The organism is Burkholderia mayonis, from assembly GCF_001523745.2.
Lineage (GTDB): Bacteria > Pseudomonadota > Gammaproteobacteria > Burkholderiales > Burkholderiaceae > Burkholderia > Burkholderia mayonis.
This window is the reverse complement of the sequence record NZ_CP013386.1, coordinates 1256916-1314586: the sequence shown is the minus strand read 5'-3', so window position 1 is coordinate 1314586 and position 57671 is coordinate 1256916. Positions and strand designations below refer to the sequence as shown.

The following is a 57671-nucleotide window of genomic DNA, read 5'->3' as shown; positions in this document are numbered from 1 at the left end:
GAAGCAGTCGCCGCTCGGCGCGCTCCGTGCCGCCGGCCCTGAGCTACGACGCCATGCCCAGTTGCTTCGCCGTCGCATCGATCGCCCGCTTCGCCTTCTCGACGATCTCGTCGATCTCCGCTTTCGAGATCACGAGCGGCGGCGACAGCAGCATCCGGTCGCCTGTCGCGCGCATCACCAGGTTGCCGTTGAAGCAGTAGTCGCGGCAGATCGTGCCGACCTCGCCGCCGTTCTCGAAGCGCTTGCGCGCGCCGGGTTCGCGCGCGAGCTGAAGGCCCGCGACGAGCCCCGCGCCCGCGATCTCGCCGACGATCGGATGATCGGCGAACGTCTCGCGCAGCCGCTGCTGGAAGTACGGGCCGGTGTCGGTCTTCACGCGCTCGACGATCTTCTCGTCGCGCAGCACCTTCAGATTCGCGACCGCCACCGCCGCCGCGACCGGATGCCCCGAATACGTCATCCCGTGATTGAACTCGCCGTGCGCGATCAGCGCATCAGCGATCCGGTCGGACAGCGCGACGGCGCCCATCGGCACGTAGCCGCTCGTCAGCCCCTTCGCGAGCGTCATCAGATCGGGCTCGAAGCCGAAGTGCCGATGCGCGAACCATTCGCCGGTGCGCCCGAACCCGCCGATCACTTCGTCGGCGACGAGCAGCACGTCGTACTTGCGGCAGATCCGCTCGATCTCGGGCCAGTATGTCGACGGCGGAAAGATCACGCCGCCCGCGCCCTGGAACGGCTCGCCGATGAACGCGGCGACGTTCTCCGCGCCGAGCTCGAGAATCTTCGCTTCGAGCTGTTGTGCGCGGGCGAGTCCGAATTCTTCCGGCGTCAGATTGCCCTGCGCTTCGCCGAAGAAGTACGGCTGATCGATATGGACGACGTGCTCGACCTTCGACGGCATCTGCTCGTGCATGTAGCCCATGCCGCCGAGCGTCGCGCCCGCGATCGTCGAACCGTGATAGCCGTTCCTGCGCGAGATCACGACCTTCTTCTGCGGTTGGTTCTGCGTGCGCCAGTATTGATGGACGACGCGCAGCACCGTGTCGTTGCCTTCCGATCCGCTGTTGCAATAGAAGAAGTGATTGAACGACGGCGGCGCGATCTCGGCGAGCAACGCCGACAGCTCGATGATCGGCGGGTGCGTCGTCTTGAAGAACGTGTTGTAGAACGGCAGTTCCTGGAGCTGCCGATACGCGGCGTCCGCGAGTTCCTTGCGGCCGTAACCGACGTTCACGCACCAGAGCCCGGCCATCCCGTCGATGATCTTGTTGCCGTCGGAATCCCACAGATAGACGCCTTCGGCCTTCACGATCACGCGGCTGCCGGCGCGATTGAGCGCGCCCATGTCGGAAAACGGATGGATGTGATGCGCGGCGTCGAGCGCGCGGTACTGCGCGGTGGTACGCTGCGACGCGGTCGCGCGCAGCGGCTGTACAAAAGCGATGTCTTCGGTTCGATACGTCACTTTGATCTCCTGAATGCGGCGCGCGAGCGCTCGCTCAAACGTGCAGCAGCAAATGCCTGCGCTCCCACGAGCTGATCACGCGGAAAAATGCTTCGTACTCCGTTTCCTTCAGCGCAAGATAGGCCTTCACGAACTTTTCGCCGAGCATCTCGGCGAGCGGCGTGCATGCACTCATCAGCGTGAGCCCTTCCTCGAGATTGCGCGGCAATTGATACGGCAGGCTGTAGCCGTCGCTCGCGAGCGGCTGGGTCGGTTCGAGCGCCTGCGTGACGCCGAGGTAGCCGGCCGCGAGCGTGCCCGCGATCGCGAGATACGGATTGCAGTCGACGCCCGGAATCCGGTTCTCGATCCGCCGCGCGGCCGCCGCCGAATGCGGAATCCGGAAGCCGACCGTGCGGTTGTCGTAGCCCCACTGTACGTTGATCGGCGCGGCCATGAAGCGGGACAGCCGGCGATACGAATTGATGTACGGCGCGAAGATCGGCATCAGCGCGGGCGTGTACTTCTGCAGCCCGGCGAGATAGCCGCGGAACATCGGCGTCACGTCGCCGCTCGCGTCGATGAAGAGATTGCGGCCCGTCTCGATGTCGACGATGCTCTGATGGATGTGCATCGCCGAGCCGGGCTCGTTCTCCATCGGCTTCGCCATGAATGTCGCGTACATGTTGTGGCGCAGCGCCGCCTCGCGCACCGTGCGCTTGAACAGGAACACCTGATCGGCAAGCGACAGCGCGTCGCCGTGCAGGAAGTTGATTTCCATCTGCGCAGCGCCGACTTCGTGGATCAGCGTGTCGATGTCGAGGCCCTGCAGCTCACAGTATTCGTAGATATCCTCGAAGAGCGGATCGAACTCGTTGACGGCTTCGATCGAGTACGATTGCCGCCCCGTCTCCGCGCGCCCCGTACGCCCGACGGGCGGCCGCAGCGGCAAATCCGGGTCCTTGTTCATGTCGACCAGATAGAACTCGAGCTCCGGCGCGACGACGGGCTTCCACCCTTTCGCGCGATACAGATCGAGCACGCGGCGCAGCACGAAACGCGGCGAGATCTCGACGGGAGAGCCGTCGAAATGCACGCAATCGTGAATCACTTGCGCGGTCGGATCGACCGCCCACGGAATCAGGCAGATCGTCGACGCGTCGGGCACGCACACCATGTCGGGATCGGTCACGCCCGTCAGCGTGCCGTCTTCCGGGTAATCGCCGGTCACGGTCTGCACCATCACCGCCTGCGGCAGTCGCATCGATTCGCCCGTTTCGAACTTGTTGCGCGGGATGATCTTGCCGCGCGCGATCCCCGCCATGTCGGGGATGATCGCTTCCACTTCGGTGATCCGGTGCTGCCTCAGAAAATCATCGATGTCTTGCATGTGAGCCTCTCTTCGATAAGCTTCGACGGCCGTCACGCGCGTGTCGCGCGCTCGGCCGCCCTGCGCATTCGGGCGCGGCACGCCGCGCCGAACGCCGCAAAGATTTCTTGCGACAGCGGATTGCTGTCGAACCGCCATTCCGGATGCCATTGCACGCCGAGCGCGAACGCGCGCGCGTCGCGCACGCCGATCGCTTCGACGAGCCCGTCCGGCGCGCGCGCCTCGACGGTCAGCCCGTCGCCGAGCCGTTCGATGCCTTGCGCGTGCAGCGAATTGACTTGGACGGTTTCCGCGCCGTGCGCGAGGCGCTGCAGCAGGCCGCCCGGCTCGAGCCGGATCGGATGCGCGGGGCCGTACTGCACGTCGACCGACGCGGACAAGTCCTCGCGATGATCGGCATGGCCGCTCAACGCGTGCACTTCCTGATGCAGCGTGCCGCCGTACGCGACGTTCAGTTCCTGCATCCCTCGGCAGATCGCGAGCATGGGCACGCCGGCGTCGATCGCCGCGCGCACGAGCGGCAGCGTGGTCGCATCGCGCGCCGCGTCGTGCAGCGTGCCGGGTGCGCTCGCCGGGCCGCCATAGCGCGCGGGCTCGACGTTCGAATAGCTGCCCGTCAACAGCAGGCCGTCGACGAGCGCGAGCAGTTCGTCCGCGCGCTGCCGCGCGCCGAGCGCGGGCAGCACGATCGCAATCGCGAGCGCGCCGTCGACGACCGCGGTCAAATATTTCTCGCCCGCGACGTGCGCGACATGCAGGCCGACCGTCTTGCGATCCGCGCAGATGCCGACGACGGGCCGCGGCGCGGTGTCGATGCGTTCATCCATCGCGTTTCCTTCGATTCGACACGAGCGGCGAATGCGTGCGCGGCACGTGCGATGCACGATCGCGCTCGTCGCAAAAAACGGGAACAACGTTGCGCGCACGGGCGCGCACGCTCGAACACGCACGCACGTTGCGGACCGCGAGATGAAACGTCGACACGACACGACGGATGCGCGCGTCGCGGGCGACGCGACGGCCGCACTTCGCGTGACGGGGCGCGCGCACCGTCCCCTCGCATGCCTCGCGACATCGCGAGGCTGCGCAGCAGCGACGAACCGACGAGTGACGAAAAGAGGCGCTAGGGCAACAGCGAGGCGACGCCGTCGTCGTGAACCGCCATGTAGGCGCGTGCGGCGACCGCGTTGTGACGGCGCACGGAGCGCCGGGACACGGTGGCGAAGATAGACAGGCTTGGGCTGGCGAGAAACTTGCCGCAGCCGTCGTCGGCAGCATCGACGGCGTGCGGAAGATTCGCACGCCGACTTCGATCCCGTCTGACCAAGGGGCCTTGGACTCTCACGATCACACTCGACTGACTGTTTAAAGTATTGAACGCGGCAAACGGCGATGCGACTTCGCATGCGCCGCCGCCCGGCCAGCCGGTCGATCGTCGCGAACGTCGCCGCAACTCGTTCGCGTGTGGCGGCGACGTCGGAAAACGCCGCCGCTATCGATGTGACGGCTAGCTGACAATCAGCTTATCGTATCTGGAAACGCAGTCAATTCCGTTTCAAAAATACGAATTCAGGGTTTTCCCTGAGTATGCTTCGGGACCAATGCTTAAAATATTCGACGACAAGCGTCGATGAACGCACGCATCGCGCGGCATTTCCGCGCTATCCGATCGGAATCCGAAACATCGCTGCTTCGCACGCATGCTTTGCGCGGCAAGCGTGCGAATCACGAACGAAGATCGCATTCGTCTCGAATCGCGTGCGACGGCGCGGCTTCTCACGCAGCGCGCCATCCCGGGCAATACGCCACGAAAACGGGACTACCGCCGCAACGATGTCAACGATGCTCGAGCGCAGCCGTCAGGAGCGCCTCGAGTAGCGGCGCGATGCGCTGCGCCTTCGTTTCGTCATACGAATAAGGCCGCGCCTCTTCCATGTAGGTCGCCTGCACGAGCTCGAGCTGCACCGACTGCACGCCGTTCTCCGGTGCGCCGTAGTGCCGCGTGATGTAGCCGCCCTTGAAGCGTCCGTTCGCGATCGACGTGTAGCCGCCGTGCTTGTCGACGAGCGCAGCCAGCTTGTCGGCGAGCCCCGGCGCCGCGCTCGCGCCGCTCGACGTGCCGAAGTTGAAGTCCGGCAGCCGGCCGTCGAAGAAGCGCGGCACGTGCGAGCGGATCGAATGCGCTTCCCACAGCAGCGCGCGGCCGTGTTCGTCCTTCAGGCGCTGCAGCTCGCCGACGAGCGCATCGTGATACGGCGTCCAGTACCGCTCGCGACGGCGCGCGATCTCAGTGACGGTCGGCTCGTCGCCGTCCGCGTACAGCGGCGCCTTGTCGAACGTGTCGACGGGCACGAGGCCCGTCGTGTCCTGGCCCGGGTAGAGATTCGCGTCGTCGGGCGGACGGTTCAGGTCGACGACGTAGCGCGCGTGCGACGGCACGAGCACCGACGCGCCAAGCGCCTTCGCGAAATCGTACAGACGCTCGAGATGCCAGTCGCAGTCGTCGACGTAGCGCGCGACGGGCGTCATCGTCGCGGCGATTTCTTCTGGAATGTGGGTGCCTGCGTGCGGTATCGACACGAGCAGCGGCAGCGTGCCGCGATGCAGCGTGAATACCGGCGGATGCGATGCGGTGTTCATGATCGTTCGACCTCGTTGATGATGCGGCGCCTCACACGGCGCGCCGGCCGATCCGCGGCGCGCGCCGCGCATGCGGCGGCCGGTTGCGGCGCTGCGTGCGCGAGGCGCTCGGCTTGCATGCACTTCGTCTCGGCGCGCGCGGCAACCCTGCCCTCGCACTGCGCCGCATGTCGGATGCGGCACGCATGCTAGCCGTATTGCACGGCGGCCGCACTTCTGCCCCTTCGTACCGTCATGCGTTCGCGCAAGCCGGTTGCGTACTCAGCGCAGCAATTGCGCGAGCGCCCCACGATACCCCGCGTACGCGGATTCCTCGTCGCGATGCCGGCGCGCGCTCACGACCTGCTCGCCGCCGACATACACGTCGAGCACCGGCGTGTCGCCGTGCTCGGCGAACACCGCGCCCGACAGCCACGTATCGCTGCCGTGCTCGGCGATCGACGGATGTGCAGGATCGAGCACGATCCAGTCGGCGCGCCGGCCCGCTTCGAGCGCGCCGACCGGCCGGCCGGCCGCGCATGCGCCGCCCGCGAGCGAGGCCGCGAACAGACGGTCCGCCACATGAGTATGCGCCGAATCGGCAAGCACATTGCGCTCGCGCCGCACGAGCCGCTGCCCGTATTCGAAGAGGCGCAGTTCGGCGCGCCAGTCGACGGCCGCATGGCTGTCCGAGCCGATGCCGATCGCACCGCCGGCCGCGAGATAGTCGACTGCCGGGAAAATTCCGTCGCCGAGATTCGCCTCGGTCGTCGGACACAGGCCCGCGATCGCGCCGCTGCGCGCGAGCGCGCCCGTCTCGGCCGCGTCGAGATGCGTCGCATGCACGAGGCACCAGCGCGCGTTCACGTCGAAGCGGTCGAGCAGCCACTGCGCCGGCCGCGCGCCGTACGCGCGCATGCAGTCGTCGACTTCCGCCGTCTGCTCGGCGATGTGGATGTGCACGGGCGCATCGGCCGGCAATCCGTCGAGCAATTCGCGCAATCCGCTTTCCGACACCGCGCGCAGCGAATGCGGCGCGATGCCGTAGCGCAGCCCGCCGTGCTCGGGCAGCTCGCCGCGCAACTCGTCGACGAGCGCGAGCAGCGCGTCGGGCGTATTGATGAAGCGGCGCTGGTCGTCGCGCGGCGCGCGTTCGCCGAAGCCGCTGTACTGATACGCGACAGGCAGCATCGTGATGCCGATGCCCGCGTCTTGCGCCGCGCCGACGACGCGCGCGGCCAGCTCCGCGCGCCGCGGATAGCGCGCGCCGTCCGGCGTGTGATGGACGTAATGAAATTCGCACACCGACGTATAGCCGCTCTTCAGCATCTCGACATAGAGCCAGCGCGCGACCGCGGCGAGCGCGTCGGGCGTGATCTTCAGCGCGAAGCGGTACATCAGGTCGCGCCAGCTCCAGAACGTGTCGGACAGGTTCGCGCGATATTCGGTGAGCCCCGCCATCGCGCGCTGGAACGCGTGCGAATGCAGGTTCGGCATGCCGGGCAGCAGTGGCCCGTTCGCGCGCGCGACGCCCGCAGGCGCCGCCGCGTTCGCGCGGACATCGACGAGCGCGCCCGTCGCGTCCCAGCGCAGCAGCACGTCGCGCCGCCAGCCGCCGGGCAGATAGGCATGCTCGGCAAACAACATCGAATCGATCTTCGTCATGCTTGTCTTCCGGTCAGCGCGCATCGCGCGCGAACACCGTCGCACCGCCCTTCACGACCCGCTCGCACAACGGCCGGCCGAACCAGTACGCAAGCTCCGCGAGCGTCGCCACCGACCACACTGCGAAGTCCGCCTGCCGCCCCGGCGCGAGCGAGCCGTGCCGGTCGCTTGCGCCGAGCGCCATCGCCGCATGGCGCGTGACGCCGAGGAGCGCTTCCTGCACCGTCAACTTGAACAGCGTGCAGCCCATGTTCATCGTCAACAGCAGCGACGTGAGCGGCGACGTGCCCGGATTGTGATCGGTCGCGAGCGCGATCGGCACGCCGTGCCGGCGCAGCAGATCGATCGGCGGCATTTTCGTCTCCCGAATGAAGTAATAGGCGCCCGGCAGCAGCACGGCCGTCGTGCCGGACGCGCGCATCGCCGCGACGCCCGCCTCGTCCAGATATTCGAGATGATCGGCGGACAGCGCGCGATAGCGGGCGGCGAGCGCGGCGCCGCCGCCGTTCGACAACTGCTCCGCATGCATCTTGACCGGCAGCCCGCGCTGCGCGGCCGCCTCGAACACCCGCTCGCTCTGAGCGAGCGTGAAGCCGATCCGCTCGCAAAACACGTCGACCGCGTCGACGAGCCCTTCGTCGGCGAGCGCGGGCAGCATCCGATCGCAGACTTCGTCGACGTATGCGTCCGCGCGGTCCGCGTATTCGGGCGGCAGCGCGTGCGCGCCGAGGAACGTCGTGTAGACGCTCACCGGGAAGCGCTCACCGAGCTGCCGCGCGACGCGCAGCATCCGGCGCTCGCTCTCGAACTCGAGCCCATATCCGGACTTGATCTCGATCGCGGTCACGCCTTCGGCGAGGAGCGGCCGCAGCCGCGCGGCCGCCTGCTCGAAGAGCATCGCCTCGCTCGCTTCGCGCGTCGCGCGCACCGTCGACACGATGCCGCCGCCACGCTGCGCGATCTCTTCGTAGCTCACGCCGGCGAGACGCTGCGCGAACTCGTCCGCGCGCTGGCCGCCGTAGACGAGATGCGTGTGGCAGTCGACGAGGCCGGGCGTCACCCATGCGCCGCGCAGATCCTCGCGCGCCCAGTGCACGTAGCCGGCCGGCGCGTCGCTCGCGCGTCCGAGCCACGCGATCGTGCCGTCGCCGTTCACCGCGATCGCGGCGTCGGCGATCGTGTCGTTCGGGTCGCCGTGCGCGCACAGTTTCAGGTTGTGCCAGAGAATCGATTTCATCCGCTCAAGCCTTGTCGTGAAGAAGCGTCACGCCGACCGCGAGCAACGCGCCGTCGCCGTGGATCGTGCATCGTAGCTCGCCGTTCGCGGGATCGTCGAGGCGCAGCGTGTCGAACGGGTTCAGCGCGATGGGCGCGCCATCGCCGAGATCGACGACGGGTGCACCGCTCGCGCAGAACAGCAGCACGGCGTGCGCGCGCAGCGCATACGCCGCGCCGCCGCCGTGCCACGCGTCGACGCTGCCGCGCGCCGCGTCGCGCCGCGTCATCAAGTTGAAGTCGCGCGTCGGGCCGTCGTGCAGTTCGGCCGCGAGCGCAGTCTCGCCCGCGAATCCAACGTGATCGAGCGGCGCACGCAGTACGTGCCGCGCGCCGTCCGGTTCGACGAGCGTCATCCCTGCGCCCGCGAGCAGCACGAGCGTGCGGTCGATGCCGTCGAAACGCGAGAACGGCCCCGGCTGCGCGACGTCCGCGATGCTCACGCGCCACGCGAAGGTGTCGAAGGCAGCGCCGGTCGTGCGCTCGCCCGACGGATGCGCGGCGATCTCGCGCGTCACGCCGCCGCCATTCTTCCACGGCGACGCAACGAGCGAATCCGCGCGTATCAGCGTCGATTGCATCGTAGACGACACCATCCGCATCAGCGTCCGAGCATCGGCAGCTTGAGGCCCGCTTCCTTCGCGGTGCGCTGCGCGAGCTCGTAGCCGGCATCCGCATGGCGCATCACGCCCGTGGCCGGATCGTTGAACAGCACGCGGCCGAGGCGCTCGTGCGCGGCATCGGTGCCGTCGGCGACGATCACGACGCCCGCGTGCTGCGAGAAACCCATGCCGACACCGCCGCCGTGATGCAGCGACACCCACGACGCGCCGCCCGCGGTGTTCAGCAGCGCATTGAGGAGCGGCCAGTCGCTGACCGCGTCCGAGCCGTCCTTCATCGATTCCGTTTCGCGGTTCGGGCTCGCGACCGAGCCGGTGTCGAGGTGATCGCGGCCGATCACGATCGGCGCCTTCAGCTCGCCGTTCTTCACCATCTCGTTGAACGCCTGGCCGAGGCGATAGCGATCCTTCACGCCGACCCAGCAGATCCGCGCGGGCAGGCCCTGGAACGCGATGCGCTCGCGCGCCATGTCGAGCCAGTTGTGCAGGTGCGGATCGTCGGGGATCAGCTCCTTGACCTTCTGGTCGGTCTTGTAGATGTCCTCGGGGTCGCCCGACAGCGCGACCCAGCGGAACGGCCCCTTGCCCTCGCAGAAGAGCGGCCGGATGTATGCGGGCACGAAGCCCGGGAAGTCGAACGCGTTCTCGACGCCCATCTCGAGCGCCATCTGGCGGATGTTGTTGCCGTAATCGAGCGTCGCCGCGCCGCGCTCTTGCAGCGTCAGCATCGCGCGCACCTGCACCGCCATCGACTGCTTCGCCGCCTTCACGATGCTGTCCGGCGCGACCTTCTGCGCTTCGCGCCACTGCTCGACGGTCCAGCCCTGCGGCAGGTAGCCGTTGATCGGATCGTGCGCGCTCGTCTGGTCGGTCACGCAGTCCGGCGTGATGCCGCGCGCGACGATCTCGGCGAACACGTCGGCCGCGTTGCCGAGAAGCCCGATCGACACCGGCTTGCCCGCGCGCTTCGCATCGTCGATCATCGCGAGCGCCTCGTCGAGCGTCTTCGCCTTCTTGTCGACGTAGCGCGTCTTCAGGCGAAAGTCGATCCGCGATTCGTCGCATTCGACCGCGATCATCGAGAAGCCCGCCATCGTCGCCGCGAGCGGCTGCGCGCCGCCCATCCCGCCGAGGCCGCCCGTCAGGATCCAGCGGCCGCTCGGATCGCCGTTGAAGTGCTGGTTCGCAACCGAGAAGAACGTCTCATACGTGCCCTGCACGATCCCCTGGCTGCCGATGTAGATCCAGCTGCCCGCCGTCATCTGGCCGTACATCATCAGGCCCTTGCGGTCGAGCTCGTTGAAATGATCCCACGTCGCCCAGTGCGGCACGAGGTTCGAGTTCGCGATCAGCACGCGCGGCGCGTTCTCGTGCGTGCGAAACACGCCGACCGGCTTGCCCGATTGCACGAGCAGCGTCTCGTCGTCGTTCAAGTCTTTCAGCGACGCGAGAATCTGGTCGAAGCAATCCCAGTTGCGCGCCGCGCGGCCGATGCCGCCGTAGACGACGAGCGCGTGCGGATGCTCGGCGACCTCCGGATCGAGGTTGTTCTGGATCATCCGGTATGCGGCTTCGGCAAGCCAGTTCTTGCAGCGCTTCTCGCTGCCGCGCGGCGCACGGATCACGCGGGTCGGATCGAGACGCGGATCGATATGTTTCGGGTGATTCATGACGACTGCTCCCGGAAAGAAATGTGAGGGTTCGTTAAGCGTTCAGAAATGACCTGTGAAGCGATAGCGGCTGCCCGGATGCCAGAGATTCACGACCGACGCGACGACGCCTTGCGACCACGTGCGCCGATGCAGCACGAGGCACGGCTCGGTCTCGCCCGTCTCGAGCTGCTCGCGCATCGCACGGTCGGGCATCGCCGCCTCGATCCGGTACTCGACGCGCTGCAGCGGCGCGACGCGCATCAGGTACTGGTTCGGCGTGATCGTCGAGAAATCCTGGTCCGCGTAGTCCGCGGCGACGGCCGGATTGACCCAGCGCTCTTCGAGCTGGACCGGCTCGTCGTTCTCGTAGTGCAGCATCGCCGAGCGGAAGATCTTCGTGTTGAGCGGCACCTGCATCTCGTCGGCGAGCCCTTCGTCGGCCTTCATCGTGACGAGGTCGAGCACGCGCGCGTGGTGCTTGTGGCCGCGCGCGGCGATCTCGTCGGAGATGCTGCGGATCGCGACGAGCGTCGATTCGTACTTCGGCCGCGCGACGAAGGTGCCCGCCCCCTGGATGCGCGTGAGCACCTGCTCGGCCGTCAGTTCGCGCAGTGCGCGGTTGACGGTCATCCGCGCGACCTTGAATTCGCGCGCGAGCTCGTTCTCGGACGGCACCTGATCGCCTTCCGCCCATTCGCCGGCGTGAATGCGATCGAGGATGAAGTCCTTGATTTCCTGATAGGCGGGCGTGCTCATCGTCTTATTGTTCCGACTCGAACGCGAGCGGGCTCAGCTTCGCGAACGCGCGCTCGCGCACGCGCTGCGCGATCACCGCGATGTCCGGCGCGAAGTAGTGGTCGAGGTCGTAGTGCGCGACGTCCGTGCGGATCGCCTTCATCGCCTTTTGCAGCGCGGGGCTCGTTTCGTGCGGCGCGCGCAGGTCGACGCCCTGCGCGGCGGCGAGCAGCTCGATCGCGAGGATGTGTGCGGTGTTGTCCGCGATGTCGGCGAGCTTGCGCGCGGCGAACGTCGCCATCGACACGTGGTCTTCCTGGTTCGCCGAAGTCGGCAGCGAATCGACCGAGGCCGGATGCGCGAGCGTCTTGTTCTCCGACGCGAGCGCGGCGGCCGTCACGTGCGCGATCATGAAGCCCGAGTTCACGCCGCCGTCCTTGACGAGGAAAGGCGGCAGGCCCGACAGCGTCGCGTCGATCAGCAGCGCGATCCGGCGCTCGGCGAGCGCGCCGATCTCGGCCGCCGCGAGCGCGAGGTTGTCGGCCGCGAACGCGACGGGCTCCGCGTGGAAGTTGCCGCCCGACAGCACTTCGCTCGTGTCCGGGAAGATCAGCGGGTTGTCCGACACCGCGTTCGCTTCGATCAGCAGCACGCCGGCCGCGTGGCGCATCTGGTCGAGGCACGCGCCCATCACCTGCGGCTGGCAGCGCAGGCTGTACGGGTCCTGCACCTTGTCGCAGTCGCGGTGCGACACGTTGATCGCCGAGCCTTCGAGAAGCGAGCGGTACGCGCCCGCCGCGTCGATCTGGCCGCGATGGCCGCGCAGCTCGTGGATGCGCGCGTCGAACGGCTTCACCGAGCCCGCCGCCGCGTCGACCGACAGCGCGCCCGACACGAGCGCCGTGCGGTACAGGTCTTCGATCGCGAACAGGTTGTCGAGCGCGAGCGCGGTCGACGCCTGCGTGCCGTTCAGGAGCGCGAGCCCTTCCTTCGCCTCGAGCGTGAGCGGCGCGAGGCCCGCGACGCGCAGGCCATCCGTCGCGCTCGCGCGCTCGCCGCGGATGAACACTTCGCCGATGCCGAGCAACACCGCGGACATGTGCGCGAGCGGCGCGAGATCGCCCGACGCGCCGACCGAGCCCTTGACCGGGATGAGCGGCAACACGTCGGCGTTGAACAGCTTGATGAGCGCGTCCATCACGACGCGGCGGATGCCCGAGTGGCCGCGGCCGAGGCTCGACAGCTTGAGCGCGATCAGGAGGCGCACGACGGGACGCGACATCGGCTCGCCGACGCCCACCGCATGCGACAGCACGAGGTTCTTCTGCAGCAGCTCGAGCTGGTCGTGCGGGATGTGCGTGCTCGCGAGGCGTCCGAAGCCCGTGTTGATGCCGTAGGCCGGCTCGCCCTTCGCGGCAATGTCGGCGACGGCTTGCGCGCCCCGATCGATCGCGGCGAAGCTCGCGGGATCGAGCACGATCTGCACGTTCTCGCGGGCGATCCGGCGCAGTTGCGGGAGAGTCAGGCGGCCTGGGGTCAGCGTGATCATGAAGGGGTCCTGTCTATACAAGTTTCGGAGTGAGATGAAGTGTAGTGACTCGATGTTGTATAGACAACTTGTTTTTCAAAAATCCGGACTAGGAGTTTCCCCTAGCCCGGCGAGGTGCGCAGTCGGATCGGGGACGAAGTGGCCGGACGGGCCGGAGCGGGCTCGACGCCGGGGAAGCTGGGGATGCCGGAATGGCTGGCGAGCTACGGCGAGGCTTTCGATCGCCGAGATCGGTGACGTGGATTACGGTGGCGTAGAGGCTTGCTCCGACGGCTGCCGCCACGTATCGCCTCGCTATCGACATGCAAAGCCGCGAGTCACCGGCGGCCGCGCGCGATGCGGTGATTACGGTGATGCGTTGACGCCCGAGCGAACTCGAACGATCCGGACAACCCAGGATGATTCGAGCGGGCCGACGATCCGGACAGCGCGGACGATTCAAGCCGCTGACGATTCGTGCGACTCGCTCGACGAATCGCCGCGAAACAGATCTCCGCTAGAACGCGCCGCCTCCCGCGCGCCGCCACGCGACGCACGCGGCGTAGCCGGCTGGCGCGTCGAGCCAGGCGGCATCGAACGCCGCCGCGCCGCTCGCCGGCGCCGTCGGCTCGACGATGCCGACGGCGGGCGCGGCCGTCTCGATCGACGGCGCCCCGCCGTCGAGCACCGAAAACGCGGTCAAGCCGCCGCCGATCCCCGTGCCGAGCGCTTTCAGGAACGCCTCCTTCGCCGCCCACACGCGATAGAACGCCGCTTCGCGCTCGCCGACGGGCAGCCTGTCGATCGCCGCTGCGTCGGCGGGCGCGAACACCGCGCGGCCGAGCGACTGCCAGTCGACGCCCGCGCGCCGCTCCTCGATGTCGACGCCGACGCGCGCCGCGCGGCTCCAAGCGATCAGCGCGTGCGCGCCGGAATGCGACACGTTGAAGTCGAGCGTCGGCGCAAGCGCCGCGTGCTCGGGCGCGAGCTGCGGCCGGCCGGATGCGTCGGCGGCAATCCGCAGCTCGGCGGGCGGCAGGCCGAGCGCCGCGCCGATCAGGCTGCGCAACACGGCGCGCGTCGCCGCGCTGCGCAGCGTGTCCTCCGCGCGAACGAAACGGCGGGCGCGCTCGCGCTCGGCGTCGTTCAACTGTTCCAGCGCGCGCGTGCCGCGCGCCGCAGCGAGATCGAAATCCAGCCGCACGAGCCGCACGCCGGCGCGCTGCGCCGCTGCGGGCGGCGACAGCTCGACGACGCGGTAGGCGTCGTCGTACGTGAGCGGCAAAGCGGCGTCGGTCGGCTGGCGCATCGGCGGCGGTGCACGTCGTGCATGGAATGGAAAGCGCTCGATGGTAACGGATCTTCGCGCGCCGAGTCGCGCCGAGTCGAGCCGACCGCGACCGACGCACGCCGCTCAACCGGTCGCCGCCCGGCCGCCCTCCTCCGCGCGCACCACGCGGCCGCGCTCGTGCGCGGACGGCTGCCGATGGACGTCGCCCGGCGCATCGGGCGCGAGCTCGCCCGTCTTCAGCCAGCCGAGCGCGATCGGCCAGAGCGTCTGCTCGAAACGGCTGTGAAAAAACGCGAAATGCCCGACGGACGCCGCACCGATCTGCTCGGGCGCGATCCGCAGATGCGTGATCGCGCTGCGTGTGTAATAGCCGAGCAGACGTTCGACTGCCTCGACGGTGCCGAATTCGTCGTCTGACAGCCCGACGGCGAGCACCGGCGCGCTCAGGCGCGCGAAGCGCTCGACGAGATCGCGCCGCGCGTCGGCCGTCTCCGCGATCGGCGCGCGCACGTACGCGTCTTCGAAGCGCGGCCGGCTGCGGCACCACGACAGCGCGACGCCGCGCGGCGTGTCCTCCATCCAGCCGAGCCGCTTGGCGGGAACGTAGCCGAACAGGCGCGCGATGACGGGCATCAGCAGATGCCATTTGATCAGCATCCGCAGTCGATGCGAGCCCTTGTAATCGCGCCAGTATGCATATTGCGCGCCGACCGTGAACGCGCGCCGCACGAGCGCGTTCGACGCGGCGAGCCCGAGCGTGACCCCGCCGACGCTGTGCGCGACGACGTCGACCGGCTGGCCCGGAAACGTGCGTGACGCGTATTGCAGGACCGCGTCGCAATCGAGACGTCCCCAGTCGAGCCAGCTCGCGCGAAAGCCGGCGAGCGCGTCGGGCCGCGATTCGCCGATGCCGCGATAGTCGTAGACGAGCACGTCGCTGCCGTGGCTGAACAGATAGGCGGCGAAACGGAAGTAGTAGCGGCAGCGCACGGATGTCGCGCAATTGACGACCGTCACCGGCCTGCCGGCCGCCGGGCCGCGATGCCGCCACGCGAAGCCGCGCACGGGAAAGCCGTCGGCCGCCGGCGCGACGAAAGGCTCGGGCGGAATGGCGTCGGGCTGCTGATCCGGCATGTCGTCTCCTGTGACGGTCGTATCGAGACGGCGCGCCGCGCGGCCGCACGAAGCGCCGGCCGGCGGCAGCCGTCGTTGTTTCGGTTTTCGACGGATCGGCAGGCGAACGTCCAGTGTTCGCTCGCCGAAATCGGGTGGCTTCGCGGCGCGGCGCCGGCGCGCGAGATCGGCGCGCGAAAACAAGCGCGCGTATTCGTGTGTACGCCGCGCGTGCGCCGCCATCTGCTCAGCTTCTGCGTTTCGCCGCCTCGCACTCGGCCGGGAGAACATCGCGCAGCCGCGCGCTTCCGGAATCGCCTATCGCACAGGTAATGCCCGCAGCCGGACGGTTCGGGAAGCCGCAACGATACGTTACTCGATTTGCAGAAAAGCAGCAGTGCGGTGCCGGAATCGTGCGATATGCCGGCGAGGAACACGGGACGCACACGACGCGCGACGCGCGACGCGCGACGCGCGCGGCAGAATATATGCGCCCTTCTCCAAAGCAAGCGGTAGCAACGCCGTGCGAACGCCGATTCGCGCTAAACGAGCGCCGCGTCGAAGATCAGTGGGATCGCCGTCCGATGCGGCGTTGCGGCGGCGCGCCGATGCGTCGAAATTCGGCTGTTCGGGAACCGATGATCGGACACCGCGCAAAGACACGGGAAACGACATCATCGCGCATGAATCCATCAGCAGAGCGCGATAACGGATGCCATGACGCGCGGACGCTGAAGATGCGGAAGCGCCGTCGTTAATCGCGGAATTCGAAGTTGGGCATTCGGAGACGGGCGTTCAAGCTTCGATGCCGAGACGCGCGCATCGCACCAGTAGCCGCCACGCACGTATTCGCTACAAGAACAATCGGCCGCCGATCCGGCAGCCTCGCCCTCTCACGTCCATCAACGATACCGCGCGCGACTCGCCAATCCGGACCCGCCCGCGCACGCGCGATGCGACGCCGCTCAACTCAGCAACCCGAGCATCGCCGCGCGCACGACGGCAGCCGTCTTGTTCGCGGTCCTGAGCTTGAGGATTGCGTTCTTCACGTGGAAGTTCACCGTATCGACGGAGATCGCGAGAATCTTCGAGATCTCGCCAGACGTCTTGCCGTCCGCTGCCCACTTGAGCACCTCGACCTCGCGCTCGGTCAGACCGCGCTCCGGATCCGCCATCAGCTTCGGCAGCATCATGCGGCCGAGCGCGGCGTGCGCGGTACGCACGAGCCAGCGCATCCGGTACTCCTTCGCGTCGAGCTCCGCTTCCGTCATCGGCTCGCTCGAGCGGACGAGCGCGAGCATGCCCATGCCGCCGTATGCGTCGAAGTTCGACTGCGCCCAGCCGAACCGCAGTCCGAACGATTGCGCCTCGACCCACATCTGATGCGCGGACGCGAACAGCGCCTCGGTCAGGACGATCGGCTGCTGCGACCGGCGGCCATGCGCGAGGATCGGATCGACGTCGAGAAAGCCCGCCTCTCCGTAGCGCCGCTTCCATTGCTCGGGAAAATTGCTGCGCGTCTCGATTCGCGGCCTCGACAGCGGCCACGGCACGCGCAGCGCATACGCGCAGTATTCGAAGTCGAGAGCCGTAGTGGCGGCTTCGATGCTCCGAAACGCTTCTTCCTCGGATCGGGCGCCGTCCAGCCCCGCCAGCAGGTCCTCTGCCCAATTCCCCATCGCCGCCCTCATCGGATCTCCATGTCCGGGCAAGCCGAAGTCTCGCGCGTCGGCGGCGCGAAGCGCCGCGTCCAATGTATCGATGCGAGGCAAATCAGCCGGCCCGAATGATCAGCGTGATTTTTATGATTGTGCTTTTTCAGCTCGTGTTTTCGTGTAATTCGATTCGAATTACACATGCGCGATCTCATTCGGGCAAATGAGATTTTTTCATTCGGTAAAACGGGCCCATACGCGGCTCGAATAGGCGACGGGATCGCTCAATGCTTCTATTGATTATTCACGTGCGTCACTGCGGATATCTCGAAAAACACCGTTGCGGATGCGCCGGCGGAACGAGCAACGCGTCTCGCTCGGACTCGTCGGCACGCGCGCAGCGCGAAGCTCGCGCGATGTCTCTTTTTTAACCGCAGAGTGAAACCAGGTGAATTTCGCGATAGGCGCAATCGCATGGCTTAAAAGAAAAACAACGCGCGCTCGCCGCACCGCAATATGCGTTCGGCCATGTCGACCGGCCCTGTGATGCGAGCCGCGCGGGTCGCGGCAGACGATGGATGACCGCGTTGGATGACCGCATGCAGTCGGCTGCCTGCGCGAGTTGCGCAGGCGCCTTTGCACGGCGTCGATATCGTCATCGGTGGGCGACGTGACCTGGCGCGGAGCGAACGCTCGGGAAGCGAAGCAGCGCGCCGGCACGCTCGTCAATGAATTGGAAAACAGAAAGGAAGCGCGGCGACAGAACCCTGCATGCCATGCACACTGGGTGTTGCCTGCTGCGCGGCGGCAGGCCGGATGCTTCGTCAGCCGAACAATCGTCAGCCGGCGGGAAGCGCAGCCGGGAATGGCACGGACACGGCCGCAGCGAGCCGCGCCGGCAGCACGGCCACCTGGTCGAGCTGCGCCATGACTTCGCCGAGCGAAAACGCGACGCTGCAGTTCGTCGTGTCGATCGAGATGTCGGGTGCGACAGGCGGCTCGTAGGCACTCGACACGCCCGTGAACTGCATCAAACGCCCTTGCTCGGCGCGCGCGTACATCCCCTTCGGATCGCGCGCGCGGCACACTTCGAGCGGCGTCGACACATAGGCCTCGAAAAAACCGTTCCCGACGATCGAGCGTGCGAGATCACGATGCGCCCTCAGCGGCGAGATCGTCGCAACGACGACGACGTAGCCTTCGCGCTGGAACAGCTTCGCGACGTGCGCGAAGCGGCGAATGTTCTCCATCCTGTCGGCGTCCGAAAAGCCGAGATCCGAGCACAGACCGGTGCGCAGCGTATCACCGTCGAGCACGATCGCCTTCGCGCCGCTCTCGAGCAGCCGGCTCAGCAGAGCATTCGCAGTCGTCGTCTTGCCGGCCCCCGACAACCCCGTCATCCACACGACCGGAGCGATCGCCTCCGGCGGAAAACCGTCCTTCATGTCCATGCATTCGCCTCTATCAAGCTCCTCCTAGCACGAAGCGAGAGTTTAACAACTGAAAGAGATCAAAAATGCGGTCTTTTCGAAATATTTCGGCCATATTAATTACAAAAAATTAAATGCACCAGATCAGGATTCATTTTACGGTCACCAATGCATCGAGCGCCCGCTTGCGCGCGGCGTCGTGAGCGATGATCGGCAGCGGATAGGTATCGCCGAGCCGCACGCCCGCTGCGGCGAGTTGCGCGGACGGCGCGACCCACGGCTCGTGGATCGCGTTCGCCGGCAGGCCGGCCAGTTCGGCACCCAGCGCCGCACGTACGCGCCGTCCGGGTCGGACTTCTTCCCCTGCGCAATCGGATTGAAGATCCGGAAATATGGCGCGGCGTCCGCGCCGCAACCCGCGACCCGCTGCCAGTTCGCCGCGTTCGACGCGGCGTCCGCGTCGACGAGCGTATCGCAGAACCACGCGTCGCCTTCGCGTCAGTCGATCAGCAAATGTTTGACGAGGAACGGTGCGCATACCATCCGCGCACGGTTGTGCATCCAGCCCGTCGCCCATAGCTCGCGCATACCGGCGTCGACGAACGGATAGCCGGTTGCGCGGCGCCGCCATGCGGCGAGCGCCGCGTCGAGCGCGCGCAGCGATCCGTGCAGCCGCCAGCGCGCCGCGCCACCCAGCGGACGCGCACCGGCGCGCTCGTCGAACACGTACGCGCCGATCACGGGACGTCCCGACTCGGCGGCACGCACGAGCGCGGGATGATCGGACACGCGCAGATCGTCGCGAAACCGGACGACGGCGTGAGCGATCGAGAAAGCGGCGGACAAGGGGGCAGACCTCCGCGAAAGAAAAACGAAAAATCGTGATTGCGGACTGTATCGAGGCGAGTGCGGCGCGGGAACGGCGAATAAGCTCGCCATGCGGGAAAAACCCGCTCAGTAGCGATCTTTCATGCTTCTTGCGCCGCCCCCAAATATACGGAATTACCCTCGGTTTTATACGCCATTCGTTCCGCAATCATGGATTACACGGATGTTTGAATCGTCGCTCGACGCAAGCGACATGGCGGCGCCCCCGGAAGCTTCGCTGTTTGGAGGCTGCGCCCTAATCCGAATGTTTGGCTGAACGATCATTGTGCACGTATAAATCAGCGCAACGGGCATGAACTCGTCGGCGCGAGCGACAATCGCTTGCGTACGCAATAAACCGGAGCACAACACAATCGGTACCCAACATGGAGGGTGACAATGGCAATTCAGCAACCGGCATCAACGGCCTGGACCGACACGAAGCGCTATTGGTGGCTGCTCGGCGCGCTGACGATCACGCTGCCGCTCCTGGCCGCGTTCCTCGCACTGTCGACCGGCTGGCACATCTTCTGGTGGTTCGGGCCGCTCTTCGCGTTCGGCGTCATTCCGGTTCTCGACATGCTGATCGGCGTCGACAGCGAGAATCCGCCTGACGCCGTCGTGCCTCGGCTCGAAAGCGACCGCTACTACCGCTACGTCGTCTATCTCGCGACCTTCATCGTCTACGTCGCATTCGCGGGCGCGATGTGGATCGTGAGCACGCAGTCGCTCGCGTGGTACGACTATCTCGGCTTCGCGCTGTCGCTCGGCGCGGCGACCGGCATCTCGATCAACACTGCGCACGAGCTCGGCCACAAGACGAGCCCGTTCGAGCGCTGGCTCGCGAAGATCACGCTCGCGCCCGTTGCGTACGGCCATTTCTTCGTCGAGCACAATCGCGGCCATCACGTGCGCGTCGCGACGCCGAACGATCCCGCGAGCGCGCGCTACGGAGAATCGTTCTGGGCATTCTTGCCGCGCACCGTGGCCGGCAGCGTCGCGTCCGCGTGGCGGCTCGAACGGGAGCGGCTCGCGCGCAGCGGCCGCTCGGCCTTGTCGTGGCGCAACGAAGTGTTGCAGGCGTGGGCGATGACGGTCGCGCTGTGGGGCGCCGCGATCGCGTTCGGCGGCACGAAGGTGATCCCGTTCCTGCTGATCCAGGCGGCGTACGGCGCATCGCTGCTCGAAGTCGTGAACTACGTCGAGCACTACGGACTCGGCCGCAAGCAGTTGCCGACCGGGCGCTACGAGCGCTGCACGCCGCAGCATTCGTGGAACAGCAACCATGTGGTGACCAATCTGTTCCTCTATCAGTTGCAGCGCCACGCCGACCATCACGCGAATCCGACGCGCTCGTATCAGGCGCTGCGGCACTTCGACGATTCGCCTCAATTGCCCGCCGGCTATGCGGCGATGATCCTGCTCGCATACGTGCCGCCGCTATGGTTCAGGGTGATGAATCCGCGCGTCGTCGCGCACTACGGCGCGAACATGGCGCAATCGAACATCAAGCCTTCGATCCGGCGGAAGGTGCTCGCGGATCTGGCCGTCGCGAACACGTGACGATGCGGGCCGTCGCGCTGACGGTTCTCCGCATGAGGCGCCGCGTGTGCGCCCTGTCGACGCGCGCCACGGCTTTTTTTGTCGTTCAGAACGGGCACGGCGCGGCATCCGGCCACGGGTTGCCTTGCTTCTCTTCATCATCTTCCGCACTTTCTCGTCTTCACGCCCTCGCGCTTAAAGCCCGCTCCTGGTCGTTGGTTCAGGTCAGCCGCCGCTTCGTGTCCGTCGCCTCGCGCTGAACGTCACCCCGCCTCATCGCGCTCGCATCCATTGCGGCTTCTCTTTCCGACCACGAGACGCTCGGCTCGTCGGCTCCGCGCTTCGCCCGCACTGCGTGCGATCGCGTCCGCCACGGCAACCCGCCTCGCGGCGTCGTACCCGCCCGCGGCCAATTGACACGCCGTCTTTGCCGTGACGCCCTGCGACCCAATATCGGCACGCCTTCACGGCCGATCGCATGCGCGGCGCAACCGCGTCGCGTCACCCTGGCGCCGCATCGAGCCTTTACAAGCGCATACCCGTCTCATACCATCCACACAAACATACATTTGTTGTGCATGTTAAAACGACGGCCCGTCATACCGCCGTCGCATTGAACGTTTTCTCCACATCCCACCCTCTTGAAGGAGAGAGGTCATGCGCTCCACACGTCGTCTATGGACATGGCTCGGGCTCGTCTGCCTCGCGTCATTCGCCGTCCTGCTATGGCTCGGCAGAGACATCTATCTCACCGCACCGCCGATTCCGAACGCGGTCGTCAGCGAAAATGGGCGCGTCATTTTCACTGGCGAGCAGATCAGGCGCGGTCAGCAAGTGTGGCTCGCGTCGGGCGGCCAGCAACTCGGCACCGTCTGGGGCCACGGCAGCTACGTCGCGCCGGACTGGTCGGCGGACTGGCTGCATCGCGAAGCGCTCGAACTGCGCGAAGCGTGGGCGCGCCAGCAATTCGGCGCGCCGTACGCGAAGCTGCCGGTCGATCAGCAAGGCATGCTCGATGCGCGTCTGAAGCATGAAATGCGCACGAACCGCTACGACGCCGCAAGCAATCGCCTCACGCTGTCGGACGCGCGTGCCACCGCGACGCTACGCGTCGCCGAGCACTACGAAGCATTGTTCGGCACCGATTCGTCGCTCGACACGCTGCGCGATCAATACGCGATGACGGCGGGCTCGGTGCCGGGCGCGGCCGATCGCACGGCACTCGCGTCGTTCTTCTTCTGGTCCGCATGGTCGGCCACGACTGACCGCCCGGGCGAAATGGGCATCACGTACACGAACAACTGGCCGCACGAGCCGCTCGTCGGCAACACGCCGACGGCCGCGAACGGCATGTGGTCGATCGCGAGCGTGATCATCCTGCTCGGCGCGATCGCCGGGATGATCTGGTATCACACCGCGCACGGCGAGCACGACACGCCGCTCGCCGTGCCGACGAACGATCCGCTCGTCAACGTGAAGCCGACGCCGTCGATGCGCGCGACGAAGAAGTACTTCTACGTCGTGATCGGCCTGTTGCTCACGCAGGTTCTGATGGGCGCGATCACCGCACACTATGCGGTCGAAGGCCACAGCTTCTTCGGCATTCCGCTCGCGGACGTCTTGCCGTGGATCGTGAGCCGCACGATCCACACACAGTTCGGCGTGCTTTGGATCGCGACCGCGTGGCTCGCAACGGGTCTCTACATCTCGCCGCTCCTGTCGGGCCGCGAACCGCGCCTGCAGAAGCTCGGCGTCGATGCGCTGTTCTGGGCGCTGATCTTCATCGTCGTCGGCTCGACCGTCACCGGCTGGCTCGGCTCGCTCAAGCATCTCGGCACGAACTACGCGTTCTGGATCGGCAACCAGGGCCTCGCCTATACGAGCATGGGCCGCGTCTGGCAGATCCTGCTCTTCGTCGGCCTGCTGTTCTGGCTGTTCCTGATGGGACGCGCGCTGATGCCCGCGCTGAAGAACAAGGCGACCGAAGGCCGCGGCCTCATCGGCATGGTGTTCCTGTCCGCCGCATGCATCGGGCTCTTCTATGCATCGTCGCTCGCGTGGGGGCAAAACACGCACTACTCGATGATCGAGTACTGGAGATGGTGGCTCGTGCACCTGTGGGTCGAAGGCTTCTTCGAAGTGTTCGCGACCGCGGTGATCGCCCTCATCTTCGCGCGCCTCGGCCTCATCCGATTCGAAAGCGCGAATCGCGCGATCGTGATGGAAACGATCGTGTTCCTGTTCGGCGGCATTCTCGGCACGCTGCACCATCTGTACTTCACCGGCACGACGACGTCGATCATCGCGGTGGGCGCCGTGTTCTCCGCGTGCGAAGTGGTGCCGCTCGCGCTCGTCGGCATCGAAGGCTGGCAGACGTATCGCAAGTCGCACGCCGCGCCCTGGATCCAGTCGTACAAGTGGGCGATCCTCTGCTTCGTCGCGGTCGGCGTGTGGAATACCGTCGGCGCGGGCCTGCTCGGCTTCTCGATCAATCCGCCGATCTCGCTCTACTACGTGCAAGGCCTCAACATGACGCCCGCACACGGCCATGCCGCGCTGTTCGGCGTGTACGGGATGCTCGGCATCGGCCTCATGCTGTTCTGCCTGCGCGGCATGACCGTTCGCAGCGCGTGGAGCGACAGCCTGCTCAAGCCCGCGTTCTGGCTGCTCAACGTCGGCCTCTTCATGATGGTGTTCCTGTCGATCCTGCCGTCGGGCATCTATGAAGCCTATGCGAGCGTGACGAAAGGTCTCTGGTATGCGCGCTCGCCGGAGATCGTGCATGCGCCGATCATGAACGCACTCGTGTGGCTGCGCGTGCCGGGCGACGTCGTGTTCGCGTTCGGCGTGCTGTATCTCGGATGGTTCGCGCTGCGCCTGCTGCGCCGGCCCGCGCCGTCGCGACCCGACGAATGCGCCGTCGGACAGACCGTGCAACGCACGTAAGCATCGTCACCTGAACTTGCCGGCCGCGCGACGCGCGGCCGGTCTTCTCCCTCTCCTTCCGTTCGGGGCCAATCATGTGCAATTCATCAAGAATCCGAAGCGAAACGCCGGACGAGCGCGCGCTGCCGCGCTGCTCATCGGTGCAGCGAGCGTCGCGCTCGTCGTCGGCGCCGCGGTGCTGCGGCGGCAAACGGCGCTGTTTCTGTGGATGCTCGCAGCAAGCGTCGCGTGCTGGCGGGCGGGCAACGTCGTCTGGCTGCTGACGGGCGATCCGTCCTCGGCCGTGCCATGGTGGCTCGCGTTCCTGATCCTGACGATCGCCGCCGAGCGGCTCGAACTCACGCGCGTGCGCCCACTGCCGCGCAGCGCGAGCGCCCTCTTCCGCGGCATCGCGGCGCTGCTGCCCGTCGCCGCGGCGCTCGCGCCGTGGCAGCCGCTGCCCGCGCTGCGGCTATTCGGTGCGGGCGAGTTGCTGCTCGCGCTATGGCTGATTCGCTACGACATCGCGCGCCGCACGGTGCGCCAGCGCGGCCTCACGCGCTTCGTCGCCGTCTGCCTGCTGTCCGGCTATGGCCGGCTCGCCGTGAGCGGCGCGCTCAGTCTCGACGGCGCGCTCGCGCCCGGCCATCCGGCGCACGACGCCGCCCTGCACACGCTCACGCTCGGCTTCGTGTTCTCGATGATCCTCGGGCACACACCGATCATCGTGCCGGCCGTCGCACGGTTGCGCGTGGCATATCGGCCATTCTTCTACGCGCCGCTCGCGCTACTGCATGCGACCGTCGCGCTGCGCGTCGCGGGTGGCCTCCTCGATGTGTTCACGCTGCGGCGCGCGGGCGGTGAAGCCGCCGCCGTCGCGATCGCGAGCTTCGCCGTGACGCTCGCGATCGGCATCGGGCTCGCGCGTCAAGCGAAGACGCGCCGAAACATCGGCAAACATCCCCTTTGGATCACCACCTCCGTGGTGTCAACGGTCCGACACGGCGGTCTTGCGCTCGAGCAAGGCCGCAGCCGTGCAATCTTGTCGCAGGGCTTGCGCGCGTTTCTTCCATATGATGCATTAAGAAAGCAACATATCGAAAAGGGGAACGTCATGCTGCTCGCCCGCTCGACGGACCGCAACGTGCTCGCGCAGCCGGACGGCCGCCGCAGCGCGCTGTGGTCGACCGGCTTCCGGCCCTTCTATCTGGGCGGCGCATGCTTCGGCGCGATCGCGATGCTCGCGTGGCTCGGCGCGCTCGCGGGCCGCGACTGGGCAGGCCACGCGCCGCCGATGAGCGGCCTTTTCTGGCACGCACATGAAATGATCTTCGGCTTTGCCTGCGCGATCGTGTCCGGCTTCCTGCTGACGTCGGTGCGCACGTGGACATCGACGAATCCCGCACAAGGCCCGTCGCTCGTCGCGCTGTGGCTGCTGTGGCTCGCAGGCCGCGTGCTGATGTGGACGGGTCCCGGCTGGGTCGCGGCGGCCGTCGACATCGCGTTCCTGCCCGCGGTCGCCTATGCGCTCGTCCGCGCGCTGGTCGGCGCGAAGAATCGTCATGGGATCTTCCTGCCCGTCGCGCTCGGCATGCTCGCCATGCTCAACGCGCTATTTCACATAGGGGTCCGGCAAGGACACGCCGCATGGGCGCTGCGCTGCGCCGATCTTGCCGCGGGCTTCCTCGTGCTCTTCATCGTCATCATCGGCGGCCGCATCATCCCGTCGATCACGGCCGCCGCGCCGCCCCGGTTGCCGGTGAAGCAGTGGCGGATCGTCGAATCGTCGGTGATGCCGGTCACGTTGGCGGCGCTCGTGGTCGACGCGGCCGGCGCGCCCGCCTGGGCGATCGCCGCGCTCGCATGGACGGCCGCCGCGCTGCACGCGGCGCGGCTCGTCGGCTGGCGCTTCTGGGCGGTCGGGCGGCGGCCGATGCTGTCGGTCCTGCACGTCGCGTATGCGTCGATCGCGGCCGGCTTCGCACTGACCGGCTTGAGCGCGTATGGCCTCGTCGCGCATTCGCTCACGCTGCACATGTTCACGATGGGCGCGATCGGCTGTGCGATCGTCGGCATGATCACGCGCACCGCACTCGAGCACACGGGACGCGAACAGGTCGCACGAGCCGCTGAACGCGTCTGCTACGGGCTCCTGATCGTCGCGACGCTCGCACGCGTGCTCGGGCCGTGGCTCGCTCCCGCCGCGACCGCGCAGTGGCTCGTCGTCGCCGGCATCGGATGGTCCGCCGCGCTGGTCGTCTATCTGGCGCGCCATGCCGGTCATCTGATGGCGCCCGCCGTGATTCCATCCGGTTCGGACACGAAATCCGGCAAGTGAACGTGCTGCGCGACGGTTACACGCGCCACGCTCCCTTTCAACCGCCTCGTTCGTCGTAGTGCCGAAAGCGGAGCGCCCGCCGTTCATCGAATGCGGATCGTTTGTTATTCGTCGCTCGTCATTCGTGCGTCATTCGTCGTGCGGTTGCGGCGAGTCGACCTCTTCGGCCATTCATCGCAGACCGCGTAATGTGCGGACGCACACTGCTGTAGCCGGCTCATCGTCGACGGCAAATCGGCCCGCTCGAAATTGCATGCATGCGAAGCAGCCCTTGATTCGTTGCTCGTGCTTCGCTCGCATTCGGATGTCCGACGATCGTGCATCGGCAACGCGCACGCGCCGACAAGCGTCCGTTCGACGCGCGCCGAAGTCGTCCTGTCGATGCAGCACGACAAACTCGGCCATCCGTTTCTCCGCGGCGCCTTCGGTCCGGCAACCCTGTCGCCGATGTCGCAGCCCTAATTCGCCGCGCCTTAATCGCCGTCAAGCGCGCGCCAAACTTCGCCGGATCGCCGTTGACCCATACAACATCTGGTATTTAGCATTCACCCAGTCACCAGATTTTGTGCCACCAACGAAAGAGGCCCACGTTGTCCGAGACCACGCTCCCTTCCGCCGCGTCGAACCCGACGTCGCGCGACAAGCCGTTGATCGACGTCGAGACGTCGATCAACGAATACCTGGACCGGCAGGACTGGCGCGTCAACGCAAACGCGAACCAGGGCTACTCGCTCGGCGGCCTGATCCTGAACGTGTCCGGCAAGGTGATCGCGAATTACTGGCTGAGCCACGTGTATCCAGGCGAAGTCGGCGAAGCGCATCGCAACGCAGATCTGCACATCCACGATCTCGACATGCTGTCCGGCTACTGCGCGGGCTGGTCGCTGCGCACGCTGCTCGCCGAAGGACTGAACGGCGTGCCCGGCAAGGTCGAGTCGGGGCCGCCGAAGCACATGTCGAGCGCGGTCGGCCAGATCGTGAATTTCCTCGGCACGCTGCAGAACGAGTGGGCGGGCGCACAGGCGTTCAGTTCGTTCGATACGTACATGGCGCCGTTCGTGCGTCGCGACGCGCTCACCTATGCCGAAGTCCGGCAGTCCGTGCAGGAGCTGATCTACAACCTGAACGTACCGTCGCGCTGGGGCACGCAGACGCCGTTTACGAACCTGACGTTCGACTGGACCTGCCCCGACGATCTGCGCAAGCAGGCGCCCGTGATCGCCGGCGACGAGATGCCGTTCACGTACGGCGATCTGCAGGACGAAATGGATATGATCAACCAGGCCTACATCGACGTGATGCAGGCTGGCGACGCGGCGGGCCGCGTGTTCACGTTCCCGATCCCGACGTACAACATCACGGCCGATTTCGACTGGCACAGTCCGAATGCCGAGCGCCTGTTCGAGATGACCGCGCGCTACGGGCTGCCATACTTCCAGAACTTCATCAATTCGGAGCTGAAGCCGAACATGATCCGCTCGATGTGCTGCCGGCTTCAGCTCGACCTGCGCGAGCTGATGAAGCGCGGCAACGGGCTCTTCGGCTCGGCCGAGCAGACGGGGTCGATCGGCGTCGTCACCGTGAATTGCGCGCGACTCGGTTATCTGCACGCGGGCGACGAGCGCGCGCTGTTCGCGCGGCTCGACGCGCTGCTCGACCATGGCAAGACCAGTCTCGAGATCAAGCGCGACGTGATCCAGCATCACATGGACAACGGGCTCTTCCCGTATACGAAGCGTTATCTCGGCACGCTGCGCAATCATTTTTCGACACTCGGCGTGAACGGCGTCAACGAGATGATCCGCAATTTCACACACGACGAGCACGACTTGACGACCGACTGGGGCCACGCGTTCGCGCTGCGGCTGCTCGACCACGTGCGTGCGCGCATCGTCGACTATCAGGAAGAGACCGGCCACATGTACAACCTCGAAGCGACGCCCGCCGAAGGCACGACGTATCGCTTCGCGAAGGAAGACCGCCGCCGCTATCCGGACATCCTGCAGGCCGGCGCGCCGCAGATGCCGTACTACACGAACTCGTCGCAGCTTCCGGTGGGCTTCACCGACGATCCGTTCGAGGCGCTCGAGCGCCAGGACGATCTGCAGCGCAAGTACACGGGCGGCACGGTGCTGCACCTCTACATGACCGAGGCGCTGTCGTCCGCCGATGCGTGCCGGACGCTCGTCAAGCGCGCGCTCACCCGCTTCTCGCTGCCGTATCTGACCGTCACGCCGACGTTCTCGATCTGCCCGACGCACGGCTATCTCGCCGGCAGCCACACGTTTTGCCCGAAGTGCGACGAAGCGCTGCTGCGTCGCAAATTATCTCACCCCCAACCGATGGAAGCCTGAACATCATGACGACACTGCAAGCCAACAACCCAACCGCCCTTGCCGCGATCTCGCTGTCCGACGACGAGCGTCAACCGTGCGAGATCTGGACCCGCGTGATGGGCTACCACCGTCCCGTGTCGTCGTTCAACGTCGGCAAGAAAGGCGAATTCCACGAGCGCCAGTACTTCCGCGAACGCGAGTCCGGCGAAGTCGCGCTGCGCGCCGCGGCGTAAGCTCACCGCTCGCGCGATGAATCTCGCTCTCGCCCGGCGTCATCCGCTCAAGGTGGGCGGGCTCGTCCCGTTCACCGCGACCGATTATCCCGGCCAGTTCGCAGCGGTCGTGTTCGTGCAGGGCTGTCCGTGGCGCTGCGGGTATTGCCACAATCCGCACCTTCAGGCGCGCTCGCAACCGGCCGAATTCGAATGGGACGCGCTGCTCGCGTTCCTTGCGCGCCGGGTCGGCCTGATCGATGCGGTCGTGTTCAGCGGCGGCGAGCCGTCGATCGATCCGTCGCTCGCCGCGTCGATCGACGACGTCAAACGGCTCGGATTCAAGGTCGGCATGCATAGCGCGGGCACGCATCCGAGGCGGCTCGCGCATCTGCTGCCGTCGCTCGACTGGATCGGACTCGACGTGAAGGCGCCGTTCGACGACTACGCGCGCACGACGCGCGTACGCGCGAGCGGCGGCCATGCGCGACAAAGCCTCGAAGCGGTGCTCGCAAGCCGCGTCGCGTACGAATGCCGGACGACCGCGCATCCCGACCTGCTGCCCGAGCCGGCGCTGCTGCGCATCGCGCACGAGCTCGCGGATCTCGGCGTCGAGAATTACGTGCTGCAAGTGTTCCGCACACAAGGATGCGACGACGGTACGCTGAATGCGGCGTCGCTCGCCGGCTATCCGAGCGACGCGCTGCTCGGGCGGCTCGATCGTCTATTTGTGAATTTTTCGATTCGGCGCGGTTGAATCGGCCGGCGCGCGTTCAGTGGCGACGGCGACGCATCGCTGCCGCCGCTCGATTGCCGATCGATTCGGAAAGCTGACGAGCCGACCGCACTTCGCTCGGCATGGATCAAACTTTGTCGTGCAGTTCGGCGTCGATGTCGGCGCCCATGTCGACGCGCGCCGGCTCGGGCTCGTGTTGCGCAAGCTTCAACGCCTCGCGCCGTGCAAGCGAAAGAACGCGATTCGCATCGTCCGGATCGAAATCCTCGTGAAAACGCTTCCTGACGCCATGCTCGCCGAGTTGCAGATGCGCATCCGGAACGATCCCGTGCCGCTCGAGGCTCCTCTTCGCGCATACGAGCAGGCAGCCGTCGATCACGAGAATCGGCCGGCCCGAATGCGCGACCTTCAGTAGCGACGGCACGTCGCCACCGATGCCCGCAATGCACGACATCTCCGCGTCGCCGCCGCGGTCGAGCCGCACCGCGACGTGATTCGCGAGTTGCGCGACGTTCGAACATCCCGAGCAGGAATAGACGAGCGGCAGCGTTTTCGTTTCGTTCTTCATCCCGTTCTCTTGATCGGCTGTCTGCCCGGTTCGCGCGCGCAGGTCAGTCGGGCATTCCGCTGCGCTCGATCGGCCGCTGGCGGAACAGCCGCGTCGGTAACCATTGTTCGAGCGAAAACACCGACAGGTCGATCGCGTCGAGCGAGTTCTTCACGAGCAGTCCGAGTTCGGTATCGCCTTCCATCGTCAGGCGCCGGCTGAAGAACAATGTGTCCGGGTCCTCGCGGCGCTGCGACAGCAGATAGAAATCGTAGGCAGTCGCGCCGATCGTCAGGTCGACGTCGCCGCGGCCGGGCAGCGGCGAGAACGCGCCGCGCCGGCAGACGAAATCGAATGCGATACCCGCATCCTTCACCTGGATGCGCAGCGGACGATTCTCCAGCAACGCAAGCGTCTCCGCGGGCAAGTGCTTGCGCAGCACGAGATTGATCCCGCCCGCGAGCAGCATCGACCCCGGATACGCGGGCAATGTCGACAGCAGCTTGCCGAGCGCGGGCGGCAATTGATAGATCGGGGCATTCATCGCGGATTCCTCACAAACCAATCGAAAGCGGCGCGGCGCATGCCGCGCCGCGGCTTCAATGCGCGACGCGCTCGAGGCCCGGCTTGCCGTGCCAGTAGCCGTTGCACGACGTCTCCGGCATCCGCTCGTCCAGCGCCGCGAGCGCGTCGCGCATACTCGTGCGGCCGTTCAGGACGCCGTGGAACGCGTCGATCACGCCGGCCATGTGCTGCGATTGCGGACTCAACCTCACGACGTCGACGTTCAGCGCACGCAGCGCGTCGAGCTCGTCGATCAGATTGTAGACGCGCGCGGACTGCGTCGAGATGCCGTTGAGCACGAGGAACGGCTCGCCTTCGCGCGTGTGCAGCGGCAAGCCGTCCGGATGCTCCATGCACACGTACTGGCAGTTGTCCTTCGGAAAATTGCGATTCCTCGCGGTAAAGCAGCGTGCGGAGAACGCAAGCGGAATGCGCCCGTAGGCGAACACTTCGGTCTGCAGATGCTCCGGCCGCTCGGCTTGCATCTTCGCGAGACCCGCTTCGCTCATCTCGGGCGGCATCACCCAGCGGCGTGCGCCGAGCTCCGCGAGCATCGCGAGCGTCGGCGGGTTGTAGACGTTGAGCCACGGTCCCGCGACGAACGCGCGCGGCGCGTTGCAGCGCACGGCGCCCATGTCGTTCGTCTCGACCAGATAGCGGCCGTTCTCGACGATCTCGCGCATCGTCTTCAGATCGCGGCCCGATTCCAGCAGCACTTGTGTCGACAGCACGACCTCCTTGCCGGCCGCGGCCAGCATGTCGGCGATCTCGAGCCAGTCCGCGAAGCGCAATTCGTGACGGCGCGAACAAACCGTCTCGCCGAGATAGACGATGTCGACGGGCGTCTCCGACATCGCCTGATAGAACTGCATCGTCGCGACGCGCGGCCAGTAGTACTGCACCGGCCCCAAAGCAATTTTCATGATCCTCGCTCCCGCATTCAGGCATGCGCCGTCATGCGTTTCATTTCCATGGCCGGTGATAGGCGCCGAGCGTATGCTGCTGCCCTTCCGCGACCTTGTTCAATTCCGTCATCCAGGCGGGCTTCACGTAGTAGCGCGCGAGGTTCGCCGCACACTGATCGATCGCGTCGCGCCACACGCGCGTCACTTGCGCGACGTATGCGGGACTGCGCTGCCGCCCTTCGATCTTGATCGCGCGCACGCCGATCTGCATCAGCTTCGGCAGCAGCTCGAGCGTGTTCAGGCTCGTCGGCTCCTCGATCGCGTAGTAGCTTTCGTCCTCGACCGTGAAGCGCCCTTTGCAAAGCGTCGGATAGCCGGCGTTCTCGCCGTCCGCGTAACGGTCGATCAGCACGCCGTTCAGCCGCGACTCGAGGCCGTCCGGCGTCTTCTGCCAGCGCACCGATTTAGCGGGCGAGCACACGCCCCGCGTGTTCGGCGATTCGCCCGTCGCGTACGACGACAGCGCGCAACGCCCCTCGACCATCACGCACAGGCTGCCGAAGCCGAACACCTCGATCTCGACCGGCGTATTCCCGGCAACCTGCTCGACCTGCGTAAGCGACAGCACGCGCGGCAACACCGCGCGCGCGATGCCGAAGTGCTCGTGATAGAAATTGATCGCCTCGTAGTTCGTCGCAGAGCCCTGCACCGACAGATGCAGCCGAAGTTCCGGATAGCGCCGGTGCGCGAAGCGCATGAGCCCCGGATCGGCGACGATGATCGCGTCGACGCCCGCGTCCGCCGCGCGGCCGACCGCCTCCTGCCAAGCCGTCCAGCCGTCAGGCTGCGGATACGTGTTGAGCGCGACGAGCACCTTGCGGCCGCGATCGTGCGCGTAACGGATGCCGGTGTCGATCGCCTGCGCATCGAAGTTCAGGCCCGCGAAGTTGCGTGCGTTCGTCGCGTCGCGAAAGCCGAGGTACACGCAGTCTGCGCCGTTGTCGACGGCGGCCTTCAGCGCGGGCAGGCTGCCCGCGGGACACACCAGTTCGATTTGCGCGGCGTCGGTCGCGGAGTGACTGCTTTGCGTCATAGCGTGACGGCTCCATCAATGAGAGGAGAAACCGCTCGCGGCATGCCGTCGAGCGGCGGGAATGGACATCGCCCGGATCGAAGCGCCGTCAACCCAGCGCGGGCAGCGGCACATGCGCCGACTCGGGCGTTTCGGCTACGGCGACTGCGGGCTTCGCGCCCGTCAGCAGATAGTCGATCAGCTCGCGCGCGGAACGGATCTCGTGACCGAACGGCAGCGTTTCCGAGCCGCGAAAGAACAGGCCGCGCTTGATGTCGCCCGCGAGTGCGAACGCGAGCCGCGTATCGATGCAGAACTGGCCTTGCTTCGCGATGCCGTCGCGCAATCCGCATTGCTGCAGGCAGTCGAAGCCGACCAGGCACTTGCGTGGCTTCGCCGCGCGCTGAAACTTCTTTTCCCGTTCCAGATAGTTCGTGAGCCACGGGGTGCGCACCGCACGCGCGGGCAAGCCCGCGACGCTCATGAACGTGACGATGTCGTCGGGTCCCGCTTCGACGAGCATCTTCTTGAAGTTCGGATGCGCGTCGCCTTCTTCCGTCACGGCGAACGGCGTGCCGAGCTGCGCCGCGCTCGCGCCGAGCGCGAACAGTTGCCGCACCTGCTCATGGCTGTGGATGCCGCCCGCCGCGATGAGCGGAATGCGTTCACGCTCGATGCCGAGTTCCTTGAACAGTTCGAACGTGCCTTCCAGCACGGCGGGAAATGCGAAATTCGGATTGCTCAGGCTGTCCGTCGTCGGCGCGCCGAGATGACCCGCCGCGTAGCGCGGATTCTCGATGACGACGGCGTCGGGCAGACGGTTCTTGCGCATCCACTTCTTCAGCACGAGCCCGATCCCGCGTGCATCCGACAGGATCGGAATCAGCGCGACGTCGGGAAAATCGGCGGTCAGCTCCGGCAAGTCGAGCGGCAGGCCCGCGCCGACGACGACCGCATGCGCGCCACTCTCGCACGACTGCCGCACGTACGGCGCATACTCGGACAACGCGCGCATCACGTTGACGGCGACGAGTCCGCTGCCGTTCGCGAGCGACTTCGCCGCACGGACCTCGCGATCCAGCGCTTCGAGATTCGCCGCATCGATGAGCGCGCGGTCGCGCGAGCGGCCGGTGCGCGCCATCAGATCGGGGTGATGTCGACGCAGGTCGACACTCGAGATCGTGCCGCACGCGCCGAGCGACGCGACGGTGCCGGCGAGCCGACGCGCGGACACGCCGACGCCCATCCCGCCCTGCACAATCGGCAGCAACGATCTGCCCTTGATCACGAGATTTTCGAATGCGGTTTTGACGGCGGACACGGCGAATTCCTGAAAGGGGCGGCTTACGCCCGGTGCATAAGTGTGCGGCCGAACCCGTTTCCGTCGCCTTAATCCGCGTCAAGATCTCTGTCCGGGCCGCGACCCGGACCGGGGTTATGATCAGAATACCGAAACATGACCGCGTCGCGTCGCCGCGCCTTCGTGTCGCGGCCGTGCGAAACGGCCGCCGCGCACGTTCTCGACGCCGCGCTCGGCCGGCATCCTCTCCGACATGCAGCGCAAACTCGAACTCGACCATTCCCCCGCGCTGAGCGCACCGCTGCGCTTCTTCATCAGCGCGCCGCTGTTCGCGATCGTCGCGGCAGGCGTGCTGCTGTGGGCCGGACCGGATGCGTTCGCGTCGCGGTGGTCGCCGTATGCGCTCGCGCTCGCGCATCTGTGCGCGCTCGGCATGCTCGCGACGACGATGATCGGCGCGATGATCCAGATCATGTCCGTCGCGGCCGGCATCCGGATCGCGTCGCCCGTCGCGAGTGCGACCGCGATCCACGCATGCCTGACGCTCGGCACGCTGCTGCTCGCGGCGGCGTTCGCGTGCGCGGCGCCTGCGTTGTTCGCGCCCGCCGCGCTCATGCTCAGTGCGGCGTTCCTCTGGTTCGCGCTCGCATGCGGGATCGGCTTCGCGCGCCACTGGCGGCGCATGCCGGCAGGCGCTGCGAGCGTGCTGCGCACCGTGCGCCTCGCGTTGACCGCCCTCGCGGCGACCATCGCGCTCGGCGTATCGCTCGGGCTCGCGCTCGGCTGGCGTCTGCCCTTCTTCTCGATCGCGCGCGTCGATCTGCACGCGACCTGGGGGCTCGCCGGATGGGTCGGGCTGCTGACGATCGGCATCTCATACCAGCTCATCCCGATGTTCCAGGTGACCGAACCCTATCCGCGCATCATCACGCGCTGCCTCGGCCCCTGCGTGTTCGCGCTGCTCGGCGCGGCGTCGATCGTCGCGCTCGGTTTTGCCGGCCGCGTCGGCTTCGCCGCCGATGCGATCCGAATCGCGCTATATGCGGCGTACGCGGCATTCGCAGCGCTGACGTTCCGTCTGCTGTGGTCCCGCAAGCGCACCGACGCCGATACGACGACGCTGTTCTGGCGCACCGCGACGGCAAGCGTCGGATGCGGCGGTCTGCTCTGGATCGCGCATGCGGGCATCGGCGGCCGCGACGTCGCGGTGACGACCGGCGTGCTGCTGATGATGGGCGGCGCATGGTCGGCAATCAACGGCATGCTCTACAAGATCATCCCGTTCCTGCTGTGGTATCACGCGCAGAAGTCGAGTGCGAACGCCATCCCCGCGCTGCCGAAGGTCAAGGACATGCTGCCGGACCGCATCGCCCGCCGGCAATTCTTCGTGCACGTCGTGGCGCTGCTGCTGCTCGTCGCCGCGAGCGTAACACCCGGCGCATTCGCGCGGCCGGCCGCCGTCGCGCTCGGCGTGTCGACCGGCTGGCTCGCCGTCAACATGCTCGGCGCGCTGCGGCGCTACGCGCAAGTCCGGCGGCGAATCGCGTCAATACTGCATCTCCGAGCGTAGACGGCTCACGTCGGGAATGAAGATGTCGCGGCCGTTGACGACGACGAGCTCACGCGTGCACAGATCGCGCAGCACGCGCGAGAAATGCTCCGGCGTGAGATTCAGCCGCGACGCGATCGCCTTCTTGCCCGTCTCTAGGCGAATCTGCAAGCCGGACTCCGCGGGCACGTCGGTCTGTTCAAGCAGATAGCTGATCACGCGCTGCGTACCCGAGCGCAGCGAATACGTCTCGACGTCGACAACCAACTGATGCAGCCGCATGCTGAGGCTCGCGAGCATCCTGCGCGCGAACACCGGATTGTGATCGAGCTCCTCGATCACGGCGGCCTTCGTCACGTGCAGCAGCAGCGTGTCGGTAAGCGCCTTCGCCGTCACCGCGTACGGCTTGTCCATGAACATCACCGCTTCGCCGAAACTGTCGCCCGGCCCGAGCAGACGCACGATCTTCTCGATCCCGAGCGGCGAGAACGAACTCAGCTTGATCTGGCCGTAGACGATCATGTGGAAACCGCCGCACGAATCGCCGCGGCTGAACACCGTCTGCCCGCGCGGCGCCTGCACGCGCATCGTGCCGCGCGCGAGATGGTCGAGCTCGCCGCGCGAAAGCGCGCTGAAAAGCGGCAATTTCGAGAGGAAGTCCTGTACGGGAATCTTGCTTTCTTTCATCACGCCCCCTGACTAGATCAGCTTCGAATAGGACGCCGAAGCGGGCCGGCCGAGATAGCCGTCGAACACCATGCCGATCGCGCGCACGAACATGCGCCCCTTCGGCGTAATGGCGATTCGGTCGGCGTCGATCGTCAGCAGGCCCGCTTCGCGATAGGGCTCGAGCTGCGCGAGCTCGGGCGCGAAATGCCGTGCGAAGTCGATGCCGTGTTTGCGGCCGATCGCGGCGAAATCGAGCGGCATGCTGCACATCGCCATCATGATGACGTCGCGCCGCAGCAGATCGTCGGGCGTCAGCGCGAAGCCGCGCTCGATCGGCAGACGTCCGGCGTCGAGATGGCGGTAGTACGTCTTCAGCGAGCGCGTCGATTGGCTGTACGATGCGCCGACCTTGCCGATCGCCGAGATGCCGAAGCCGATCAGATCGCATTCGGCCTGCGTCGTATAGCCCTGGAAATTGCGATGGAGACTGCGTTCGCGCAACGCGTTGCTCAGCTCGTCGGTCGGCTTCGCAAAATGGTCGAGCCCGATGTATACGTATCCCGCATCGAGCAGCCGCCGCATCGATTCGATGAAGATGCGCAGCCGATCCTCGGCGAGCGGCAGCTCCGGCTCGACGATCAGGCGCTGGGCCTTGAAGCGGCTCGGCAGATGCGCGTAGTTGTAGACCGCGATGCGATCGGGCGACAGCCGGATCACCTCGTCGAGCGTGCGCGAGAAGCTCGCGGGCGTCTGCCGCGGCAGTCCGTAGATCAGATCGATGTTGATCGACTCGAAGCCGGACGCTCGGCTCGCGGCGAGCGCGCGCTCGACCATCGGCAGCGGCTGGATGCGATGCACCGCTTCCTGAACGGACGGATCGAAATCCTGCACGCCGAAGCTCGTCCGATTGAAACCGAGCTCCGCGAGCGCCTGCAGCGTCTGCTCGTCGACCGTGCGCGGATCGATCTCGACGCCGAGCTCCGCGTGCGGCGCGAAATCGAAGTGGCTGCGCAGCGCACGCATCAGGCGCGCGAGCTCGCCGATCGCGAAGAACGTCGGCGTGCCGCCGCCGAGATGCAGTTGCGTCGTCACGCGGTCGCGGCCGAGATGCGGCGCGACAAGCTCCATTTCACGGATCAGGTAGTCGACGTAAGCGCTCGTCCGGCTATGGTCCTGCGTGACGATCTTGTTGCACGCGCAGAAGTAGCAGAGCGACTCGCAGAACGGCAGGTGCAGATAAACCGACAACGGCGGATTGCGCTCGGCCGTCGCGCGGCGTGCAAGATGCTCGCGGTACGCGCTCTCGTCGAATGTATCGGAAAACCGGTCGGCCGTCGGATACGACGTGTAGCGCGGCCCTTGGCGATCGAAGCGCCGGATCAGCGCTTCGGAAATCTGAACGTCCGCGAACGCGGACACGTCGTGGTGGGGAGCGGGCGCGGTCGTATCCGTGCCGTCGTTCGAATGCGTCGTGATGTCCATCTGCTTGTACCCTGGCATGCCGCGCGAAACGCCGGCGTTCCATTGTCAGGCGAGCGGCACGGATGGACTTGATGCAAATCAACCTCCGACGTTGCACGCGCGCCGCTTGCGGCGCGGCGCACGTGTACGCTGATGGGCTGACCGTCCGCTACGCGAGCACGAAGCGCCCGACGAGCTGTCCCATGTGTTCGGCCTGTTCGCGCAGCGACGCGCTTGCTGCCGCCGACTCCTCGACGAGCGCCGCGTTGCGCTGCGTCACTTCGTCCATTTGCGTGATCGCCGCATTGACCTGCTCGATCCCCTCGCTCTGCTGCTCGGACGCCTTCGCGATTTCGTTGACCACGGTGTCGACGCTGCGGATCGACGCGTTCACGCTGTGGATCGCATCGTCCGCACGCTTGAACAGCGACGAGCCGTCGGTCACGTGTCTGATCGACTCGTGAATCAGCTCCTTCACGTCCTTTGCCGCGGTCGCGCTGCGATGCGCGAGCGCACGCACCTCGCCCGCGACGACCGCGAAGCCCTTGCCCTGCTCGCCCGCGCGCGCCGCCTCGACGGCCGCGTTCAGCGCGAGAATGTTGGTCTGGAACGCGATGCCTTCGATCACCGACACGATCTCCGCCATCTTGTTCGAGCTGTCGTGAATCTTCGTCATCAGCGACACCGCACGCCCCATGATCCGACCGGTGTCCGCCGCGCGTTCGGACGCCTCGGCGCTCAGCGAGCTCGCATGCGACGCGTTCGACGCGGTGTGGCGCACCGTCGACGTCAGCTCTTCCATGCTCGCAGCCGTCTCCTCGAGCGACGCCGCCTGCGTCTCGGTGCGGCCCGACAAGTCGAGATTGCCGGCCGCGATCTGCTGGCTGCCGACCATCACGGAATCCGCGACGCGACGCGTCTCGGTCAGCGTCTGCGCCCAGACGTCGAGCAGCGCGTTAAAGCCGTCCTTGATGAACGCGAATTCGTCGCTCCCGCGCACCTCGAGACGCGCGCGCAGATCGCCGTCGCCGGCCGCGCGCATGCAGCCGGACAATTGCGCGACGTCGTCGTGCGTCGACATCGCGAACGCGACGAAGAGATACAGCGCGCACGCGACGAGCGCGACGCTCAGCGCCATGACCGCGATCACCTTCGTCTGCTCAGCGTGCGCGCGCTCGGCGAGGCGCTCGCGCAATTGCTGTGCGAGCACGCCGTGCGTGCGGTATAGCGCATCGATCGCGTCGGTGCCTCGCTGGAAGTATGTTTTCGCGTCGATCGCCGCGTCGCCGCCCGCGAGCGACGCCACGGTGCGCTGAAATGCCGCGACCGCGCCGAGATCGACACCGTCCAGCGCGTGCGCGCCGCCGCTGCCGCCGAGCCCCGCTTTCATCCGCTCGAGATGATGACGGATCACGCTCATCTGCTCGGCGAGGCCCATTGCGCGCGCCGCGAGTTCACGCTTGTCGGCGTCGCCGAACGAGCCGCCGCTCAGCGCGGCCGAACCCTTGCCACGCAGCACGCCGACAGTCTCGGCGGCGCCCGGCAGCACGAACAGCACCGAGTCGATCAGGTGATAGCTCGATGCATCCGGATCAACGCCCAACTGCGACGCGACCGCGAGGTCCTTCTCGAACAGGAAGATCGAGTGTATGACTTCGGTATGCGAATTAAAAAACTCAGCGGCGGGCCTATCGAGTCCGCCCGCCGCCGCCTTCGCATATTGGCTCGCGAGCGCGTCGACCGGCGCGACGACGTCGAATCTGCCGGTGCCGCGCACCTGCTGCTTCAAGGTCGACGCGAAGCGATCCGCGGTTGCGTTCGCCGCAGCGAACTTCGCGCGCATCGCGTCGTTGCCCGCGAGCACCGACGCGCCCGCGCCGCGCCGCATCTGCACCGCTTTCAGCAGATCCTGCGTCGTTTCGAGGATCGTGATGCCGTCGCGTTCGCTCTGCGTCGTCGCATACGCGTGAAGCGCGGTGGCGAGCGTCGCATAGAGCGCCGCGACGAGCGGCACCATGAACAGCACGGCGAGAATCGCGAGCTTCCTGGGCAATTTCAAGTGCGCCATCACGCGCATTCCAGGTCCAAATAATTGCTTGCTCATTCCTGCCCCTTTTCGATGTGATGAGACGACCGTATCGGCCTCAGTGCTGTATACGGATCGATCGGCCCGAGACTTGAATAAAATCAATCATCGGATATCGGCATCGAAAATTTCACCGCATCGTACAAATTGCGCCGCGCGCGACCGAAGCCGTTGTCGGCGGCGGCGCGAAGCACGTCAGCGACACGTACATGCTTCGGAACTTTGCGCACACCGCGTCATTTGCGCGCATCCGACGCGACGCCGGCCGCGCCATGCGTCGCTATGCCGCGAACGCGCTAATGCTCGGTGTCCCCGATCATCGTTTGATGCAGATCAAAAACGGCGCTCGATGTGGGATTCCGGCAACGCGCGATGCCGACGAACGCCGGCGCGCCGTCGCTGCATCGTGCATGTCCGGGGCCGTGCCGTTCAGGCCCAGTCGTCTTCGGCTGCCCGCATCGCTCGCGACTACCGCGAAATCGCGACCCGTCGCCGCGCACTAACCCGCGCACTAACCCGCGCACAAACGTTGGACCTGCATCGATTCACACACTAAGATACATCGCAAATACATCTTAAACGGAGCGCCAACGTGAAGATCCCTCTCGCGACCCATCAACCGACTCGACAGCCCGCCGGCCTGCCGGTGCTGCGGCTCGGATTCCGGCCGTTCTACCTCGGCGGCGCGTATTTCGGGGCCGTCTCGGTCGCGCTCTGGCTCGCGTCGCTGCACGGCTATCCGATCGCCGGCCGGACGCCCGGCATGAACGGCCTCGTCTGGCATGTGCACGAGATGGTGTTCGGCTTCTCGACCGCGATCATCGCCGGCTTTCTGCTCACGGCGATCCGCGCGTGGACGTCGTGCGATACGCCGCATGGCGCGCAGCTCGCCGCGCTGTGGCTGCTGTGGGCGGCCGGCCGCCTTCTCGTCTGGGCGGGCCCCGAACCGCTCGCCGCCTTCGTCGACTCCGCATTCCTGCCGATCACCGCGGTCATTCTGTTGCGCGTGCTGCTCGCCGCGCGCAACTATCGCAACGTATTCCTGACCATCGCACTCTTTCTATTCGGTATGCTGAACATGCTCTTTCATTGGTGGGCCGCGCACGAACGCTTCGATCGCGCGCTGCAGGCTGCATATGCGGCCGTCGGCTTCATCATGCTGTTCGTCGTCGTGATCGGGGGGCGCATCGTTCCGACGTTCACGATGAACGCAGTTCCCGGCTTCGCGGTGAAGCGCTGGAAATTCGTCGAGACGTTGGCCGCGCCCGTCACCGTACTCGCGCTCTGCGCGGATGCGACGAACTTGCCCACCTCGCTCGTCGCCGCGATCGCGTTCGCGGCGGCCGCGCTGCACGCGATGCGCGTCGTCGGCTGGCGCTCCTGGCGCGTCGGCGCACGGCCTATCCTGTGGATCCTGCATGTCGCGTATGCGTGGGTGCCGATCGGCTTCGCGATGCTCGCGCTTGCCGCGCTCGACGTCGCGCCGCACTCGCTCGCGATTCATGCGCTGACGGTCGGCGTGATCGGCTGCGCGATCGTCGCGATGATCACGCGCACCGCGCTCGGGCACACGGGCCGGCCGCTGCGCGCCGGGCCGACCGAGATCGTGTGCTACTGGCTGCTGATCGCGGCCGCGCTCGTGCGCGTGTTCGGGCCGTGGCTCGCGCCCGATGCGACGAGCGTCTGGGTCGATCTGGCGGGTGCGTGCTGGGTGGCGGCGTTCGCCGCATATGGGCTGCGCTACACCGGCTTCCTGACGTCGTCGCGCATCGACGGCAAGGCGGGTTGAACCGTCGATTCGTCGCGGCCCGACTCGTGACATCCGCACGGTTCGGCTGCAGCAGAGCGGGCGTCGAATGCCGCTTGCGCATCGATCGAACGATGAGAGACACGCGTTCCGATCGAGACGGGCTTCGAACGTTTTTCGATCTGATCCAGCTCAGCTTCGACGCCCTGCGAGAAACCGCGTCGCGCTAGCGTATATCCCGAGCGTGTTGCCGTCCGTCGCGGTAGCACGTTGACGAGACACGGCCCGTGACGCGCGCAATCCGGCTCCGCCTCGCATCTCACTTTCAGGTCGTAAAGACACGACTCGAAACAGGGTCTCCGCTCGATCACTTGCGGCTCGCCAAATAGATGCATACCATATACAGCAATTAGATTCCAAACCGAACCGAGCCGCGTCCCGCGTTCCGTTCCGAACCGCATCGTCGCGGCCGCCCTGCGCTACACGGATTCGCCCATGCCCAACGTCGACCAAGCCATACCGCTCGCACGAGCGCTCGAACAATCGTATCGGCACGGATTCGTGACCGACATCGAATCCGACTCGCTGCCGCCCGGTCTCGACGAGAACGTCGTCCGCGAGATTTCGCGCCGCAAGCGCGAACCGGAATTCCTGCTGAAATGGCGGCTCGCCGCGTTCGGGCGCTGGCTGACGATGTCGCCGCCCGATTGGGGCAAGCTGCGCATCGCGCCGATCGACTTCCAGGCGCAGTCGTACTATTCGGCGCCGAAATCGCTGAAGAACCGACCGAAGAGCCTCGACGACGTCGATCCGAAGCTGCTCGAGACCTACGAAAAACTCAACGTGCCGCTGCACGAGCGCGCGCGGCTCGCCGGCGTCGCGGTCGACGCGGTGTTCGACTCGGTGTCGGTCGGCACGACGTTTCGCGAGCAACTCGCCGAAGCGGGCGTGATCTTCTGTTCGTTCTCGCACGCGGTCGAACATCATCCCGAGCTGATCGAGCGCTATCTCGGCACCGTGGTGCCGCCCACCGACAATTTCTACGCGGCGATGAATTCCGCCGTGTTCTCCGACGGCTCGTTCGTCTACGTGCCGGAAGGCGTGCGCTGTCCGATGGAACTGTCCTCGTACTTCCGGATCAACGCGCAGAACACCAGCCAGTTTGAACGGACGCTGATCATCGCCGAGCCCGGCAGCCACGTCAGCTATCTCGAAGGCTGCACCGCGCCGCAGCGCGACGAGCATCAGCTGCATGCGGCCGTCGTCGAGCTCGTCGCGCACGACGGCGCGCACATCAAGTATTCGACCGTGCAGAACTGGTATCCGGGCGACGAGCGCGGCATCGGCGGCATCTACAACTTCGTGACGAAGCGCGGACTCTGCGCGGGTGCGCGCTCGCACATCGCGTGGACGCAGATCGAAACGGGATCCGCGATCACGTGGAAGTATCCGAGCGTCGTGCTGCGCGGCGACGAATCGAGCGGCGAATTCCATTCGATCGCCGTATCGAACCACTGCCAGCAGGCCGATACCGGCACGAAGATGATCCACCTTGGCCGCAATACCCGCAGCCGGATCGTGTCGAAGGGGATCAGCGCCGGCCGCGCCCAGAACAGCTATCGCGGCCTCGTGCGCGTCGCACGCAGCGCCGCGGGCGCGCGCAACCACACACAGTGCGATTCGCTGCTGATCGGCCCGCAGTGCGGCGCGCACACGTTCCCGTACATCGAGAGCGCACGCCGCGACGCCGTCGTCGAACACGAGGCGACGACGACGCGCATCTCAGAAGACCGCCTCTTCTATTGCCAGCAGCGCGGCATCGATCCGCAGGAAGCGACGGCGCTCATCGTCGGCGGCTTCTGCCAGGCCGTGCTCGAAGCACTGCCGATGGAATTCGCACTCGAAGCGAAGGCGTTGCTCGCGGTGTCGCTCGAAGGCGCCGTCGGCTGATCTCCAAACGTGGCGAACCGAGGAAGAACCATGAATCAATCCGAACCCCTGCTGCAGGTATCCGACATGAGCGTCGACGTCGCCGAGCGCCGCGTGCTGCAATCGGTGTCGCTCGACGTGCCGGCAGGCGCGCTCGTCGTGCTGATGGGCGCGAACGGCAGCGGCAAGAGCACGCTCGGCATGACGCTCGCGGGCCATCCGGCGTATCGCGTCGCGCGCGGCCGCGCGCGATTCGCCGGGCAGGACCTGCTCGCGATGAGCGTGCAGGACCGCGCGCGCGCCGGCCTGTTCCTGTCATTCCAGGCGCCGCCCGACATTCCCGGCGTAAAGAACAGTCTCTTCATCCGTACCGCACTCAACGCGATGCGCGAGGCGCGCGGCGATAGCGCGCTCGATGCGGTCGATTTTCTCGGCGAGGCGCGCGCGGCCGCCACGCGCGTCGGCTTGTCCGATGCGATGCTCAATCGTTCGATGAACGAAGGTTTCTCGGGCGGCGAGCGCAAGCGCAACGAGCTGCTGCAGCTCGCGCTGCTGCGCCCGCGGCTCGCGATGCTCGACGAGATCGACTCGGGGATGGACGTCGACGGCGTGCGCGCGGCGATCGATCTCATCGGCCGGCTGCGTGAGCAAGGCGCCGCGTTCGTGATCGTGTCGCATTATCTGCAGATGATCGAGTCGCTCGCGCCCGACGCCGTACTGCTGCTCGATCGCGGCCGCATCGTCGAATCCGGCGATCTCGGCCTCGCGCGCGAGATCGCCGCAAAGGGTTTCGTTCGCTCCGACGCGCTCGTGGAGGCCTGACGCGATGACGACGACAGACACCGACAGGCTCGCCGCCCGCCGCCAATTGTCGGCACACGGCTGGATCTCCCGCCGCGCCGAATCGTTCCGTCATCTGCCGCCGCCCGCCGCCGATGCGTGGCTCGGCGACAACGTTCACGGCGCACACGCGACCGATCTGCCCGCCGCACGCGCCGGCTGGATGCTCGCACCCGTCGGTTCCGGCTCGCTCGAGCATGTCGATGCATGCTGGCTGAGCGCCGCCGACCCTGCCGAGCGCGCCGCGCTATTCGAGGGTCTGCCGACGCAACCCGGCGACGACGCCGCACCGTTTTTCTGGGCGCATCGCGCGCTATGCGAAGCGGGTCTGCGTCTGCGCGTCGGCAGCGGGCCGGCGCGCCGCACGCCGACGATGCTGCAGCTTCGGCTGCAGCCGCACGCGGGCGTCGAAGCGCCGCTCGTCGTGATCGACGTGCTGCCCAGCGCGCACTGCATGCTAATCGAGTCGCACGAGCACGATCTCGCGGGCCGGAACGGCCCCATCACGCAGAATTTGCATGCGTACGTCCGGCTCGGCGCCGGCGCGTCGCTCGACCATCTGCGCATCGCGACGCCCGGCGCGCACGACCGGATCGCGCATCACGTGCACGTCCGGCTCGAGCGCGATGCGCAATATCGGCAATCGCTGCTTGGCGCGGGCAGCGACTACCACCTGCAGCGCACCGTGCTCGACCTGCGCGGCGAACGCGCGCTCGCGCGCGCGTCCGGCGTGCTGTTCGCATCGGCACGCGCGAAGCTCGAGCAGCAAGTGTGCGCTGCACACGCCGCAGCGCACACGCAAAGCTCGATCGATACGCTCGCGCTCGCGAGCGGCGACGCTCAGATCGTCGCGAACGCGTTTTCGTCGATTGCGGCAGGCGCGTCGGGCGCCGACCTTCGGCAGCGTCTGAGCGGCATTCCGACGAGCGGCGAGCCGCGCGTCGTGCTGCGACCGCATCTCGAGATCCATCACGACGACGTGCAGGCGGCGCACGGCGCGACGTGGGGCGCATTGCCCGACGACGCGCTCTTCTACGCATGCCAGCGCGGCCTCGATCAGCGCGGCGCGCTGGCGATGATCGTCGCCGGGATGGCGCGCGCGGCGCTCGCGCGCGGCATCGACACGCCCGGCATACTGGAGACGCTCGGCGGCGACGCGCTGCTCGCACGCGAAGTCGCACGGCACCTCGCTGAACAACCGGAGAGCCATCATGGGTGACATGCTGCGCTCCTCCACGATGGCGAGCGCGTTTCCGGCGCTCGCGCAGCGCATCAACGGCGTGCCGCTCGTCTATCTCGACAACGCGGCGACGACGCAGATGCCGCAGTCCGTCCTCGCCGCGATGCGCCGCTTCGGCGAGCGCGATCGCGCGAACATTCATCGCGGCGTCCATACGCTGAGCCAGCGCGCGACCGACGCGTACGAGCGTGCGCGGGAGACGCTGACGCGCTTCGTCGGCGCCGGCGCCGATCACCTGCTCGTCTTCACGTCCGGCACGACCGACGCGCTGAATCTCGTCGCGCAAGGCCTGTCGCTTCCGGGCCACGCGCCCGCGGTGCTGCGCGAAGGCGACGAGATCGTCGTCAGCGCGCTCGAGCATCACGCGAACCTCGTGCCGTGGCAGATGGCCGCGCGCCGCTGCGGCGCGCGATTGCGGATCCTCCACGCCGATCCGCAAGGCCGTCTGCATGTGAAGGATTTCGAACGATTGCTGACGCCGCGCACCCGCGTGTTCGCGGTCACGGCCTGCTCGAACGCGACGGGCGAGCGGCCGCCGTACGAAGCGCTGCTCGCGGCCGCGCGCGCGGCGGGCGCGCTGACGGTGCTCGACGCGGCGCAGGCGGTCGGCCACGAAGTACCGGATCTGTCGACGCTCGCGTGCGACTTCGTCGCGTTCTCCGGCCACAAGATGTACGGGCCGATGGGAACGGGCGCGCTCGCCGGCCGCCGTGACGCGCTCGAGCAACTCGTCCCGCTGCGCTTCGGCGGCGACATGGTGAGCTGGGTCGGCGAAACGGACGCGATATTCGACGCATTGCCGGCGCGGCTCGAAGGCGGCACGCCGAACGTCGAGGGCGTCGTCGGGATGGCGGCCGCCGCCGATTACATCGACGAAATCGGCCATGCGACGATCGACGCGCACGTGCGCGCGCTGCGCGATCACGCGGCCGCGGGCCTCGCGGCGCTCGACGGCGTGACCGTGCTCGCCGAGCATGCATCGTCGGCGATCGTGTCGTTCGTCGCCGACGGCGCGCATCCGCACGACATCGGCACATTGCTCGACGAGCGCGGCATCGCGGTGCGCACGGGCTACCACTGCGCGCAGCCGCTTCTCGAGCGGCTCGGCTGCGGGCCGACGACGCGCGCGTCGTTCGCGCTCTACAACACGCACGACGAGGTCGAGCGTCTCGTGGCCGCCGTCGCGCAAGCACTGAAGGTATTGCGATGAATTCGACTTCCTCCCCCGCTGCGCCCACCGACGCGCAAAGCACGCTCTATCAGGAGCTCATCGTCGAGCACAAGCGTGCGCCGCGTCACTTCGGCAAGCTCGGCGATCCGACGCACGAAGCGCGCGGACACAATCCGCAATGCGGCGACGACCTGAAGGTGCAGTTGCGCATCGAAGGCGGCCGGATCGGCGACATCCGCTTCGACGGCCACGGCTGCGCGATCTGCATCGCGTCCGCGTCGATGATGACGGAGGCCGTGATCGGTCGCGACATCGAAGCCGCTCGGCAGTTGCAGCAGCGATTCCGCGCGGTGCTGACGGGCCAGGCCGAGCACGACGAAGCGTATCTCGGCAAGCTCGCGAGCTTCGTCGCCGTGCAGCGCTATCCGAGCCGGATCAAATGCGCGCTGCTCGGCTGGCATGCGCTCGCGCACGCGCTCGGCACGCCCGCGGCCGCTTCGTTCGATCAGGAGTCGCATACATCATGAGACAACCGAAAGAAACCGTCGTCGTGCAACGAGCGGTCGCCGTCGAATGCGTGCCGTCCGGCGCGCCGCTCGACATTCCGGCGGGCACGATCGCCGAAGTGACGCAGGCGCTCGGTACGAACTTCACGCTCGTCGCCGGCGGCCAGACGGTGCGGCTGCGCGGCGCGGATGCGGACGCGATCGGCCGGATTCCGCCCGAGACGATCGACGCGCCGGACGACGTCTCGCCGGACGAAGCCGGAGCGTTCATCTGGCAGACGCTAAAGACCTGTTACGACCCGGAGATTCCGGTCGACATCGTCGAGCTCGGCCTCATCTACGCGTGCACGATCGAGCCCGCCGAGCACGATCGACTGCGTGTGTCGATCACGATGACGTTGACGGCGCCCGGCTGCGGAATGGGCGAAGCGCTCGCCGAAGAAGTCGCCGACAAGGTGCTCGCGCTGCCGTTCGTCGGCGAGGTCAACGTCGACATGGTGTTCGATCCGCCGTGGAATCGCTCGCGACTGTCGGAGACGGCGATGCTGATGCTCGGTCTCTGATGCGAAAGCGCCGTCGCAATGAAGTGACGAAACGCTGAAGCCGATCGCTCGCATCTTCCCGCCCGCGCTCGCGGGCGTTTTCTCTATCGGGATCGACGGCTTCGAAGCCAGGCGAAACGATGCCGCTTCGCGCGGGAGCATGGTGGGCCGCACGACACACCGATGCCCGCCCCCGGTCCGCCGCAGCGACGCGATGCGACGCGACACGCAGGCCGGACGTCGCAGCACGCGATTCAACCGCCGCAGCCGCCGCCCGAACAGCAACTGTCGCCCGCGTCGTGCCCGAACGCGCCGTCGCGCTTCGCGATCTGCACGCGCCACTGCGACGGCCCGGCCTCCAGATAGGTTCATTCGAACGCATCGGCCGCACGCTCCTCGAGCTGGTAATAAAGCGGCTTCGGATCGTGATCGTTGATGAGCTGCAATGCTTCGCCGTCGGGCAATGCGTCGAAGGTGCCGAAGATCAGTGCGTGGCGCCTGTGATGAGGAATCCTACGAACGTCGATGATGGACGCGTACTGCTCGGTCATGACATGGCTCTTGAAAAAGGACAGGGATGCGGCGCGGGGCCGATGCGGAACGCTCGCCGCCCGCCGGGAATTGCCGTCGGCGATCACCCGGCTTGCAACATGCATCGGTTAGCGATATAACGTGCATGTATTGCGCATGTTATATCGCGCCACCCTCAATAGCAGCGCAAGACATGCATCTTTTTGCCACGTATGCGACTCTCTGAATACACGGACTACACGTTGCGCGTGCTGATGTACTGCGCGTCGAATCCGGACCGACTCATCACGATCGCCGAACTCGCCGAGCGCCACAACGTGTCGAAGAATCACCTGACGAAAATCGTCAACAGCCTCGCGCGCCAGGGCACGCTCGAGACGACGCGCGGCCGCGGCGGCGGCGTGCGACTTGCGCTGCCGCCCGGGCGCATCGGCATCGGCGACGTGATCCGCGCATCCGAAACCGACTTTCGTCTCGTCGAGTGCTTCGACCGGCACACGAACACTTGCATGCTCGCGGCGAAATGCCGGCTCGAGCGGCTGCTCGACAGCGCACTGCGCGCGTACTTCAAGGAACTGGACGGCGCGACGCTCGCCGATCTCGTCGGCCCGCCGGCGAAGAACGGATTGAGCGCCGCCGAGAAGCTGCATGAGTTCGCGATCGCGATGCCGGCGAAGAGCGCTGCGCGAACGCGATGACGGGCGTGCGTCCGGAGACGGACGAGCGACGCGCATCGCGCTCGAGCGAATGCGACGCCCAATCGTTGCGCGGCCGAGCCCGCCGCAACCGCGCCCGCTTCCGTTCGTCGTCTCCGCGCCGCCGCGCTGCGATCGGCGGAGCCGCGTCAGACTTCGGTCTGCTCGTCCGTCATCGCGAAATTGAGCATCTTCAGGTGAGCGACCATCATCGAGTCCATCGTCCTGACGTGATAATCGAACCACTCCGCTACCTCCGCCAGCAGCCGGCGGCCCAGTTCGAACTGCGCGTCGCGCGCGACCTTGTCGCGCACCGCCGCCGCTACCTTCAGCACTTCGTTGTGATCGGACGCATGGCAATACTGCGGCCCGAACTTCGTGCTCGCCATCCAGCGCTCTTCGCGTTCGAAGTGCTGCCGGCAGTGATCGATCCAGGCGTCGAACGCCTGCAGGAAATGCGCGTCGTCCGCACGCGCGGCCGCATCGAGCAGCTGGACGAATTCCGTATGAACGGCGTCGACGAACGGATCGTCGAGTTTCAGCTCGGGTGAGAGGTCTTGCATCGAAGAACGGAAGTGGTGTGTGACTCAGGGGCGACCTGACAGATCGCGTCTTCGAAGGTACATGCCGCTCGGGCCTTTCGCTCGCCAATCTTCGTTGCCGTTGATTCAGCACAAGCTTTTCGGGCTGTGCGCGACTGTCGACGGCGGTCGCAGCGAGCGCGCGCCGCGTCGTTTTTTTCCATTCGAACCGCCTTTCAGATGCGCATTTTCGTCACGCGTTGAGCCCGTCTGAACAAACATCAAGACCCCGCCTTACTGGTTGTTTGCGAATCGTCAACATGAGCCTCTCGAAATTCCGCTAAATTCCGCCGCCAAAGCGACTGGATGTCGCATCAAGTTCGACGAAGGCGTTTCGACGTCTCACAAGCCCGCTTCATCACACACTCAGGCGAATGTCATGGTCCGAAGAATTACGAGTAGAACGTCCGCGATCTTGCGATTAGGGCTCGTCGCAGGTCTTTCCGGATGCAGCGAACTGCACGTGCTCGATCCGAAAGGCGCGGTCGGCGCCGCGGAGAAGTCGCTGATCGCGACGTCGACGTGGGCGATGCTGATCGTCGTCGTGCCGGTGATCTTCCTGACGCTGCTCTTCGCGTGGCGCTACCGCGCGTCGAACCGCAACGCGACCTACGCGCCGAAGTGGGCGCATTCCACCGCGATCGAGATCGTCATCTGGACGGTGCCGTCGCTGATCATCCTGTTCCTCGGCATCCTCACGTGGAAGACCACGCACGAGCTCGATCCGTACCGGCCGCTCGAATCGTCGGTGAAGCCGATCGACGTCGAGGTCGTCGCGCTCGACTGGAAGTGGCTGTTCGTCTATCCGGATCTCGGCATTGCTTCGGTGAACCAACTGGCGGTGCCGGTCGGCACGCCAGTCAATTTCCGGATCACGTCCGACGCGGTGATGAACTCGTTCTTCATCCCGCAGCTCGGCACGCAGGTCTACGCGATGGCCGGCATGCAGACGCGCCTGCATCTGATCGCCGACGAGCCGGGCGATTTCGCCGGCATTTCCGCGAATTACAGCGGCCGCGGCTTTTCCGACATGAAGTTCCGCACGCTCGCGACGCCGCGCGACGCGTTCGACGCGTGGGTCGCGAAGGTGCGCGCGTCGTCGGACCGGCTCGACATGACCGCGTACAGCCAGCTCGCGCAACCGAGCGAGAAGCAGCCGGTGCGCTACTACTCGACGGTCGATCCCCGGCTGTTCAACAACATCATCGCGAAGTACAACAACGGCAACGTCCTCGATCTGACGGACGCCGCCTGTCGGACGAAGGGGTAACGCATGTTCGGTAAATTGACGCTTTCGGCGATCCCGTTCGATCAGCCGATCGTCATGGGCGCGGCCGCGCTCATGGCTCTCGTCGCGCTGTCGGTCGTCGGCACGCTGACCTATACGAATCGCTGGAAATGGCTGTGGACCGAGTGGCTCACGTCGGTCGACCACAAGAAGATCGGCGTGATGTATATCGTCGTCGCGGTGCTGATGCTGCTGCGCGGCTTCGCGGACGCCGTGATGATGCGCCTGCAGCTCGCGTTCGCGTACAACGGTCCCGGCTATCTGCCGCCGCATCACTACGACCAGATCTTCACCGCGCACGGCGTCATCATGATCTTCTTCATGGCGATGGCGCTTCTCGTCGGCCTCTTCAATCTGATCGTGCCGCTGCAGATCGGCGCGCGCGACGTCGCGTTCCCGTTCCTCAACTCGCTGAGCTTCTGGATGACGGCCGTCGCCGCGCTGCTGATGAACGTCTCGCTGATCGTCGGCGAATTCGCGCAAACGGGCTGGCTCGCGTATCCGCCGTTGTCGGAATTGCAGTTCAGTCCGGGCGTCGGCGTCGACTACTATCTATGGGCGCTCCAGATATCCGGCGTCGGCACGCTGATCACCGCGATCAACTTCTTCGTGACGATCATCCGGATGCGCGCGCCCGGCATGACGTTGATGAAGATGCCGGTGTTCACGTGGACGGCGCTCTGCTCGAACGTCCTCATCATGGCGACGTTCCCGATCCTGACCGTCGCGCTCGCCCTCCTCGGCCTCGACCGCTATCTCGGCATGCACTTCTTCACGAACGACGCCGGCGGCAACGCGATGGTCTATCTGAACCTGATCTGGGCGTGGGGCCATCCGGAGGTGTACATCCTCGTGCTGCCCGCGTTCGGCATCTACTCGGAAGTGATCGCGACGTTCGCGAAGAAACCGCTCTTCGGCTACAAGACGATGGTCTACGCATCGTGCGCGATCATGGTGCTCGCTTTCCTCGTGTGGTTGCACCACTTCTTCACGATGGGCTCGGGCGCGAACGTCAATGCGTTCTTCGGGATCATGACGATGGTCATCGCGATCCCGACCGGCGTGAAGATCTTCAACTGGTTGTTCACGATGTACCGCGGCCGCATCGAGTTCACCGCGCCCGTACTATGGACGATCGGCTTCATGGTGACGTTCACGCTCGGCGGGATGACGGGCGTGATGATGGCGATCCCCGGCGCGGACTTCGTGCTGCACAACAGCCTGTTCCTGATCGCGCACTTCCACAACGCGATCATCGGCGGCGTCGTGTTCGGCTATTTCGCGGGCTTCCATTACTGGTTCCCGAAGGCGTTCGGCTTCAAGCTCGACGAGAAGCTCGGCAAGCGCGCGTTCTGGTGCTGGTTCGTCGGCTTCTACGTGTCGTTCGTGCCGCTCTACGTACTCGGTTTCATGGGGATGACGCGGCGTCTGAACCATTACGACAATCCGGCATGGCATCCGTGGCTCATCGTCGCAGCATGCGGCGTCGCGCTGATCGCGGTCGGCGTGCTGCACCAGGTCGCGCAGGTGTGGGTCGCGGTGCGCAACCGCAACCAGCCCGAATACCGCGACGCAACGGGCGATCCGTGGAATGGCCGCACGCTCGAATGGGCGACGACGTCGCCGCCGCCCGTCTACAACTTCGCGGTGATTCCGACCGTGCACGCGCTCGACGAATTCGCGTACCGCAAGGAACACGGCCTCGGTCTCGGCGCCGGCAAGAAGATCGTCTATCAGGACATCCACATGCCGTCGAACACGAGTGCGGGCTTTATCGTCGGCATGTTCAGCCTGATCCTCGGCTTCGCGCTCGTGTGGCACATCTGGTGGCTCGCGATCGCGGCGTTCGCCGGCATCGTCGCGACCGTGATCCTGTATAGCGCGCGCGATAACGACGGCTATTACATTCCGGCCGAAACGGTCCGCAAGATCGAAGAAAAGCGTGGCGGCACACGCATTCCGGCACAGCCGGCGGAAGTCGAACTGGAGGTCAATTGATGTCGCACAACACGATGATGCTCGACCACGCGGCATCGCACGATCATCCGCCGTCGCATTCGGTGTTCGGCTTCTGGCTGTACCTGATGACCGACTGCATCATTTTCGCGGCGCTGTTCGCCACGTTCGCCGTGCTCGGCAATCAGTTCGCGGGCGGTCCGACCGGCAAGGATCTGTTCGACATTCCTGGCGTCGCGCTCGAAACCGCCGCGCTGCTGCTCTCCAGCATCACGTACGGCTTCGCGATGATCGGCGCGCACAAGCGGCAGCGCGGCGCGGTGTTCGGCTGGCTCGCGGTGACGTTCGCGCTCGGCGCGGCCTTTCTCGCGATGGAACTGCGCGAGTTCTCGCACCTGATCGCCGAAGGCGCGGGGCCGCAGCGCAGCGCATTCCTGTCGTCGTTCTTCACGCTCGTCGGCACGCACGGGCTGCACGTGACGGCCGGCCTCGTATGGATGGTCGTGCTCGCGCTGCAGGCGCTGCGCCGCCCCGAACTGACCGAGCGCGACGTGCGCCGACTCACGTGCCTCAGCCTCTTCTGGCACTTCCTCGACATCGTCTGGATCTGCGTGTTTTCCTTTGTCTATCTTGCGAGCGTGATCTAAATGGCACATACGCATCCTTCTCACGGCGATGAAGCGCACGGCACCATGGGCGGCTACATCGCGGGCTTCGTGCTGTCGGTGCTGCTGACGGCCGCATCGTTCGGCCTCGTGATGGGCGGCGTGCTGCCGCCGCGCGAAGCGCTCGTGTCGCTCGCCGTGCTCGCGGGCGTGCAGATCGTCGTGCACCTCGTGTACTTCCTGCACATGAACACGTCGTCGAGCCAGCGCTGGAACGTGATGGCGTTCAGCTACACGGTGCTGACCGCACTGATCCTGATCTTCGGCACGCTCTGGGTCATGCACAACGTCCACATGAACATGATGTCGCGATAGCCGTTTCCTTGCCTTTCGTCGATGCCGTCCCGCGCGGGACGGCATTGCTTTTGTCGCTGCCGGATCGTGTCGGATCGCATGCGTGCGTCGACCCAACCGTTTGCCCGGCGTAAACGCGAAGTTGATTTCGCCGATGTCGCGCGAGCCGTTTCCGATTCGCTCGCCGAATCCTCCGCCGACGCGGTCGCCGGCCGCGCTCGCCGACGCGGTCGGGATCGCGATGCCGCGCGTGCGGCAAGCGTTCCGTCTGCGATCCGGCGACCGATATGCGCGCCGCCGCCCTCCCCCGCCCGTCGACGCCATTCGGTCGGCGCATCGCGGAGCACGGGCGTCGGCGCTTCGATGTCTTTTTGTGGTGCCGATTTTATGAACGACTCTTTCACCCCGGTTCATGTCGACGAACCGATGCCGCACCGCAAGGTCGTCCGCTCATGGATCACGCCGTTCGGCCAGCGCGTGATCGCGCGCTCGATCGTGCTGCTCGTCGTCGACTACCTGCTGCTCTTCGCCGCGTTCGCGGGCGCGCTGCTCGCGCCGTCGAGCATCGTGAAAATCGTCTGCGGCATGGCGGCAGGCTTCGTCACCGGACGCCTGTTCATCATCGGCCACGACGCGTGCCACCAGAGTCTCACGCCGAATCACCGGCTCAACCGCTGGCTCGGCCGCATCGCGTTCCTGCCGTCGCTGACGCCGTACAGCCTGTGGGAAGTCGGCCATAACGTCGTCCATCACGGCTACACGAACCTGAAAGGCTTCGACTTCGTATGGGCGCCGCATACGCCCGACGAGTTCGCCGCGCTGTCGCCGACGCGGCGCTTCCTCGATCGCCTCTATCGCAGCGGCTGGGCGCCCGGGCTCTACTATCTCGTCGAAATCTGGTGGCTGCGGATGTACTTTCCGACGAAGACCTATCTCGGCGCGTCGCGGCCCGTGTTCCGGCGCGACTGCCTGCTCGTCACGGGCTTCGCCGCGATCTGGATCGGCGCGGTCGTCTGGATCGCGGCGGCGACGCACCAGTCGACGCTCCTGCTGCTCGTCGCGAGCGTCGTCGTTCCGTTCCTGTTCTGGTGCTCGATGATCGGCTTCGTCGTCTACGTCCACCACACCGATCCGCGGATCTCGTGGCACGCGAACCGCGCCGAATGGTCGCGCACGGCGCCGTTCGTGTCGACGACGCTGCACCTGACGTTCCCGTGCGGCATCGGCGGACTGATGCATCACATCATGGAGCACACCGCGCACCACGTCGACATGAGCATCCCGCTGTACGGGTTGAAAGACGCACAGGCGAAACTCGAAGCGATGCTGCCGGGGCGGATCGTCGTGCAGCGCTTCAGCTGGCGCTGGTATTTCGATACGGCGCGGCGCTGCAAGCTCTACGACATCGAGCGCAAGTGCTGGACCGACTATCTCGGCCGTCCGACGAGCGACGCGCATCTCCGCGCGGATGCGCCGATGGCGGACCAGCGTCCGATCGACGCGCCGCGCGACGCATGATGCGTGCCGCCGCGCGGCCGATCGCGTCCCCGGCGCCTGCCGCGACGGAGGCACATTCGCGGACGCGACGGCGTCGACCGCGCAAGCTGCGTGGCCGAAACGAAACCGGCCGCTTGCGCGGCCAGTCAGAGTCGGATCGAGCATCGAGACGCGGCGGCGAGCCGCCCGTCGAATGCGTTACTTGAGCGTCACGGGCACGCTGAAGTACTTCTTCGCGAGGCCGTCGATCGTGCCGTCGGCCTTCAGCTCCTTCAGTGCCTGGTTGACCGCGGTCTTCAACTGCGCATCGTTCTTGCGCAGACCGAAACCGACGCCTGTGCCGAGGATCTCGGCATCGCTCACGTGGTCGCCCGCGAACGCGAAGCCCGCGCCTTGCGGCTTCGACAGGAAACCCTTCGCACCCGCCTCCGAATCCTGGAACGTCGCGTCGAGGCGGCCTGACTTCAGGTCTTCATACGCGAGGTCCTGCGTCTGGTACGGCACGACTTCGACGCCCGCCGGCGCCCAGCGCTTCTTCGCGTACGCCTCCTGGATCGTGCCCTGCAGCACGCCGATACGCTTGCCCTTCAGCGACGCGGTCGTCGGCAGCAGCCCGCTGCCCTTCTTCGCGATCAACTGGTTCGGGATCGTGTAGATCGGATCGGTGAAATCGATCGCCCTGCGACGCTGATCGGTGATCGTCATGTCGGAGTTGATCGCGTCGAACTTCCGGGCCTGCAGCGCCGGAATCAGCCCGTCGAACGCGTTCTCGACCCATATGCACTTCACCTTCAGCTTCGCGCACACGGCGTTGCCGATGTCGACATCGAAGCCCGCCAGCTTGCCATCCGGCATCTTGTATTCGAACGGCGCGTACGACGCCTCGACGCCGAAGCGGATTTCCTTCAGGTCAGCGGCGAACGCGCCGCTCGTCGCAAAGGCTGCGGCCGCGGCGAGCGCGCAGGCGGCCGTCTTTTGCCACGTCAACTTCATCAGGGAGATCTCCTCGATACGATCAAATGGATTCAACACGCTACTCGTACCGGCGCATCTTCGCAGCGCCGGATCGTCCGGACAAATGCACGGACCGCTCTTGATGCGGCGCAACAGCCGCAACCGCGCGATTGTACCGCCCCGTGCGGGCGCGCGCGGCCGAAAAGGGGGGAAACGGCGATCGCTGCGGCTCGCAACGCGCCGGCGCGCGAAAAGCGCAAAACGATGTCGCATCCGCGCACGTCGGCGCAGATACGCCGCCGTCGCGCATCGCGCATCCTCGATCATTGCACGCCCGCATGCCGCCCGCGCGAGCCGGTGCTATTTTAACGAGGCGCGCCCGCAGCTTCGGCGCGTCCCGGCCAATCGGCCCCCGGATCTTTCCAAAGGAGGCGTCAACCGATGAAGCTGTATTACTCACCCGGCGCATGCTCGCTCGCCGTGCGCATTGCGCTGACGGAAGGCGGCATTCCGTTCGAAGGCGTCAAGGTCGATCTGCAGAAGCACGAACTCGCGGACGGCAGCGACTATTACGCGATCTCGCCGCGCGGCTACGTGCCGCTCGTCGAATTCGACGACGGCTCGCGCCACACCGAAGCCGCCGCGCTGCTGCAGCGGATCGGCGATCTCGTGAACGCGGGCGCGCTGATTCCCGTGCATGGCGCCGCCGAGCGCTACGACACGATCGAATGACTGTCCTTCGTCGCGACCGAGCTGCACAAGAGCTACGGATGGCTATGGCGCAAGGACACCGCCGATTCGACGCGGCAGGCATGCATCGCGCGGATCGATGCGCGCCTGAAGAACGTCGACGCGCATCTCGAAGGGCGCGATTATCTGATCGGCCGTTTCACGGTCGCCGACATCTATCTGTTTACGATCGTCAACTGGTCGAACTTCCTGCAGCTGCCGCTCGATGCGTATCCGCGCGTGCGCGCGTTCATGGAGCGCGTCGCCGCACGCCGAAGGTGCGCGAAGCGTTCGTCGCCGAAGGGCTCGCGAAGTAGCGCTGCTCCACCGACGCACGCCGCGCGCGGCTCAAGCGAGCGCGGCGTGCGTGTCACCCGTCGTCTCGACGACAAGCAGCCCCGCCCGCAAGCCGGGCTTGACGGACGGATTCGGAAACACGATGCGCTCTTCCGCGCGACGCACCGCATAGCGGTAATCGCCGTCGCGCGCGAGCAGCGTGCCTTGCGCGAACGGCGTGAAGTTCGGCACGTCCTTCGCGACGAACAGCTCGAGCGCGTCGCTTTGCTTCGTGATCTGGTCGACGACCGTGAACACGCGCGGCAGCGGCCCGCCCGGCGCGTCGCGGCGGCCGGACACAAGGCCGCGCACGGCCGCGTCGGCGCCCGCGAAACGCTCGAGATCGTTCTCGCCGAACGGCATCACCTTGCCGAGCTCGAGCGTGCACGCGAGCGCGCCGCAGGACGCTGCCGTGAAATGCGAGAACGTGTTGCCCTTCGTCGTATGCAGCAGCACCGCCGCGATCCTTGCTTCGCCGAGCCACTCGAACATCGTGCGCGTCGGCGGCTCGCCCGTGTGCGGCAAGAGCGCGAACTGCTCGAACACCGACGCGCGGATCGCCGTGTGCATGTCGATGTGCCAACGCGCGCCGCGCGCGCGGCCCGCCATCGAGAAGAAGCGCACTGCGGCCGCTTCCAGTA

The 57671-nt window shown here is 66.4% G+C and carries 45 protein-coding genes and 5 pseudogenes (1 of these 50 only partly in view); 22 read left to right on the top strand and 28 right to left on the bottom strand.

The genetic code is table 11. The features are described 5' to 3' along the window. Positions 1–43: 43 nt before the first annotated feature. From WS70_RS06595 to WS70_RS06510, 16 genes and pseudogenes are all read right to left on the bottom strand, one after another. Positions 44–1468 carry an aspartate aminotransferase family protein gene (locus tag WS70_RS06595; protein ID WP_108033908.1) on the bottom strand — a complete coding sequence of 475 codons (1425 nt, stop codon included), beginning with the start codon at positions 1466–1468 and terminating at the stop codon, positions 44–46. Between the two features lie 34 nt (positions 1469–1502). Next, positions 1503–2837 (bottom strand): glutamine synthetase family protein, encoded by a 1335-nt coding sequence (locus tag WS70_RS06590; RefSeq protein WP_108033907.1) that lies wholly within the window; start codon positions 2835–2837, stop codon positions 1503–1505. Between the two features lie 32 nt (positions 2838–2869). After that, positions 2870–3664: a gamma-glutamyl-gamma-aminobutyrate hydrolase family protein gene (locus tag WS70_RS06585; RefSeq protein ID WP_059596529.1), complete on the bottom strand. Its 795-nt coding sequence runs from the start codon at positions 3662–3664 to the stop codon at positions 2870–2872. 296 nt (positions 3665–3960) lie between these two features. Next, on the bottom strand, positions 3961–4164 hold the full coding sequence (locus WS70_RS32305) for a hypothetical protein (RefSeq protein WP_059596548.1): 204 nt from the start codon (positions 4162–4164) through the stop codon (positions 3961–3963). 509 nt (positions 4165–4673) lie between these two features. Further along, positions 4674–5477, bottom strand: a complete 804-nt coding sequence (hutG, locus tag WS70_RS06570; RefSeq protein ID WP_059596530.1) for an N-formylglutamate deformylase — start codon at positions 5475–5477, stop codon at positions 4674–4676. A gap of 261 nt (positions 5478–5738) precedes the next feature. Beyond that, on the bottom strand, positions 5739–7121 hold the full coding sequence (locus WS70_RS06560; protein ID WP_059596531.1) for a formimidoylglutamate deiminase: 1383 nt from the start codon (positions 7119–7121) through the stop codon (positions 5739–5741). A 13-nt stretch (positions 7122–7134) separates the two neighbouring features. Then, a complete protein-coding gene (hutI, locus tag WS70_RS06555) occupies positions 7135–8358 on the bottom strand; it encodes an imidazolonepropionase (RefSeq protein WP_059471230.1) in 1224 nt (407 codons plus the stop codon). 4 nt (positions 8359–8362) lie between these two features. Then, the gene (locus WS70_RS06550) at positions 8363–8998 is read right to left on the bottom strand and encodes a HutD/Ves family protein (RefSeq protein ID WP_059471229.1); all 636 of its coding nucleotides are present in this window, start codon (positions 8996–8998) and stop codon (positions 8363–8365) included. Beyond that, on the bottom strand, positions 8998–10686 hold the full coding sequence (gene hutU, locus WS70_RS06545; protein ID WP_059471228.1) for a urocanate hydratase: 1689 nt from the start codon (positions 10684–10686) through the stop codon (positions 8998–9000). Before hutU ends, WS70_RS06550 begins: the two co-directional genes overlap by 1 nt. A gap of 42 nt (positions 10687–10728) precedes the next feature. Beyond that, entirely contained in the window at positions 10729–11424 is a 696-nt protein-coding gene (gene hutC / locus WS70_RS06540) for a histidine utilization repressor (RefSeq protein WP_059471227.1), read from the bottom strand. A 4-nt stretch (positions 11425–11428) separates the two neighbouring features. After that, the gene (gene hutH, locus WS70_RS06535) at positions 11429–12952 is read right to left on the bottom strand and encodes a histidine ammonia-lyase (RefSeq protein ID WP_059596532.1); all 1524 of its coding nucleotides are present in this window, start codon (positions 12950–12952) and stop codon (positions 11429–11431) included. 496 nt (positions 12953–13448) lie between these two features. After that, on the bottom strand, positions 13449–14240 hold the full coding sequence (locus WS70_RS06530) for a 4'-phosphopantetheinyl transferase family protein (protein WP_059473166.1): 792 nt from the start codon (positions 14238–14240) through the stop codon (positions 13449–13451). Between the two features lie 105 nt (positions 14241–14345). Beyond that, positions 14346–15356 (bottom strand): alpha/beta hydrolase family protein, encoded by a 1011-nt coding sequence (locus tag WS70_RS06525; RefSeq protein WP_059473168.1) that lies wholly within the window; start codon positions 15354–15356, stop codon positions 14346–14348. A gap of 944 nt (positions 15357–16300) precedes the next feature. Beyond that, positions 16301–17014, bottom strand: coding sequence for an autoinducer binding domain-containing protein (locus WS70_RS06520; protein ID WP_059473167.1), 714 nt, complete (start codon positions 17012–17014; stop codon positions 16301–16303). Positions 17015–17829: 815 nt separating this feature from the next. Further along, positions 17830–18441 carry an adenylyl-sulfate kinase gene (gene cysC, locus WS70_RS06515; protein ID WP_059596533.1) on the bottom strand — a complete coding sequence of 204 codons (612 nt, stop codon included), beginning with the start codon at positions 18439–18441 and terminating at the stop codon, positions 17830–17832. 130 nt (positions 18442–18571) lie between these two features. After that, positions 18572–19266 (bottom strand): annotated as a pseudogene (locus WS70_RS06510) (FAD-binding domain-containing protein). 420 nt (positions 19267–19686) lie between these two features. Here WS70_RS06510 and WS70_RS06505 point away from each other — a divergent pair. The 7 genes and pseudogenes from WS70_RS06505 (at position 19687) to WS70_RS06470 (ending at position 29397) form a co-directional block, all read left to right on the top strand. Next, positions 19687–20850 (top strand): alkane 1-monooxygenase, encoded by a 1164-nt coding sequence (locus WS70_RS06505; protein ID WP_059473164.1) that lies wholly within the window; start codon positions 19687–19689, stop codon positions 20848–20850. Positions 20851–21486: 636 nt separating this feature from the next. Continuing rightward, a complete protein-coding gene (locus tag WS70_RS06500) occupies positions 21487–23775 on the top strand; it encodes a nitric-oxide reductase large subunit (RefSeq protein WP_059596534.1) in 2289 nt (762 codons plus the stop codon). Between the two features lie 118 nt (positions 23776–23893). Next, positions 23894–24712 (top strand): annotated as a pseudogene (locus WS70_RS06495) (hypothetical protein); the annotation flags it as partial. A 156-nt stretch (positions 24713–24868) separates the two neighbouring features. After that, on the top strand, positions 24869–26092 hold the full coding sequence (locus tag WS70_RS06490) for an NnrS family protein (protein ID WP_059596549.1): 1224 nt from the start codon (positions 24869–24871) through the stop codon (positions 26090–26092). Positions 26093–26682: 590 nt separating this feature from the next. Continuing rightward, positions 26683–28446, top strand: a complete 1764-nt coding sequence (locus tag WS70_RS06480; protein WP_059596535.1) for a ribonucleoside triphosphate reductase — start codon at positions 26683–26685, stop codon at positions 28444–28446. A 2-nt stretch (positions 28447–28448) separates the two neighbouring features. Next, positions 28449–28661 carry an anaerobic ribonucleoside-triphosphate reductase gene (gene nrdD, locus WS70_RS33420; protein ID WP_082716550.1) on the top strand — a complete coding sequence of 71 codons (213 nt, stop codon included), beginning with the start codon at positions 28449–28451 and terminating at the stop codon, positions 28659–28661. A 16-nt stretch (positions 28662–28677) separates the two neighbouring features. Beyond that, a complete protein-coding gene (locus WS70_RS06470; RefSeq protein WP_059473856.1) occupies positions 28678–29397 on the top strand; it encodes an anaerobic ribonucleoside-triphosphate reductase activating protein in 720 nt (239 codons plus the stop codon). Between the two features lie 106 nt (positions 29398–29503). On the opposite strand, the gene WS70_RS06465 is transcribed toward WS70_RS06470, so the two are convergent. The 5 genes from WS70_RS06465 to WS70_RS06440 all read right to left on the bottom strand — a co-directional run bounded on the left by WS70_RS06465 (position 29504) and on the right by WS70_RS06440 (position 33785). Further along, positions 29504–29944: a putative zinc-binding protein gene (locus WS70_RS06465; RefSeq protein WP_059473857.1), complete on the bottom strand. Its 441-nt coding sequence runs from the start codon at positions 29942–29944 to the stop codon at positions 29504–29506. A gap of 43 nt (positions 29945–29987) precedes the next feature. After that, on the bottom strand, positions 29988–30467 hold the full coding sequence (gene ubiT / locus WS70_RS06460) for a ubiquinone anaerobic biosynthesis accessory factor UbiT (protein ID WP_059473858.1): 480 nt from the start codon (positions 30465–30467) through the stop codon (positions 29988–29990). Between the two features lie 55 nt (positions 30468–30522). After that, complete coding sequence (locus WS70_RS06455; protein WP_059596536.1) at positions 30523–31410, bottom strand: U32 family peptidase; 888 nt, start codon at positions 31408–31410, stop codon at positions 30523–30525. 40 nt (positions 31411–31450) lie between these two features. Then, positions 31451–32485, bottom strand: a complete 1035-nt coding sequence (ubiU, locus tag WS70_RS06450) for a ubiquinone anaerobic biosynthesis protein UbiU (RefSeq protein ID WP_059473860.1) — start codon at positions 32483–32485, stop codon at positions 31451–31453. 88 nt (positions 32486–32573) lie between these two features. Further along, positions 32574–33785: an NAD(P)H-dependent flavin oxidoreductase gene (locus WS70_RS06440; protein WP_059596537.1), complete on the bottom strand. Its 1212-nt coding sequence runs from the start codon at positions 33783–33785 to the stop codon at positions 32574–32576. Between the two features lie 232 nt (positions 33786–34017). On the opposite strand from WS70_RS06440, the gene WS70_RS06430 reads away from it, so the two are divergent. Continuing rightward, the gene (locus tag WS70_RS06430; protein ID WP_059596538.1) at positions 34018–35334 is read left to right on the top strand and encodes a hypothetical protein; all 1317 of its coding nucleotides are present in this window, start codon (positions 34018–34020) and stop codon (positions 35332–35334) included. On the opposite strand, the gene WS70_RS06425 is transcribed toward WS70_RS06430, so the two are convergent. The 3 genes from WS70_RS06425 to WS70_RS06415 all read right to left on the bottom strand — a co-directional run bounded on the left by WS70_RS06425 (position 35311) and on the right by WS70_RS06415 (position 39547). Continuing rightward, positions 35311–36000 carry a Crp/Fnr family transcriptional regulator gene (locus tag WS70_RS06425; protein ID WP_059596539.1) on the bottom strand — a complete coding sequence of 230 codons (690 nt, stop codon included), beginning with the start codon at positions 35998–36000 and terminating at the stop codon, positions 35311–35313. The genes WS70_RS06430 and WS70_RS06425 overlap by 24 nt on opposite strands. 12 nt (positions 36001–36012) lie before the next feature. After that, entirely contained in the window at positions 36013–37464 is a 1452-nt protein-coding gene (gene hemN / locus WS70_RS06420) for an oxygen-independent coproporphyrinogen III oxidase (RefSeq protein WP_059596540.1), read from the bottom strand. A gap of 148 nt (positions 37465–37612) precedes the next feature. Further along, a complete protein-coding gene (locus tag WS70_RS06415; protein ID WP_059596541.1) occupies positions 37613–39547 on the bottom strand; it encodes a methyl-accepting chemotaxis protein in 1935 nt (644 codons plus the stop codon). A 574-nt stretch (positions 39548–40121) separates the two neighbouring features. Here WS70_RS06415 and WS70_RS06410 point away from each other — a divergent pair. From WS70_RS06410 to sufT, 7 genes are all read left to right on the top strand, one after another. Then, positions 40122–41318, top strand: a complete 1197-nt coding sequence (locus WS70_RS06410; protein WP_059596542.1) for an NnrS family protein — start codon at positions 40122–40124, stop codon at positions 41316–41318. A 453-nt stretch (positions 41319–41771) separates the two neighbouring features. Next, entirely contained in the window at positions 41772–43226 is a 1455-nt protein-coding gene (gene sufB / locus WS70_RS06400) for a Fe-S cluster assembly protein SufB (protein ID WP_059473868.1), read from the top strand. Between the two features lie 30 nt (positions 43227–43256). Then, positions 43257–44027 (top strand): Fe-S cluster assembly ATPase SufC, encoded by a 771-nt coding sequence (sufC, locus tag WS70_RS06395; RefSeq protein ID WP_059596543.1) that lies wholly within the window; start codon positions 43257–43259, stop codon positions 44025–44027. Between the two features lie 4 nt (positions 44028–44031). Then, entirely contained in the window at positions 44032–45264 is a 1233-nt protein-coding gene (locus WS70_RS06390) for a SufD family Fe-S cluster assembly protein (RefSeq protein ID WP_059596544.1), read from the top strand. Continuing rightward, a complete protein-coding gene (locus WS70_RS06385; RefSeq protein ID WP_059596545.1) occupies positions 45257–46495 on the top strand; it encodes an aminotransferase class V-fold PLP-dependent enzyme in 1239 nt (412 codons plus the stop codon). Before WS70_RS06390 ends, WS70_RS06385 begins: the two co-directional genes overlap by 8 nt. After that, a complete protein-coding gene (sufU, locus tag WS70_RS06380; protein WP_059473872.1) occupies positions 46492–46983 on the top strand; it encodes a Fe-S cluster assembly sulfur transfer protein SufU in 492 nt (163 codons plus the stop codon). The genes WS70_RS06385 and sufU overlap by 4 nt, the downstream gene beginning before the upstream one ends. Continuing rightward, positions 46980–47525: a putative Fe-S cluster assembly protein SufT gene (gene sufT, locus WS70_RS06375; protein ID WP_059473873.1), complete on the top strand. Its 546-nt coding sequence runs from the start codon at positions 46980–46982 to the stop codon at positions 47523–47525. Before sufU ends, sufT begins: the two co-directional genes overlap by 4 nt. A gap of 233 nt (positions 47526–47758) precedes the next feature. Here sufT and WS70_RS06370 read toward each other — a convergent pair. Further along, positions 47759–48126: pseudogene (locus tag WS70_RS06370) on the bottom strand (DUF2249 domain-containing protein). A 121-nt stretch (positions 48127–48247) separates the two neighbouring features. Here WS70_RS06370 and WS70_RS06365 point away from each other — a divergent pair. Next, complete coding sequence (locus WS70_RS06365) at positions 48248–48733, top strand: RrF2 family transcriptional regulator (RefSeq protein ID WP_059473875.1); 486 nt, start codon at positions 48248–48250, stop codon at positions 48731–48733. Positions 48734–48879: 146 nt separating this feature from the next. Here the strand turns inward: WS70_RS06365 and WS70_RS06360 are convergent, their stop codons facing one another. After that, positions 48880–49293, bottom strand: a complete 414-nt coding sequence (locus tag WS70_RS06360; protein WP_059596547.1) for a bacteriohemerythrin — start codon at positions 49291–49293, stop codon at positions 48880–48882. A gap of 397 nt (positions 49294–49690) precedes the next feature. On the opposite strand from WS70_RS06360, the gene cyoA reads away from it, so the two are divergent. The 5 genes and pseudogenes from cyoA (at position 49691) to WS70_RS06330 (ending at position 55032) form a co-directional block, all read left to right on the top strand. After that, complete coding sequence (cyoA, locus tag WS70_RS06350; protein WP_108033904.1) at positions 49691–50581, top strand: ubiquinol oxidase subunit II; 891 nt, start codon at positions 49691–49693, stop codon at positions 50579–50581. A gap of 3 nt (positions 50582–50584) precedes the next feature. Further along, on the top strand, positions 50585–52597 hold the full coding sequence (gene cyoB, locus WS70_RS06345; protein WP_059469008.1) for a cytochrome o ubiquinol oxidase subunit I: 2013 nt from the start codon (positions 50585–50587) through the stop codon (positions 52595–52597). Continuing rightward, positions 52597–53202, top strand: a complete 606-nt coding sequence (cyoC, locus tag WS70_RS06340) for a cytochrome o ubiquinol oxidase subunit III (protein WP_059469007.1) — start codon at positions 52597–52599, stop codon at positions 53200–53202. The genes cyoB and cyoC overlap by 1 nt, the downstream gene beginning before the upstream one ends. Continuing rightward, positions 53203–53535: a cytochrome o ubiquinol oxidase subunit IV gene (gene cyoD, locus WS70_RS06335; RefSeq protein WP_059469006.1), complete on the top strand. Its 333-nt coding sequence runs from the start codon at positions 53203–53205 to the stop codon at positions 53533–53535. It abuts the gene before it with no gap. A 266-nt stretch (positions 53536–53801) separates the two neighbouring features. Beyond that, a pseudogene (locus tag WS70_RS06330) lies at positions 53802–55032 on the top strand (fatty acid desaturase). Positions 55033–55209: 177 nt separating this feature from the next. Here the strand turns inward: WS70_RS06330 and WS70_RS06325 are convergent. Continuing rightward, positions 55210–56004, bottom strand: coding sequence for an ABC transporter substrate-binding protein (locus WS70_RS06325; RefSeq protein ID WP_059469003.1), 795 nt, complete (start codon positions 56002–56004; stop codon positions 55210–55212). Between the two features lie 402 nt (positions 56005–56406). Here WS70_RS06325 and WS70_RS06320 point away from each other — a divergent pair. Then, positions 56407–57011: pseudogene (locus WS70_RS06320) on the top strand (glutathione binding-like protein). A 31-nt stretch (positions 57012–57042) separates the two neighbouring features. Here the strand turns inward: WS70_RS06320 and astE are convergent. Continuing rightward, on the bottom strand, positions 57043–57671 hold the 3' portion of the coding sequence (astE, locus tag WS70_RS06315) for a succinylglutamate desuccinylase (protein WP_059597247.1). It continues 421 nt past the right edge of the window; 629 of the gene's 1050 nt are visible here — the last part of the coding sequence; the start codon falls outside the window, past its right edge; it ends in the stop codon at positions 57043–57045.

What these genes read in the sequence shown, in the direction of transcription:
- WS70_RS06325 (WP_059469003.1), bottom strand. Translation starts at nt 56,004, where the DNA reads ATGAAGTTGACGTGGCAAAAGACGGCCGCCTGCGCGCTCGCCGCGGCC.
- WS70_RS06360 (WP_059596547.1), bottom strand. Translation starts at nt 49,293, where the DNA reads ATGCAAGACCTCTCACCCGAGCTGAAACTCGACGATCCGTTCGTCGAC.
- hutC (WP_059471227.1), bottom strand. Translation starts at nt 11,424, where the DNA reads ATGAGCACGCCCGCCTATCAGGAAATCAAGGACTTCATCCTCGATCGC.
- WS70_RS06560 (WP_059596531.1), bottom strand. Translation starts at nt 7,121, where the DNA reads ATGACGAAGATCGATTCGATGTTGTTTGCCGAGCATGCCTATCTGCCC.
- WS70_RS06590 (WP_108033907.1), bottom strand. Translation starts at nt 2,837, where the DNA reads ATGCAAGACATCGATGATTTTCTGAGGCAGCACCGGATCACCGAAGTG.
- WS70_RS06415 (WP_059596541.1), bottom strand. Translation starts at nt 39,547, where the DNA reads ATGAGCAAGCAATTATTTGGACCTGGAATGCGCGTGATGGCGCACTTG.
- WS70_RS06470 (WP_059473856.1), top strand. Translation starts at nt 28,678, where the DNA reads ATGAATCTCGCTCTCGCCCGGCGTCATCCGCTCAAGGTGGGCGGGCTC.
- hutI (WP_059471230.1), bottom strand. Translation starts at nt 8,358, where the DNA reads ATGAAATCGATTCTCTGGCACAACCTGAAACTGTGCGCGCACGGCGAC.
- WS70_RS06455 (WP_059596536.1), bottom strand. Translation starts at nt 31,410, where the DNA reads ATGAAAATTGCTTTGGGGCCGGTGCAGTACTACTGGCCGCGCGTCGCG.
- cyoC (WP_059469007.1), top strand. Translation starts at nt 52,597, where the DNA reads ATGTCGCACAACACGATGATGCTCGACCACGCGGCATCGCACGATCAT.
- cyoA (WP_108033904.1), top strand. Translation starts at nt 49,691, where the DNA reads ATGGTCCGAAGAATTACGAGTAGAACGTCCGCGATCTTGCGATTAGGG.
- WS70_RS06465 (WP_059473857.1), bottom strand. Translation starts at nt 29,944, where the DNA reads ATGAAGAACGAAACGAAAACGCTGCCGCTCGTCTATTCCTGCTCGGGA.
- WS70_RS06490 (WP_059596549.1), top strand. Translation starts at nt 24,869, where the DNA reads ATGCTGCTCGCCCGCTCGACGGACCGCAACGTGCTCGCGCAGCCGGAC.
- WS70_RS06530 (WP_059473166.1), bottom strand. Translation starts at nt 14,240, where the DNA reads ATGCGCCAGCCGACCGACGCCGCTTTGCCGCTCACGTACGACGACGCC.
- hutH (WP_059596532.1), bottom strand. Translation starts at nt 12,952, where the DNA reads ATGATCACGCTGACCCCAGGCCGCCTGACTCTCCCGCAACTGCGCCGG.
- WS70_RS06500 (WP_059596534.1), top strand. Translation starts at nt 21,487, where the DNA reads ATGCGCTCCACACGTCGTCTATGGACATGGCTCGGGCTCGTCTGCCTC.
- WS70_RS06585 (WP_059596529.1), bottom strand. Translation starts at nt 3,664, where the DNA reads ATGGATGAACGCATCGACACCGCGCCGCGGCCCGTCGTCGGCATCTGC.
- sufC (WP_059596543.1), top strand. Translation starts at nt 43,257, where the DNA reads ATGAATCAATCCGAACCCCTGCTGCAGGTATCCGACATGAGCGTCGAC.
- WS70_RS06425 (WP_059596539.1), bottom strand. Translation starts at nt 36,000, where the DNA reads ATGAAAGAAAGCAAGATTCCCGTACAGGACTTCCTCTCGAAATTGCCG.
- WS70_RS06430 (WP_059596538.1), top strand. Translation starts at nt 34,018, where the DNA reads ATGCAGCGCAAACTCGAACTCGACCATTCCCCCGCGCTGAGCGCACCG.
- WS70_RS06385 (WP_059596545.1), top strand. Translation starts at nt 45,257, where the DNA reads ATGGGTGACATGCTGCGCTCCTCCACGATGGCGAGCGCGTTTCCGGCG.
- ubiT (WP_059473858.1), bottom strand. Translation starts at nt 30,467, where the DNA reads ATGAATGCCCCGATCTATCAATTGCCGCCCGCGCTCGGCAAGCTGCTG.
- cyoD (WP_059469006.1), top strand. Translation starts at nt 53,203, where the DNA reads ATGGCACATACGCATCCTTCTCACGGCGATGAAGCGCACGGCACCATG.
- sufU (WP_059473872.1), top strand. Translation starts at nt 46,492, where the DNA reads ATGAATTCGACTTCCTCCCCCGCTGCGCCCACCGACGCGCAAAGCACG.
- cysC (WP_059596533.1), bottom strand. Translation starts at nt 18,441, where the DNA reads ATGGACATGAAGGACGGTTTTCCGCCGGAGGCGATCGCTCCGGTCGTG.
- WS70_RS06505 (WP_059473164.1), top strand. Translation starts at nt 19,687, where the DNA reads ATGGCAATTCAGCAACCGGCATCAACGGCCTGGACCGACACGAAGCGC.
- cyoB (WP_059469008.1), top strand. Translation starts at nt 50,585, where the DNA reads ATGTTCGGTAAATTGACGCTTTCGGCGATCCCGTTCGATCAGCCGATC.
- WS70_RS06550 (WP_059471229.1), bottom strand. Translation starts at nt 8,998, where the DNA reads ATGCGGATGGTGTCGTCTACGATGCAATCGACGCTGATACGCGCGGAT.
- ubiU (WP_059473860.1), bottom strand. Translation starts at nt 32,485, where the DNA reads ATGACGCAAAGCAGTCACTCCGCGACCGACGCCGCGCAAATCGAACTG.
- hemN (WP_059596540.1), bottom strand. Translation starts at nt 37,464, where the DNA reads ATGGACATCACGACGCATTCGAACGACGGCACGGATACGACCGCGCCC.
- sufT (WP_059473873.1), top strand. Translation starts at nt 46,980, where the DNA reads ATGAGACAACCGAAAGAAACCGTCGTCGTGCAACGAGCGGTCGCCGTC.
- WS70_RS06390 (WP_059596544.1), top strand. Translation starts at nt 44,032, where the DNA reads ATGACGACGACAGACACCGACAGGCTCGCCGCCCGCCGCCAATTGTCG.
- WS70_RS06365 (WP_059473875.1), top strand. Translation starts at nt 48,248, where the DNA reads ATGCGACTCTCTGAATACACGGACTACACGTTGCGCGTGCTGATGTAC.
- sufB (WP_059473868.1), top strand. Translation starts at nt 41,772, where the DNA reads ATGCCCAACGTCGACCAAGCCATACCGCTCGCACGAGCGCTCGAACAA.
- hutU (WP_059471228.1), bottom strand. Translation starts at nt 10,686, where the DNA reads ATGAATCACCCGAAACATATCGATCCGCGTCTCGATCCGACCCGCGTG.
- WS70_RS06525 (WP_059473168.1), bottom strand. Translation starts at nt 15,356, where the DNA reads ATGCCGGATCAGCAGCCCGACGCCATTCCGCCCGAGCCTTTCGTCGCG.
- WS70_RS06520 (WP_059473167.1), bottom strand. Translation starts at nt 17,014, where the DNA reads ATGGGGAATTGGGCAGAGGACCTGCTGGCGGGGCTGGACGGCGCCCGA.
- hutG (WP_059596530.1), bottom strand. Translation starts at nt 5,477, where the DNA reads ATGAACACCGCATCGCATCCGCCGGTATTCACGCTGCATCGCGGCACG.